Genomic DNA, 57,431 nt, shown 5'->3' with positions numbered 1-57,431 from the left:
TGAGAATCGTGTCCGGCCGGAACTCCTCGAGCGCCTGCGCCAGCGACCGTGCCGACCCCGGCCCGTGATGACGGATACCGAACACCCGCGTCACGGGTTCACCGGCCGCCGGCTCGTCCCGCGCCTGATCCGGCCGGGTACCGCCTGTTTGTTCGCTCATCGAAAACCCCATGTGTGCTGTGTGATCCGTCCTCCCCGTCGCGCGGGTGTCAGCCGGCGATGTCGCGGCAGGCGCGGTAGAAATCGGCCCAGTCGGGGCGTTCACGGACAACGGCCTCGAGGTATTCGGTCCAGATCACCGCATCGGCGACCGGGTCCTTGATGACCGAACCGAGTACGGCGCCAGCGATGTCGGAGGCGCGAAGCACACCGTCACCGAAGTGGGCGGACAGGGCGAGACCGTTGGTGATCACCGAGATCGCCTCGGCGGTGGACAGCGTGCCCGACGGCGACTTCAGCTTCGTTCGCCCGTCGGCGGTGATGCCCGATCGCAGCTCACGGAACACCCGAACCACGCGCCGCACCTCCTCGGCGGCGGCCGGGACCGTCGGCAACTCCAGTGCGGCACCGAGCTGCTCGACCCGGCGGCTGACGATCGCCACCTCGGAATCCTCGTCGGCGGGCAGCGGAAGCACGACCGTGTTGAAGCGGCGGCGCAGCGCCGAGGACAGATCGTTGACACCCCGGTCGCGGTCGTTGGCGGTGGCGATCACATTGAAACCCTTGGCCGCCTGCACCTCCGCACCGAGCTCGGGGACGGGCAGCGTCTTCTCGGACAGGATGGTGATGAGCGCGTCCTGCACATCCGAGGGGATGCGGGTCAGTTCCTCGATCCGGGCGATCGCGCCGGTGCGCATGGCCGTCATCACCGGCGACGCGACCAGCGCCGCATCGCTCGGCCCCTCGGCGAGCAGCCGCGCGTAGTTCCAGCCGTATCGGATGGCTTCTTCCGCCGTCCCCGAGGTGCCCTGCACCAGCAGGGTCGACTCACCACTGATGGCCGCCGAAAGATGCTCCGACACCCAGGTTTTCGCGGTACCGGGCACACCGAGCAACAGCAGCGCGCGATCGGTGGCCAGCGTCGCCACGGCCACCTCCATCAGCCTGCGGGGACCGACGTACTTGGGTGTGATGACCGTGCCGTCGGCCAGCGTGCCGCCGAGTACATAGGTGACCACCGCCCACGGCGACAACTTCCACGACGGCGGACGCGGCCGGTCGTCGACGCGCGCCAGCGCGGTGAGCTCGTCGGCGAAGGCCTGCTCGGCGTGCGGGCGCAGCAGGGTGGTTGCGGATTCGGTCGTCGTCATGACAGCTCCTCGAGCATGGTGGCGCGTTCGGTGAGATCGGTGGCGAGGGTGCGGAAGGCCTGATGCCAGGCGGGATCGTCGGTGGCCTCGGCCAGCGCGGTGACGCGGGCGGCGAGGCCGACGGGGAGGTGGAGGCCTGCCGCGGTGAGCAGGGCGCGGTCGGTGTAGACACCCGCACCGGCATGCGGGTGGCGTGCCGTGGTGCGGGCGCGTTCACCGAGCAGTCGCAGTACGTGGGTGGCGACCCGGTCCGGCCAGGGATGGTCGAGTCCGGGCAGGATCGCGTGCAGTTCGGTGAGCTGATGCGCGTCCAGATCGAGCACGTGCTCGACACGGTCGGCGGGATCGAGCAGGGTGAACAGTTCCCGGCGGCGCAGCACCGCCTGTTCGGTCGGGGTCGCCCCGGCGAAAAGCTCACGTGCCCAGTTGGTGTCGCGGGCGGCGAGGGTGGCGTCGACCCAGCCGTCGACGATCGCCTTGGCATAACGCACAGGCAGTGCGAGTGCGAGTGCCGTCGCGGCGGTGTTCTCGGGGGTGGTGCCAAGAATCCGCGTCCATGCCGACAGCGGTGCCGCGGCGATCACCTGGTGCAGGGTCTGCACCGATGCGTCGGAGGTGTCCCAGCGCAGCTTCGGCTGTTCGGTGCCGTCGGTGACGCCGTCGCGGCGGGCTTGCGCGCCCACATCGGCGGGGACCTCCACTTCGAGCCCGCCGTCGGAGCCGACCCGGACCCACGCCGTGAGCAGCGCGGTCATCCTGGCGCCGTACGCGGAATCGGGGAGCCGGGCGAGCAGACCGGCGGCCGTGCGACGTACGTCGCCGCGCCGGTCGTCGAGCGCCCGTTCCAGGAGGTCTTCGTCGGCGGCGTTCGCACCGATGCCGAGCAGGCCGAGGAGTTCGGCTTTGATCGCCCCCGATTCCTTGGGCCACGCGCTGGTCAGCACCTCGAGCCCGCGCGCCGGGTCGACCCGGCGCAGGTTGGCGAACCAGTCCTTGCGCTCACCCGGAGTGCCGAACAGCCACACATCGTGCGAGGCAGCGACCTCGACGGAATCGCCGTCGACCACAGGCGAATCCGCAGCGGTTGGATCCTCGGTCCCGGCCGACGATTCGTAGCGGGACGCAGTGGTCTCACCGAAAGATGCCCGGTCGACGGGAAACTCGTCGACCAGCTTCGACCAGGCCGGATTACGCGCCGCCAGCCACCGCCCCCGCCGCCCGGCCAACCGCAGCAGCGGAGCACGCAGCGCGGGATCCGACGCCGCCGACAAGGCCTGCACACACAGCACATCGGGCAATCGGAAGTCGAACGGTTCGGCGGCGGCGAACCATTCGGGAAGGAACGCCGACTTCTCCCGGAGCAGGCGGCTGAGCCGATCGGCCGACCGGCGCGGCAGCAGTGGACGCGGATCATCCAGCGCGGGTTCCGGTTTCGGCGCCGTACCGGGTAGGCGCCCACCTCGCAGGTACAGATCCTGCAAGGCGGCAGTCTCGAGGAGTTTGGTCGCGGTATCCCCACCACGTTGCGGCACCGCGCCCGCGACCGCCGGATCGAGATGCACACCGTCGAGTCCACGGCGAGCGGTGCCGAGCAAGGCGATCGAAACCAGTTCGGCCAGTTCGGGACTCGCGGCGGAACCGGTGGGGAACTCGGTTTCCAGGTCGTGCACCTCGCCGGCGGTGAACACCGACACCGGGTCGAAACCCTCGGCCGACCATTGACCGGTCACCGTCACCGGATGACCACCCGACACCGCGGCCAACCGCCACGGCCGGACCCCGGTGGGTAGGGGCAGCGCGGTGCCTTCGGCATCGACCAGATGCCAACCGTGCTCGTCGATCGCGGGAACCACATCGGTGAGCAGCGCCGGAACAGAACGCACCAGCGGGTCCTCGCTCAGCGCGGCGGCGTAGGCGTCGAGTACATCGCCGATCGTGGTACCGGTGGCCGGGACGGTGGTGAACGGTTCGGGCGCACCGTGGCGGGCACCCCATTGCACCCGCAGCGGTACGGGGCCGGGGTAGTAGTGCAGTTCCGCGTCGACCTCGTTGCCCGGTGCGGGCACCTCGCCGGTGAAATTCGGTGTGCCGAAGGAGTGTTCGATCAGCAGCGCCCAGCGGCCGCTGGCACGGCCACGCAACCAGGTGCGTCGCGCGTAGAGCCGTTCCTCCTCGCTCACCCGCATGCCGAGCACCTGCCAACGGTCACGCACCGCCGGTTCGGCGAGCACGGTCTCGGCCTGCACCGGGTAGCCGATGTGGGAGCGGATGCCGACCTGCAACGGTTCCGGCAACGCGTCGAGGGTGCGGTGGGCGAGGACGAGCAGATGCAGCCGGGCGTATTCGCGCAGCAGCAGCTCGGGCCAGTGTTCGGTGGTGGCCACCGCCGTGGGCAGCCTGCGCAGTGCCTCCGCGATCCGGGGTGCCTGGGCATCGACCATGCGCGCCGCCACGGCCTCGTAGGCGGCATAGGAGCGGTCGGTCTGGGCGAGGCCGGTGCGAACCTGGTCGGTGAGCCACACCTGCAGCTCCGCCAGCCCCGCCGACACCCGGCCGCGCCGCTGCTCGACCGCCGCTGCCGACGGCGCCGACTTGGCCTTCGGCGCTGCGGTGGCCTTGGCGGCCCGGCCCGCGAGCCACTCGGCCGCGAAGTCGGCGGGCGCGTCCCGCGTCGGCACCGCGCCGCTCGACCACGCCAGCAGCAACGACAGGGCGTGCTTGCAGGGAAACTTCCGGCTCGGGCACGAACACTTGTACGCGGGACCGGAGAGATCGACGATCGTCTGGTAGGGCTTGGCCCCGCTGCCCTGGCACAGCCCCCACACCGCGTTCCCCTCGGCGCCGGTGTCGCGCCAGCGACTCGCCAGCTTGCGCGCGGCAGCCACCGAGCTCGCATCGGGCGCGAGCGCACGGACCTGGTCCTCGGTCCACAGCGCGGATGTGTCGGTCATCGGTTCCCCCGTTCTCTGTCGCCGAAATATCTACCCGAGCCCACCGACAACTTCGCCCGTTCACGGTGAAGGACCTGGAAAACCCTGGTGCCGTGGAAAATTCGCGCCTCACCTCTTGCTGTGTGGGGCGAACTCTGGCATTCTGACCTGTTCGGCTCGACCGGACCGCCCGGGCCGCTCAACGCAGCGTAGCGCGGGTGAGAGCACCTCATCGAGCTGCCCGCCGGGGTGGGCGAGGGGTGGACATCGAGGGCCGGTCGCGGCGCCACGATGGCCATTCCACTCCCGCGGGCAGATTCGCTCGGGCGCAGCGCATCCCCTGGGCGAACGCCCGGCGATCGGGTAGCGTTTCGGGCACAGTTGCGCTCGGGGCGTGAAGGGGGGTGTCGCCAGTGTGCTCGGACCGCATCACCGAGGTGGTCGCGCGCGAGCTCGCCGCCGACCCGGCTGTGGAGGACCGGGTCGCCGATTGCGTGCTCGCGGCGCTCACCGAGGTCGACGATGCCGCCGACACCGCCGATGCCGGTGACACGGGCGTCTTCCTTCGCGCCGTTACCGTGCACGGCTTCCGCGGCATCGGCCCCACCGCCACCCTCCGGCTGAATCCCGGACCGGGTCTCACCCTGGTGGTCGGCCGCAACGGCAGCGGGAAATCCAGCTTCGCCGAGGCCGCCGAATTCGCGCTGACCGGCGGCAATCGCCGCTGGGACGGGCGCACCAGCGCCTGGCGCGAAGGCTGGCGCAACCTGCACGAACCCGATCTCGCCCGGATCGAGGTCGAGCTGCTCACCGGCGGCGGCGCGGTCACCGTCGCGACGCACTGGGCACCCGGCGCCGAGCTCACCGAGGCGCAGTGGACCGAACGGCGCGGTGACGCCCCGCCCGCCGTCGTCGACCCGGCGAGCAGGCGCCAACGCCTCGACCTGTACCGCCCGTTCCTGTCCTACAGCGAGCTCGGCGCCCTCGTCGACGGCAAACCGAGCGACCTGTTCGACGCGCTGCACCGTCTCCTCGGCCTCGACCAGCTCGCCGCGGCGGCCGAGAGCATTCGGCTGCGCAAGCTGGAACTCGAACGCGCCGTGAAGAATTCGCGGCAGAACCGCGCCGACCTGCTCGACGAACTCGTGCAGGTCGACGACGAACGTGCCGACCGCGTGGCCGAGCTGCTGCGTAACCCGGATCCTGACCTCGACGCCATCGCCGCCGAGGTGGCCGGATCGGTCCTCGGCGCAGAAGGACCCGACGGCCTGCGCGCCATCCTTCGCCTGTCCCTGCCCGACTCCGCAGCGGTCGCCGGCGTAGCCGACCGACTCGCTCGTGCGGCCTCCGACCTGGCCCGTCATGCGACAACCGACGCCGAGTCCGATCTCCGTGTGCTCGAACTACTCACCCGCGCACGCGAACACGCCATCGCCGCGGGTAGCTGCCCCTGCCCGGTCTGCGGCCGAGGCGATCTCGACGCCGACTGGCTGGCCGCGGCCGACTCGGAGATACTCAGGCGCAGTGCGGATCTCGATGCTCTGCGATCGGCCCGAACGGAACTCGAGTCCGCCCTGGCCGAGGCTCGCGCCCTTCTCCGCCCGGTTCCCGACGAGCTGATCTACACGGAATCCACGTTCGCGCAGGACTCGAACACGGCGTCCGACGACGCACCGATTCCCGCGTCGTCGCTGCCTTTACCCGACCGAGCGCAGCGGGCCGACTCGACCGGGGACGGACGTGCTCTCGACGCACCGAGCGCGAGGCCGGGGACTTACGGAGCGCAGGCTCGGGCCGGTTCGTTGAGCGAGCGCCGCCAGGCCGTCCTGCGACGGTGGGCCGCGTGGGCCGCACTCGCCACCGTCGACCACGACGAGCTGATCGACCGCCTCCGCACGACCTACCAGGACCTCGCCGCCGAACTCGCTGCCCTGCACCGCGATGCACGCATCGAACTCGAACGCCTGGATGCGGTGTGGTCGCCGCTGGTCCCGCGCATCCTGGCCTGGCTCGAACCGGCCAGGGCCGTCGCGGCCGACGCGGGCGAGTTGCGGATCGTGCGCAAAGCCGCGGACTGGCTCAAGTCGGCGACGACGACCATCCGTGGCGAACGGATGCGGCCGCTGGAGGCGACGGCGCGGTGGGTGTGGAGCACCCTGCGTCAGCAGAGCAATGTGGAGCTCGGGGCGATCCGGTTGCAGGGCAGCGCGGGTACGGCGCGGCGGGTGCTCCTCGATGTCACCGTCGACGAGGTGGACGGCGCCGCGCTCGGCGTGATGAGCCAGGGGGAGCTGCACGCGCTCGGGCTGTCGCTGTTCCTGCCGCGAGCCACGGTGGCGCACAGTCCTTTCCGGTTCGTGATGATCGACGACCCGGTGCAGGCGATGGACCCGGCCAAGGTCGACGGACTGGCCCGGGTACTCGCCGAGGTCGCCCTCACCAGGCAGGTCGTCGTCTTCACCCACGACGAGCGCCTCGCCGAAGCCGTGCGCCGCATGCAGCTCGACGCCACCGTGCTCGAAGTACAGCGCCGTGAACGCTCCGTCGTCGAGGTCCGGGTGACCGGCGACCCGGTGCGCCGCTACCTCGACGACGCCAGATCCCTGCTGCGCACACCGCAACTACCGCCCGCGATCGCCGACGAACTCGTCGCCACCTGCTGCCGTTCGGCCATCGAGGCCGCCGGGCTGGCGAAAGCGCGCCACGAGCTGCTCGCCGCCGGGCTCGCGCACGGCGAAGTGGAGCGCCGGGTTCGTAACGCGCACACCACGCGCGCCATGATCACCCTGGCGATCATGGGGCCCCGTGCCCGCGTGGACGACCTGAACAAGCACCTCAGCGCCGTCGGTGGGCGCTGGCTCGTCGGGGTGTTGCGCGACGCCACCGCGGGCGCCCACGTGCCGATCGACCGGCCGATGCGCGAATTGATCAGCGATACCGAACGATTCATCGCCTGGCTGCGCGCCCACGAACCGGCGATGGTGCGGTCGTGAACGGGGATCCGGTCCGGTCCGGCCGCGCATTCGACCACCTGGTCGGTGTAGCGGTGCACCCAAATCGTGCGCGCAGCCGGGGACGACCCCAGCTCGGGCGCGGCGTCGCCCCCGGGCACCGGGTGGCCGAGAGTCGTGCGGCAAGGCCGGCCGGGAGACGTTGTGCGGCAAGGCCGGTCGGGCCGTGGTGAACCGTCGTGGCAGACCGCGGCGGGCCGAGTTCACCCCGCGTCCTTCCGTCGCCGAACGGTTGGCGGCCGCCGACGACCTGCTGAACGGGTCGGTTTCGGACGCCGGGGGAGTGTGGTCGCGGGCCGTCGCCTGGATCCTGCGGTTGGCCTTGGAGCAAGCCGTGGACGAACTGTGGGCCCAGATCGCGCCGGAACTCATGCGCTGCCCGATGCGCGCCCAACTGCTCGCCCTTCGGGTCTATGCCGGTCCCGAAACCGCAGGTCAGGTGGGTGCGCTCTGGGCGGCGCTCTCGCGTGCCGCCCACCATCTCGACTACGAGATGGCGCCGAGTGTCACCGACCTGCGCCGCTGGCGCGACCAGACGACCGAACTGTGGCGGGCCCTGGAACTGGTCCCGTTGACGCACCAGACCTTCGGCTGAGCACGGTCGGCGATCGGCCGCCCGCACGCACCCGGCAGGATGACCCCATGGGTGAAGCGAAACCATGTCCGTGCCGGCGCGGCGAACCGTTCGATGCCTGCTGCGGCCCGATCCTGGCCGGTGCGCGCGCGGCGGCGACCGCCGAAACCCTCATGCGCTCGCGCTACACCGCCTACGTCGTCGGCGACACCGACTACCTGCTGCGCTCCTGGCACCCGGACACCCGCCCGAAGGACCTCGAACTCGATCCCGACCAGCGCTGGTTGTTCCTCGAGATCGTGCGCACCGAACGCGGCGGACCGTTCGACGACAACGGCACCGTCGAGTTCATCGCCCACTACCGGCTCGACGGCACGCGCGACAGCATGCACGAGGTGAGCACCTTCGTCCGTGTCGACGGCGCCTGGGTGTACCTCGACGGTGTGTTCGCCGCCTGAACCGGGGATACTGCACCGGTGGCCCGCATCGCGATCGAATACTGCACCCAATGTCGCTGGCTGCTGCGCGCGAGCTGGATGGCACAGGAACTGCTGAGCACCTTCGGCACCGACCTCGCCGAGGTGGCGCTCGTACCGGGGGAGGGCGGCGTCTTCCGGATCACTCTCGACGGCGATCAGCTGTGGGAACGCAAGGCCGACGGCGGCTTTCCCGAGATCGCCGTGCTCAAGCAGCGGGTTCGCGACCGGATCGCACCCGGGCGCGACCTCGGGCACGTCGACCGGCGCGACTGATCAGCAGCAGCCGCCCCCACCACAGCATCCGCCACCCGCGGGCTGTGCCGCGGGCATCGGCGCGGCGCCGCGACCCACGGTGGCGAAGGTCGTCAGCAGTTTGACGGTGTCGTCGTGGCCCGCCGGGCAGGACGCCGGATCCGAGGACTGCGCCATCGGCCGGTTCACCTCGAACGTGTCGCCGCAGGAGCGGCACCGGAAGCTGTAGTTCGGCATGCGGCAAGTGTAAGTCGCCACCGCCACACCGACACCTGGCCGATCAGCACACTCCCAGCTATCGAATCCCGGTGCGGTGCGGTTCGCCGCGCACCGCGCTGACGTCGATCGAAAACCCGCTGCCCGAACGCGGTCCCGGCAGCCCAGATCGCCCGGCGACGACACCGTGAGGAGGCCGAAGCTGTACCGCCGAGTAACCGTTACCTGCGGAAATGGTGCGTTGGCGCCGTGCCAGTGGCGTGCCGACGTACTCTCGTAAGGAGTCACCAGGTGCTGCGGCCCGCGGGAGCAAATGCACAGGCACTCGTGGATCGCGCCGGCTAGGAGGTGTGCGATGAGCATTCAGCCCGATCTCGACCAAGGCACGTGGACCCACGAAGCCGAACCACTGGCGCACACCGAGTACGGCACGGTCAGCGGAATCTGGGAGGGGCCCGTCGCCGTGTGGCGCAGCGTGCCCTACGCGAAAGCACCCGCCGGCCCGGCTCGATTCCGCCTCCCCGAGCCGCCGAAGCCCTGGGAGGGCGTGCGCGACTGCGCGGTCTTCGGTGAGATCGCACCGCAGGCGATGGGCGCGATGGTGCCCGTCGACTCGGATCTGCGGATGGGTGAGGACTGTCTGTGGGTGAACGTGTGGTCACCCCGGCCACAGCCCAGCGACGACGAACCGCGCCCCGTGATGGTGTGGCTGCACGGCGGCGCCTACTGCCTCGGCACCGCCGCGCAGACCATCTACAACGGGCGCAGACTCGCCGAAGCGGGCGACGTGGTGGTCGTGACCGTGAACTACCGGCTCGGGGTCCTCGGTTTCCTCGACCTGTCGTCCTTCGGCGACCAGTTCACCCCGAACCTCGGCCTGCACGATCAGCTGGCCGCCCTCGCCTGGGTCCGCGACAATATCGCCGCGTTCGGCGGCGACCCCGGCAATGTGACGGTCTTCGGCGAATCCTCCGGCGCGGGCTGCGTCACCGCGCTGCTCACCGCACCGGCCGCCGACGGGTTGTTCCACAAGGCGATCGCCCAGAGCCCGCCCGCCACCACGGTTTTCGGGCAGGAACGCGCCGCCGTCGTCGCCCAGCGGTACCTGGAACTGCTGGAACTCGGTGCGGGCGAGACGGATCGGCTGCTCGAGCTGCCGATCGAGCAGCTCGTGGAGGTCGGCGCGGTACTGCTCGACGAGGTGCCGACCAAGGAACCGGGCAGGCTGGCCGCCGCCCCGGTCGTCGACGGGGACCTGTTGCCCGCCTATCCGATCGACCGTTTCCAGCAGGGCCTTTCCCATCGGGTGCCGTTGCTGATCGGCAGCAACAAAGATGAGGCCTCCCTGTTCCGGGTGCTCAAATCCCCGATCATGCCGGTGACGCCCGACGCCGTGAACGCCATGCTGCAGGACGTCGCCGCCTCGCACCCGGAGATGTCGCCGGAACGGATCGCCGAGATCACCTCCGCCTACCCGGATCTCACCAAGATCCGTGGCGCGCTCGCCATGTCGACCGATGCCGCGTTCCGTATGCCCGCCGCTTGGGTCGCCGAAGGGCACGCCCAGCACTCACCGACCTGGAAGTACCGGTTCGACTACGCGACACCGATGTTGAAGGCGGCCCGGGTCGGTGCCGGCCATGCCACCGAATTGCCCTATGTGTTCGGCAATTTCGGCACGCTCAACCACGACCCGACCTTCTGGCTCGGCGGTCGCAAGGTCTCGCTCGCGGTCTCGGGCCGGATGCAGCGCCGCTGGCTGGCCTTCGCCGAACACGGCGTGCCCGCGGCACTGGACGGTTCCAAGCACTGGCCGCGCTATCTGCCCACCGACCGCACCACTTTGCTCATCGACACCATCGACCGGGTCGTCGACAATCCCGACGCCGAACTGCACACCGCCTGGGGCGACCACGCCGTCGGCTTCAGCTGAGCAGTGTCACACGTCGGTGGAGAAGCGGATGCCGCCGTCGGGGATCTCCACGCCCGGCCACACCCTCGCCCCGCGCAGCAGTTCGCAGCGGGCACCGACCTGGGCGCCGTCACCGATCACACCGTCACGCACCAGCGCACGCGGACCGATCCGGGCGCCGAAACCGACGATCGACCGCTCCACGGTCGCACCCGCCTCGACGACCGCGCCGTCGAAGATCACCGCACCGTCGAGTCGCGCACCCGCGCCGATCTCGGCGCCACGCCCGACCACGGTGCCGCCGATGAGCAGCGCGCCGGGAGCCACGCCCGCACTGGGGTGCACCAGCGACTCACCGCGCTGACCGGGCAGGGCGGGGGAGGGAGCGATGCCGCGGACCAGGTCGGCCGAACCGCGAACGAAGTCCTCCGGGGTGCCCATATCGCGCCAGTAGGAGGCATCGACGTGACCCTGCACGCGGGCACCCTCGGCCAGCAGCGCGGGGAACACCTCGCGCTCCACCGACACCGGGCGACCGGTCGGGATCTTCTCGATGTACTCGCGGCGGAACACGTAGCAACCGGCGTTGATCTGGTCGGTCGGCGGATCCTGGGTCTTCTCGAGGAACGCCGTAACCCGGCCTTCCTCGTCGGTCGGCACACAGCCGAACGCGCGTGGATCGCTCACCCGGACCAGGTGCAGGGTCACATCGGCGTTGGTCGACTCGTGGGTGTCGAGGATCGCGCCGAGGTCGGTGCCGCCGAGCACGTCGCCGTTGAAGACCATCACATTGTCGGCGCGCAGCTTGGGCAGCACGTTGCGGATGCCGCCGCCGGTGCCGAGCGGTTCGGTCTCGGTGACGTACTCCAGGTCGAGTCCCAGCTCCGAACCGTCACCGAAGTGCTCCTCGAACACCTCCGCCTTGAAGGAGGTGCCGAGCACGACGTGGGTGATCCCGGCCTCGGCGATGCGGGCCAGCAGGTGGGTCAGGAACGGCAGCCCGGCCGTCGGCAGCATCGGCTTGGGCGCCGAGAGGGTGAGCGGACGCAGCCGCGTGCCCTGTCCGCCGACGAGGATGACCGCGTCGGTGCCTGCATTGCCTGCCATCGAGTTTCCCCTGTTCACAGTGGACCGGCCCTACTCAGGCGCCGGTTCGCGCTTTCTCACGCAGCGCCGATCGAACCGCAATCCGGGAGCGAACCGCAAGTCCGGCCCGCAAGGCGAGCCGCAGCGGCGCCTGCCACCAGTGCGGATGCCGGTCGGCCTGGAAACGGTAGGCGCTGGCGTGGTGGGCGGGCAGCATCAGTTCCGGGTGCTTGCCCGCGGCGTGGCCCTTGGCGTGGGTCACCTCGGCGTCCGGGACGAACACATTGTGCCAGCCCGCCTTGCCCATGCGGTCACCGAAGTCGACGTCCTCCATGTACATGAAGTAGCGCGAGTCGAAGCCGTCGATGGTGTCGAACGCGGCGCGACGCACCAGCAGGCACGAGCCCGACAGCCAGCCGACCACCCGCTCCGACAGCTCCTCGTTCTCCTGCCGGTAGCGCACCGACCAGGGGTTCTTCGGCCAGATCGCGCCGAGGATCGCGTGCCCGGCGCCGTCGGCCAGACCGGGCACCCGCCGCGCCGAGGGATAGACGCTGCCGTCGGGTTCGCGCACCATCGGCCCGAAGGCGCCCGCGCGCGGCCAACGCTGCGCGGCCTCGAGCAGCTTGTCGATGGAATCGACTCCCCAGCGGATGTCCGGGTTGGCCAGGATCACGAATTCGATCGACGGATCGATCTCGGCGACGGCCCGGTTGATGGCGCCGCCGTAGCCGATATTGCCGCCGGTACGCAGCAGCCGCACGTGCGCGTTGGCCTCGGCCACCAGCTCGGGCACGCCGTCGGTCGACCCGTTGTCGGCCAGGATCACCTGCGGCTTCTCGCTGGTCGCGTCGGCGAGGGTGGTGATGAAGTGCTCGAGATGCTCGCCCGGTGAATAGGTCACCGTGACGACGGCCAGACCGGCGGGGGCGGGGGATTCGGCTGCGTTCACGAGTGCGCAGCCTAGTCGGACAACCGGCGAAGTGTGTCGGTGAGTGCGGAACGCCAGGGCCGCATCGGGGTCAGGCCCGCGTCGTTCCAAACCCGGGGTGAGAGCACCGAATAGGGCGGGCGCGGCGCGGGTCTGGGGAACGCGCTCGAATCGCACGGCAGCACCCGGGCCGGGTCGGCGCCGAGCTCGGTGAAAACGGCGACGGCCAGGTCGAACCAGGTGGCGGTGCCGGAGTTGGTCGCGTGCAGCACCCGGGGTGCGTCGGGGCGGTCGGCGAGCTCGAGCAGGGCGGCGGCCAGATCGATCGCGCTTGTCGGCGACCCGAGCTGGTCGTTCACCACGGTGACGGTGTCGCGTTCGCGCTCGAGCCGGCGCATGGTCGCGACGAAATCCCCCTCGACACCGGCGTATACCCAGGCCGTTCGCACGACCTGCGCGTCGGGGCAGCCGTCGAGCACGGCCCGCTCACCCGCCAGTTTCGACTGGCCGTAGACCGTCGCCGGTCCGGTGGGGTCGTCCGGTTCGTACGGTGTGCTCGCGGTGCCGGGGAACACATAGTCGGTCGACACGTGGATCAGCCGTGCGCCGGTGGCGGTACAGGCGGCGGCGAGTACGGCCGGACCGGTGGCATTGGCGGCGAACGCGGCGTCGCGGTCGGTTTCGGCGGCGTCGACGGCGGTGTAGGCCGCGCAGTTGAGCACCACCGCGCCGGGTGTGAGTATCGCCTCCACCGCCGCGCGGTCGGTGATGTCGACCTGCGACCGGCCGAGGCCGCGCGCGTGCGGGGCCAGACGCAGGATTTCCCGCCCCAGCAGCCCACCGGCGCCGGTTACGATCAGGGAAGCTCGAGTGGGGAAATCGGCATTCACGCGGCCAGTCTGGCACGCCGCAACACCTGCGGGTCGGCCCGACTGTGGTAACTGTTGGTTAGCCTGTGTTCACGACAGTGGGGTTTGCGGGGAGGCGTGCAGGGCGGGGCGCCGCGAGGTCGAGAGGAAGCACGAGTGCGAGAGTCGACAGGATCACCGTCGGCCACCACGCCTGCGGGACCGGCGAAGGTGATGGTGGCGATCGCGGCGGTCCTGGTGCTCGCGATCACCGGGTTCGCCTGGCGCAGCGTCGACAATCTGATCGCCAATATCGAACGCATCGGTGGGCTCGGTCTGGGCGGCGGCCGCGACGGCGCCGTCGACATCCTGCTCGTGGGTGTCGACAGCCGCACCGATGCCCACGGCAACCCGCTCACCAGCGCCGAACGCGCCATGCTGCACGCCGGCGACGAAGTGGGCACCAACACCGACACCATCGTGCTGGTCCGCGTCCCCAACGACGGCCGCTCCGCCACCGCCATCTCCATCCCCCGCGACTCCTACGTCGATATCCCCGGTCAGGGCAAGGCCAAGATCAACTCCGCCTACGGCGCGACGAAAGAGACCGAACGCGCCAAGATGCTCGCCGACGGCGATGCCGAGGCCGACGCCGAACGCGACTCGACCAAAGCGGGCAGGCAGGCGCTGATCAAGTCGGTGGCCAATCTCACCGGCGTCACCGTCGACCACTACGCCGAGGTGAGCCTGCTCGGGTTCGTGCTGCTCACCGATGCCGTCGGCGGGGTGGAGGTGTGCCTGAACAACGCGGTCGACGAATACATGTCCGGCGCGCAGTTCCCGGCGGGAAATCAGCGTCTCGACGGTGCGCAGGCCTTGAGTTTCGTGCGGCAGCGCCACGATCTGCCGCGTGGCGACATCGACCGGATCGTGCGTCAGCAGGTGTTCATGGCCCAGCTGGTGGGTCAGCTGCTCAACGCCAAGACGCTGGCCGATCCCGGCAAGCTCAGCGAGATCAGCGAAGCCGTCGGGCGCACGGTCGTCCTCGATGACGACTGGGACGTGCTCGCCTTCCTGCAGCAGCTCAAGGACCTCTCCGGTGGCCAGGTCGAGTTCGACACCATTCCTGTCGCCGACCTGAACAGCATGACGGCCAACGGCGAATCGGTGGTTCGGGTGGAACCGAAGGCCGTGCAGGACTACGTGGCCGGGCTGGTCGGCGAGGAGAAACCGGCCGAGGAGAAGAAGGTCGACCCGTCCACGGTGACGGTGAGCGTGTTCAACGCCGGTGGCGCGACGGGCCTGGCGGCCAAGGTCGCGGCCGCGTTGACGGGTAAGGGTTTCCGCGAGGGTCTGGTCGGGAACTATTCCGGGGGGAGTGTGAGCTCGAGCCGGGTGCTCGCCGCCGACAGCGCCGATCCCAAGGCCGTCGCGGTGGCCGAGGAACTCGGCGGCCTGACCGTGGTCGCGGATCCGTCGCTGTCGGCGGATTCGGTGAGCGTGGTGCTGGCGAGCGACTACTCTGGTCCCGGCTCGGCCGCGGCAGGCATGTTCGATTTCGACGGAACATCCTCGGCGACCGCCACGCCAGTACCGCCCGCCCCGCCGATCGACGCAGGCCAGAACGGACCGAAATGCGTGAATTGACCAATGCGTGAGCCCAATTCGACACTGACCGACGCCCTCCTCGACCCGATCCTCGAACGCGATCCCGCCGGACCGCGCGTCACCTGGTACGACGACGCCACCGGCGCCCGCATCGAACTGTCCGGGCTGACGCTGGCCAACTGGGCGGCCAAGACCGCCAACCTGATCCGCGACGAGTTCGCGCTCACTCCCGGCGCGCGGGTCGCGGTGCTGCTGCCCGCGCACTGGCAGACGGCCGCGGTGCTGCTCGGCTGCTGGTGGGCCGGAACCGAAGTGGTGCTCAGCCCCGATCCCGACGCCGACCTCGCCCTGGTGACGCCCGACCGGCTCGACGACGCCGACGGCGTCGACGAGGTCGCGGTGCTGTCGCTGGACGCCATGGGCACACCCGTGCGCGACCTGCCGGTCGGTGTCACCGATTTCGCCACCGCGGTGCGCGTGCACGGCGACCAGTTCCTGCCCGGTGGTTTCCGGGCCGCCCTCGACGGTATGTCGGTGGGCGAGGTACTCGACGCGGCGAAGAAATCGGCGGCGCTGCAGGGCATTTCCGCCGGGGACCGGGTGCTGTCGAGCGCACCGTGGGACACCGCGGCCGAGCTGATCGACGGGTATCTCGCCGTTCTCGGCGCCGGTGCGTCGCTGGTGCAGGTGGTCAATCCCGACGCGACCGCCACCGAGCACCGCGCCGAGACCGAACGGGTGACCGTGCGGCGCTGAGCCGCTCGTCTCCTACCTGGGTATAGGTCGGCCTCCGCCCGAGGAACGTGGTTTCTGTCACACCCCGTCCGTACTGTGGAAGACATCTTCGGCAGTACGGCGCAAAGGGGCGGCTATGAACGTCGGGTACTGGATCCGCTGGTCGGCACAGCACGGAATTCCCCGTGCCTTCCTGCGCTGGCGTGCGCGGCGCGGCGACACCTTCGCCACCCTGCTCGCCGGCGAGCGGGGACTGCACGATCCGTACCCGCTCATCGAGGAACTGCGCGGCCCCGGTCTGCGACGCACGCCGTTGGCGTACGCGTGCTTCGAGCACTCGAAGGTGCGAAGCATCCTGCGCGACAACAGATTCGGCGTCTTCCCGGCATTGGGCCCCGAGGTGCCACCGCCGTTGCGCAAGCTGGCCGAACGAGTGGTTCCGCCGCCGAGCCCGGTCGAGCCGCCGTCGATGCTCGTGCTCAATCCGCCCGAACACACCAGGATGCGCAAGCCGGTGGCGTCGGCCTTCACCCCGCGTGCCATCGGCAGGCTGCGCGACCGGGTCGAAACCGTCACCACCGAACTGCTCGACGCGATGCCCGCGCACGGCTCGATCGACCTCGTCACCGATTTCGCGGCCCAGGTGCCGATCGCGATCATCGCCGAGATGCTCGGGTTCCCCGCCGCCGACCGCGAGCTGTTCCTGCGCTGGGGCGACCGCGTCACCCCGCTGCTCGACATCGGCACCTCCTGGCGCTCCTACCGGGAGGCGATGGCCGCCACCGACACCCTGGCCGACTATCTGGCCGAGCACATCGAGAAGCTGCGCGACGAACCGGGCGACGACATCCTCTCCAGCCTGGTCACCTCCGGCGACCTCACGATGCGCGAACTGCAGGCGGGCGCGGGACTGCTGATGGGCGCGGGCTTCGAGACCACGGTCAACCTCATCGGGAACGCGGTGGCCGCGCTGTCGGCCAACCCCGACCAGCTCGCCATCGCCCAGAACGACCCCGACCGCTGGCCCGACGTGGTGGAGGAGACGCTGCGGTTCGACCCACCCGTGCAGACCACCGCGCGGGTGGCGCTCGAGGACGTCGAGGTCGACGGGATGACGGTGAAGGCGGGGGCCACCGTCATCCTGTCGCTGGCCGGTGCCAACCGCGACCCCTCGGTCTTCGCCGACCCGGACCGCTTCGACATCGACCGCCCGAATATCAAGGAGCACGTGGCCTTCAGCAGCGGCATCCACGCCTGCCTCGGCGCGAGCCTGGCCAGGATGGAAGCGGTCCACGCCCTGCGCGCGCTCTACGCCCGCTACCCGGATCTGCGCTTACGCGAAGAACCGGTGCGCCGCAACCTGTTCACCCTGCACGGGTTCGAGCACATGCCGGTCGACCTCGGTCCGGTGGCGCGCACCGGGGCGCCCGACTATCTGGCGGGCGCCACCACCCAGGGGTGAGCTAGGTCGAAACCCGCCAGCGGTAGCGGGTTTTCGGGCGCCCGGCCCGGCCGTAGTCGGCCCGGCGTTCGGCGAGGCCGTCGTCGGCGAGTTTCTCGAGATACCGCCACGCGGTGATCCGGGAAACGCCGACGGCAGCGGCGGCATCGGTGGCGGTGATGCCCGCCTCGGCCGCGCGCACCGCCCGCGACACTTCCTCGAGGGTGTGCTGCACAACGCCCTTCGGGGCGCCCGCGCGCTGGTCGGCGGTGCGCAGCGCGCCGAGGGCGCGGTCGATGTCGTACTGCGACAGCGCCGCTTCGCCCGCGGGCAGGGCGGTGTCGAAATCCCGGTAGCGTTCCAGCTTCTCGCGAAAGGCGGCGAAGGTGAACGGCTTGAGCAGATACAGCACCACCCCGTGGGCGACGGCGCTGCGCACCATGGTCAGCTCGCGCGCCGAGGTGATCGCGATGACATCGGGACGCGGGGAGAGTCCGTTGAGCGCGGCGGCCACCTCGAGGCCGTTGATGTCGGGCAGCCCGATATCCATCAGCACCAGGTGGAACGGATTGCCGTCGGCGATCGCCGACGCGGCGAGATTGAGCGCGTCATGACCGGTATGGGCGACGCCGCCGGTGACGAACCCGTCGAGCCGTTCGAGATAGGCCCGGTGTGCCTGGGCGATCAACGGTTCGTCCTCGACGATCAGGACGCGGATCATGGGTTCTCCCTCAACGGAATTCGGACGGTGACCGCGCTGTGTGGTGCGGCCGTTGTGGTGATGGCACCGCCGTGTCGATCGACGAGACGGTGCACGAGTGCCAGGCCGAGGCCGGCATGATCGGATTTGGTCGTGTAGCCGCGTTCGGCGGCGCGCTCGAACATCTGCGCCGACATGCCGGGGCCGCTGTCGGAGACGCGCACGCACAGGTGCCCGTCGCGGTGACTCACCGACACCTCGACCCGCTTGTCGATGGTGCCCGCGGCCGCGTCGATGGCGTTGTCGACCAGGTTGCCGACCAGCGTCACGGTTTCCTGCGCAGAGAGCGGGTCGGTGGAATCGAGCGCGGTGTCCTCGCTGATGGCGAGACTCACCCCGCGCTCGGCGGCCTGGTCCACCTTGCCGAGCAGCAACGCCGCCAGCGCCGCGTCACCGACGGCCGCCAGCAGCCGGTCGATGAGCACCTGCGAGAGCGCGAGCTCGTCGGTGGCGAACGCCACCGCCTCGTCGGGCCTGCCGAGCTCGACCATGGTGACCACGGTGTGCAGTTTGTTGGCCGCCTCGTGCGCCTGGGCGCGCAGCGACTCGGCGAAATTGCGCACCGTGTCGAGCTCGCCGAGCACCGCGCGCAGTTCGGTCTGGTCGCGGATGGTGAGGACGGTGCCGATCTGCTCGCCCTCCCAGGTCACCACGTCCTGGTTCACCAGCAGTACGCGGTCGGTGGTCACATGCGTTTCGTCGCGCACCACGCCCGGGCGCTCCTGGCGCAACGAGACGGGCAGGTCGTCGCGATACACCGGACCCTGCGGCAGATCGAGCAGGGTGCGCGCCTGATCGTTGACCACCTCCGCGGGCCCCTGGCCGGTGCCGAACACCACCAGACCCTCGTGGACCGAATGCAGCACCGCGTCGTGGTGCTCGTAGAGCGCGCGCAGCTCGTCGGGCGCCAGGCCGTGGGTCTGCCTGCGCAACCGCCTGCTGAGCAGGAACGAGGAGAAGGCGGCCAGCGCGAGCCCGGCCGCGCTCACTCCGAGGATCAGCGGCAGCTGCGAGGCCACCTGGGTGCCGATCCTGGCCCTGGTGACACCGGCCGACACCAGCGCGACCACCCGGCCGCGGTCGTAGACCGGCGTCACCGCCCGGATCGACGGACCGAGCGTGCCGGTGAAGGTCTCGGTGAACGTCTGCCCGGCCAGCGCCCGGTCGATGCTGCCGGAGAACGGCTTGCCGATCATCTCCGGATTCGTGTGGGTGTAGCGAGTGCGGTCCGGCGCCATCACGACGATGAAGTCCATTCCGGTATCGGCCCGGATCCGCTCGGTGGTGGGTTGCAGCAGCCCGCTCGGATACGGCGAACTCACCGCCGCCAGCGTCGACGGCGCCCTCGCCACCGACACGGCGACATCCCTGACCTGAAGTTCCGTGGCCACATCGTGGTCGCGTCTGGCGTCGAGCACGGCGAGCACCGTACCCGTGCCGATCATCAGCGCCAGCACCACCAGCTGCCACACGAAGGCCTGTCCGGCAAGCGACAGTCGTCCTCGTCGCATCCTGCCCTCCGACCTCGAACTGAACGTTATGTACCTAAAGCACGTTATGTACCAAACGTGACGGCGATCACACTAGCGGTGCATGCTCGCTGCCATGAGCACAACCACCGCGCGAAAACGAGACCATACCCACTGGCTGTACATCGCGGTGATTATCGCGGTGCTCGCGGGCATTCTCGTCGGCAGGCTGGCACCGGAGTTCGGTCAGTCACTGGCGCCGCTGGGCACGCTGTTCGTGAATCTGATCAAGATGATGATCGCGCCGGTCATCTTCTGCACCATCGTGCTCGGCATCGGTTCGGTGCGGGCGGCGGCTACTGTCGGCAAGGTCGGCGGCCTGTCCATCGCCTACTTCCTCGCCATGTCGACGGCCGCGCTCGGTATCGGTCTGGTGGTCGGCAACCTGATCGAACCCGGCTCCGGGCTCGGCGAGGCCAAGCCCGGTGCGGGCGCCAAGTACGCCGAGCAGGCGCACGGTGCGGGTGGTACCTGGGACTTCATCCAGAACATCGTGCCGACCACGCTGGTGTCCTCGCTGACGGCGGGCAGCGTGCTGCAGGCGCTGTTCGTGGCCTTGCTCGTCGGATTCGCGGTGCAGGCGATGGGCGCGGCGGGCGAGCCGATCCTGCGGGCGGTGTCGCTCGGACAGAAGCTCGTGTTCCGGATCCTGTCGATGATCCTGTGGCTGGCGCCGATCGGTGCCTTCGGTGCGATCGCCAATGTCGTCGGGCGCACGGGCTGGTCGGCGGTCGTGGAGCTGGCGACGCTGATGATCGCGTTCTACCTGACCTGCCTGGTGTTCGTCTTCGGTGTGCTCGGCGCGGTACTGCGGATCGTGTCGGGTGTGTCGATCCTGAAGCTGTGCCGGTACCTGGCCCGGGAGTACCTGCTGATCGTGGCGACCTCGTCGTCGGAGTCGGCGCTGCCACGGCTGATCGCCAAAATGGAACACGCCGGTGTCGAGAAGACCACGGTCGGTGTCGTCGTGCCGACCGGGTACTCGTTCAACCTCGACGGCACGGCCATCTACCTGACGATGGCCTCGATCTTCATCGCCGACGCCCTCGGCCAACCGCTGAGTATCGGCGAGCAGATCGGCCTGCTGCTGTTCATGATCATCGCGTCCAAGGGTGCGGCGGGCGTCACCGGTGCGGGCCTGGCAACGCTGGCGGGCGGTCTGCAGAGCCACCGCCCCGAACTCCTCGACGGTGTCGGTCTGATCGTCGGCATCGACCGGTTCATGTCCGAAGCCCGTGCGCTGACCAACTTCTCGGGCAATGCCGTCGCCACCCTGCTCATCGGCACCTGGACCAAAACCGTCGACGCCGACCGCACCCGCCGCGTCCTCGACCGCGAACTCCCCTTCGACGAGGAGACCATGGTCGACGACGAACACGGCGCCCCCGAACCCAAGCCCGCCACCGACCCTGCCCCTGTCGCGGTGCAGTAGAACAGCGGACCGGCCCCGTCTCGCTCGGGGCCGGTCCACTGTTCCGGTGTTCAGGCGCGGGCCCACTTCCCCGGGTTGAGATGGAACTGCACCAGCGCGGTCGCGTGCCCGTGCCCGAGGCCGTGCTCGGACTTCAGCCAGTTCACCAGCACGCTGTGGGAGCCGTCGGTGGCGGCGAGCATCGTCAGCCATTCGTCCACGGGCCGACCGTATTTGGTCTCGATGGTGGGAAAGTAGGACGCGGGGCCGTGCGGTGCGTTTGCCATGAATCTCTCCTCGTGCTCGTTACCGGTGAAGACGGCGCGCAACTTCCGAAATCATCGCCGTGTGCGCGGCATCACACCCGGGGCCCGGACACACCGACGGGCCCCGGTCCGGCCCAGGGACGTGACGCGCCACTCGCCCGCCGGCGCGGATTCGCCGCGTAGGTTGGAGAGAAAGTCGGTCGGCGAAGGGACGGCGATGGCCGAAGTCGTAGTGGTCGGTTCGGGGCCGAACGGGCTCGCCGCGGCGGTGATCGCCGCGCGCGCCGGTCTCTCGGTGCGGGTGCTCGAGGCACAGGAGCAGCCGGGTGGCGGTTCACGCACCGCCGAGCTGACCCTGCCGGGCTTCCACCACGATGTGTGCGCGGGCGCGCACCCCATGGCCTTGGCCTCACCGTTCTTCCGTGCGTTCGACCTCGCCGCGCACGGCGTGGAACTACTCGCCCCCACCGTCTCCTACGCGCATCCGCTCGACGGCGGCGTCGCCGGACTGGCCTGGCGCAATCTGGAATCCACGGTCGCCGACCTCGGCCGCGACGGTCCGGCGTGGCGTTCGCTGTTCGCCCCGCTGGTCGAACACTGGCCCGCGGTGGTGGAGCTGGCGATGTCGGACCTGCGGCACCCGCCGCTGAACGTCCCGACGGGTGTGCGATTCGGGCTGCGAGTGCTCGAACAGGCATCACCGCTGTGGAACAACCGTTTCCACGAGGACGTGGCCCCCGCCATGCTCACCGGGGTGGCCACCCACGCCATCACCCAGCCGCGCGCCATTCCCGCCGTCGGCGCCGGACTGCTGCTCGGTACCCTCGCCCACGCGGGCGGCTGGGTGATCCCGCGCGGCGGCAGCCAGGCCATCCCCGACGCGCTGATCGCGGAGCTGGAACGCCTCGGCGGCGAGGTGGTCACCGGTCATCGCGTCGACGATTTCGCCGAACTCGCCACCGCCCGCGCCGTCCTGTTCGACACCTCACCCGCCGAACTGCTGCGCATCGCCGGTGACCGCCTACCCGAGCGCTACCGCAACAGCCTCGGCCGTTTTCGCTACGGCGGGGCGGCGTGCAAGGTCGACTTCGCCCTGTCGGGCCCGGTGCCGTGGACCGCGCCCGGCGCCGACCTGGCAGGCACTCTGCACCTGATCGGTACCCGAGCCGAGGCGATGCGGGCCGAAAAGCAGATCGCCGCAGGGCGATTCGCCGACCGCCCGTATGTGCTCGCCATTCAGCCCGGCGTCGTCGACAGCACCCGGGCCCCCGAGGGCAAGCACACCTTCTACACCTACGCCCACGTCCCCAACGGATCCGATCGCGATATCAGCGAGGACGTGATCGCCCAGGTGGAACGCTTCGCTCCCGGCTTCCGCGACCTCATCCTCGCCAAGCACGTGCGCCCCGCCGCGTTCATGCCCGCCCACAACGCCAACTACATCGGCGGCGATATCTCCGCGGGCGCGATGACCCTGCGCCAGACCGTGTTCCGGCCCCTGGCCCGCTGGAACCCGTACGCCACCCCGATTCCCGGCACCTACCTGTGTTCGTCGTCGACGTCCCCCGGCCCCGGCGTGCACGGCATGTCCGGACTACACGCGACACACCACATGTTGCGCACCCGGTTCGGCATCGTCACCGACCCGCTCGACCTGTTGCGCGGCGAGAAACCCGCCTATCGGTGACTGCCGGTGGCACCGGCCTTCTCGGGCCGGAACACGTCGGGCTCGAGATAGACCGTGCGCACACTCGGTGCCGCCTCGCGGATGCGGGCGTCGGCGGCGTCGATCGCGGCACCCACCCGGCTGATGTCGAGTTCGGGCTGCATGGCGATCTTGGCGTTCACCAACAGGTCCTCCGGACCGAGGTACTGCGTCTGCAGGCGAAGCACCCGCACGATGCGCGGATCGGCGAGCAGCGCGTCGCGGATGGCCCGGTCCTCGGCGGCGGTGGCGCCCTCACCGATGATCAGGCTCTTGGTCTCCACGATCAGCACGATGGCGTTGAAGCCGAGCAGCAGGCCGATGAGCAGCGTGCCGATGCCGTCCCACACCCCGTTGCCGGTGAGCACCGTCAGGCCCACACCGGCCAGCGCGAACATCAACCCGACCAGTGCGCCCAGGTCTTCCAACAGCACTACCGGCAGCTCGGGATTGCGGCTGTTGCGGATGAAATGCCACCAGGAGTGCTTGCCTTTCAACGGCTCCGATTCCCGGCGCGCGGTGCGGAAACTGAAGCCCTCGAGCAGCATCGACACCAGCAGAATCACGATCGCGACCCCGGGTGACTCCAGTTCGTGTGGGAACCGGATCTTGTGCACCGCCTCGTTCAATGCGAACAGGCAGCCCATCGTGAACAGCACAAGCGCAACGACGAACGAATAGAAGTACCGGTTGCGCGTGTAACCGAAGGGGTGCAGTACGTCGGGCGCCTGCTCGGCCCGGTTGCGGCCGACCAGCAGCAGCGCCTCGTTGCCGGTGTCGGCGACCGAGTGCACGGCCTCGGCCAGCATGGACGACGAGCCCGTGATGAACGCGCCGATGAACTTCGCGACCATGATCCCGGCGTTCGCGCCGAGCGCGGCCAGGATCGCGATCTTGCTGTCTCCACCTTCAGCGGCCATACCGGGGCACGCTACCGTCCCCGCCCACCAACCCGCGCGACCCGCGATGCCATGTTGCCGGCGGGCCGAGAGCCGGGCCGGCTGCCGCTAGGACACCGACTGCCGGTACAGGTCGGGCTCGAGGTAGATCAGGCGGGCGAACGGGACCGCGGTGCGAACGCGTGTCTCGGCGGCATCGATGGCGTCGGCGATATCGGAAATCCCGAGGCCGGGCGCGATGGCGACCTTCGCGGCGACGAGCATTTCCTCCGGACCGATGTACTCGGACTTGAGGTGGATGACGGAGGTGATCTTCTCGCCGTCGATCAGGTTGTCGCGGATGGCGCGATCCTGTTCGGGGGTGGCGCCCTCGCCGATGAGCAGGCTCTTCATCTCGATGATGAGCACCACCGCGATGATGCCGAGGAGCACGCCGATGCACAGGGTGCCGATGCCGTCGTAGACGGGGTCGTCGGTGATCATGGTGAGTCCGACCGCACCGAAGGCCAGGATCAGACCGATCAGGGCGCCGGTGTCCTCGAGCAGCACCACGGGCAGCTCCGGGCTGCGGGAGGTGCGGATGAACCGCCACCAGCTGGCGTCACCCTTGAGCGGCCGCGACTCGCGCACCGCGGTCATGAAACTGTATGTCTCGAGGCCGATCGCGATACCGAGGATGACGATCGCGACGATCGGCTGACTCAGTTCCTCGGGGTGCTGGATCTTGTGGATGCCCTCGTAGATCGCGTATACCGAGCCGAGGGTGAACAGCACGAGCGCCACGACGAACGAATAGAAGTACCGGTTGCGCCCGTAGCCGAACTGGTGCAGTTCGTCGGCGTCCTTCGCCGCGGCACGCTGACCGAACAGCAGCAGACCCTGATTGGAGGTGTCGGCCACCGAGTGCACCGCCTCGGCCAGCATCGACGCCGATCCGGTGATCGCCGCGCCGATGAACTTGGCCACCGCGATTCCCGCATTGGCCGTCAATGCGGCGATGATCGCCTTCTTGCCGCCACCAGCCGACATCTTGTCCCCGTCCTCCCGCTTCGCCGAACACGCTTTGCTCGCAACAGCCTAAGGGGAGTGGCGCGAAAAGTTCGCCCCGACGCTAGTTCCCGTCGCCCACGCAGGCGCTGAACAGCTGCGCGGCACCGCCGAGTGCGCGCGCGCGGATGTCGGTGTCGGCCGCCGAGATCCAGGCGGCGCTGCCCGGCGCCAAGGTGAGTTCGCGCCCGTCGTGACGCAATTCGATCGTGCCGTGCGTGCACAGCACGATGCCGGGTCCGGCGTCGGCGAGGGCGACGGGTTCGGCGTCGGGCGCCAGATCGAACCGGCACAGCGCGAATTCGGGAGCCGGGGTCTGGTAGCGGACGCTGCCGTCGGGGCCGGGTTCGGGTTCGATCACCGGCAGGTCGATCGGTTCGAAGTCGAGCACGCGCAGCAACTCCGGCACGTCGACATGCTTGGGGGTGAGCCCGCCGCGCAGCACATTGTCAGAGTTGGCCATGATCTCCACGCCGACACCGCGCAGGTAGGCGTGCAGATTTCCGGCGGCGAGAAACAGGCCCTGGCCCGGTTCGAGGGTGAGCCGGTTGAGCAGCAGCGCGGCGAGCACCCCCGCATCACCGGGGTACACCTCGGCCAGTTCCAGCGCGGTGCGGACCTCGGCGGTGAACTCGCGTGGTCCGGTGCCCGACAGGTACCGCACGCATCCCTCGAGCACCGTGGGCAGCAGGGTGGCGAGGGCGGCGGGCGGCAGGGTGATCCAGGTGGTGAACAGCGTGCGTAGGCCCGCCGAATCGGGCTGGGCGGCAAGCAGTTCGGCGTACACGCTGAGACCGGGCACGTTCAGGGCGCGCAGCAGGTCGACGGTGCGCTGCGGGTCGCGGAAACCGGCGAGCGCCTCGAATCGCTCCAGCGCGACGACCAGTTCGGGTTTGTGGCTGTCGTCGCGGTAGTTGCGCAGCGGCGAGTCGAGCGGCACACCGACACGGTTCTCCCGCTGGAAACCGGCAAGCGCCTGCGCCGAACTCGGATGCGCCTGCAGCGACAGCGGTTCCTCCGCCGCGAGGATCTTCAGCAGGAACGGCAGTCGTGGACCGAAACCCTCGGCCACCGGGCCCAATTCGCGCACCGGATCGGCGGCCAATACCTCGAGCAGTGAACGCGAACTGCCGTTGGACTTCACGTGCGCGGGGTCGGCGGGGTGCGCGCCGAACCACAGTTCGGCTTCCGGATGCGCCGAGGGCACCGGTCTGCCACACAACCGAGCGAGCGCGGTGCGCGATCCCCATGCGTAAGAACGCAGCGCACCAACGAGTTCCTGCACTAGTAGCGTCCCCCGTCGTGATATCGGTCCTGGTCGCTCGCGGCCGCACCGTGCGAGCCGAGGCGAAGGTAGGCCGCGGCCATGTCGAGCCGCAGTGCGAGCACCGCCAGTTGCACGAGTTCACTGCCGTGTCCGCCCCCTGCGGCGGACGTGGCGGTCGCGCTCTCGGCGGACGGTTCCGAGCCGGGTTCGGCGAGCTGGGACTGGAGTACGTCGACATCGGCGTGCACGAGATCGGCGTCGACGAGCCCGCCGCCCGCGCCCTCGAACACGGCCAGCTTGCGGCGCGCGGCCGCCTGATCGGGGTGCACGCTGAGGGCGAGCACACGCACCCGGTCGACCGGGGCCGGACCGTCGAGTTCCTCGTCGTGGAACAGCGGATCGAAACCGGGCGCGGCGCCACCGGCCGCCTGGGCGAGCCTGCCGACGGCCGCGACCGTGTCGGCCAGATCGGCCGCCGAGGCCAGCTTGCCCGCCGACTGCAACAGCACCTCGGTGCCGTGCCCGGCCAGTTCGACCGCGGCGGGGGAGTCGCCGGCCAGGACGACACCGACGCCGTGCATGCGGGTCGCGAGGGTCTTGGCCGGGTTGTGGAACACCTCGTTGTGTGGCCCGTCGCGCAGGGCCTCGGCGTCGAGCACGTCGGCGAGCGCGGTCAGATCGGGGGTGGCGGGGACACTGCGCTGGGCGTCGATACCGCGCAGCACCGCGATGCCGACGGCGAGGAAACGCAGCAGCCGGTTGTGGTCGAGCACGGGCACGCGGGGTTCGAGCACGATCGCGCGACCGGCGGCGACCGCCCGCAGCGGGCCCTCGTTGGGGGCGGCGATCACCACTTCGGCGCTGCGCCGCACTGCCCGGTCGACGGCGTCGATCAGGCGCGGGTCGCCGGCGTCGTCACCGGCGACGAGCACCACGTCCAGCGGCCCGACCCACGGCGGCAGCGCGGTGACGGGCACGATCGGCAGTCCGGCACGGTCACCCAGGGTGGCGACCAGCAGTCCGGCTGCCCGGGCGGCCCGCCCCGATCCGGTGACGAGCACCAGGCTGCGCGGCCGCAATTGCGACAGACGTTCGATCAGTGAGGTCTCGGCGACCGCGGCGGCGGTGGCCCGTACCTGGGCCCCACCCGAGGCCGCCGACCGTAAGAAGCCGCCGGTGTCGGCCGCCTCGAGCGACGCGGCATCATCGAGGTCGAAAACCGGTGTTCCAGCGATCATCGCCGAGTCCACCTCCCCTCATCGCGCTGTGTGCTCCACGGCCGTCTGGTTCCCATGTTCCCAGTCAGGCGCGGACGATGCTCAGGATCGTTCTGCCGGTCCCCGATCATGTGGTTCCGCATCCTGGTTCCCATGTTCCCAGTCAGGCGCGGACGATGCTCAGGATCTCGGTCACGAGTGCGTTTACTTCGGCCTGCGATCCGGCCTCGACGTTGAGTCGGAGCAGGGGTTCGGTGTTGGAGGCGCGCAGGTTGAACCAGGCGTGGTCGCCCAGGTCGACGGTGACGCCGTCGAGGCGGTCCACCGACACGGTGCGGTCGGCGAAGGCCGCGAGCACGGCGGCGGTGCGGTCGGCGGCGTCGGCGACGGTCGAGTTGATCTCGCCCGAGGCCGCGTACACGTCGTAGGCGGCCATCAGTTCCGACACCGGCCGGTCGCCTTCACCGAGTGCGGCGAGCACGTGCAGCGCGGCGAGCATGCCCGAGTCGGCACCCCAGAAGTCGCGGAAGTAGTAGTGCGCGGAGTGCTCGCCACCGAATACCGCGCCGGTGGCGGCCATCTCCTGCTTGATGAACGAATGACCCACCCGCGTGCGCACCGGCTTGCCACCGAGTTCCTCGACCAGCTCGGGCACCGCGCGGGAGGTGATGAGGTTGTGGATGACGGTCGCCCCCGGCTCCTTGGCCAGCTCGCGCTGCGCGACCAAAGCCGTGATCGCCGACGGCGACACCGGCTCACCCCGTTCGTCGACGACGAAGCAACGGTCGGCGTCACCATCGAAGGCCAGGCCGATGTCGGCGCCGCTCGAGCGCACCAGCGCCTGCAGGTCGACAAGGTTCTTCGGGTCGAGGGGGTTGGCCTCGTGGTTGGGGAAGGAGCCGTCGAGCTCGAAGTACAGCGGCACGATGGTGACGGGCCCGAGCGTTCCGAGCACGGCGGGGACGGTGTGCCCACCCATGCCGTTGCCCGCGTCGACCGCGATGGTGAGCGGACGGACCTCGTCGAGATCCACCAGTTCGCGCAGGAAGCTCGCGTAGTCGGCGAGCAGATCGACGGTCGAGGCGGAACCGGTCGCACCGTCGTACGCGGGCACACCCGACACGACCTCGGCCGCGATGGTGGCGAGACCGCTGTCCTGACCCACCGGCAGCGCGTTGGCCCGGCACAGCTTGATGCCGTTGTACTTGGCGGGGTTGTGGCTGGCGGTGAACATGGCGCCCGGACAGCCGAGCCTGCCGGAAGCGAAGTACAGCTGATCGGTGGAGGCGAGCCCGATGTGCACCACATCCAGGCCCTGCCCCTGCACGCCCTGGGCGAACGCCTCGGCCAGCTCGGGGGAGGACTCCCGCATGTCATGGCCGATGACGACGCGCTCGGCGCCTTCGGCACGCATCAACCGGGCGAAAGAGGCACCCACATCGCGCACGAACCCGGCGTCGATCTGCTCGCCCACCACCCCGCGGACGTCATAAGCCTTGATCACGGCGTTCACGAGTTCGCCAGAGCGCGCGAGGGTCGTCATGCCGCAAAGCCTAGCTCACCCGCCTCGCTCCTCCGCCTCCCCGCGACTCTGGCCAGACTCGTGCACGGGGAGATTTGGGAACGCGGCAAGCTAGGAAATGTGGGCAGGTCAGCCCGTTCCCGGTGAGTTACCCATGTGCTTGCGAGATCAGGCGTAGCCGAACTGCCCCTACGGGGCTTTGGCCGGACTCGGGCACGGCGGGGGGCGTCGGCGGGTATACCGAGTGGTGCTTGGCCCGAATTCACAACGCCGGGATCTCGCAAGCACATGGGTAACTCCCCGGGCACGGGCTCCGGTGACCCAGCACGTGAGTCTGGCCGCCAACGCAGGTCTCTCCGCGCTCGAGTCCGGCCTGAAGTCGCGGGGAGGCGGGACAGCGGCGGGTGAGCTTATGGGTCGGGGAGGACTCGTAGGTGGCCGCGGCGGCCGGTGCGGGCTTGGCGGGGGGCCGGGGTGGCGGTGTCGCGGTAGCCGGGCTGGTCAGGTTCGGCGGGGCGGCGGCGTAGGCCTGCTTCGCGAACGGCTTCGGCCAGGGCGGTCAGATCGTCGTCGTCGGGGGTGCTGGAGGAGAAGCCGCCCTCGTGGCGCACCAGTTCCCAGCCCTTCGGGGCGGTGATGCGGCAGGCGTGGGTTTCGCACAGATCCCAGGAATGCGGTTCGGCGACGGTGGCCAGGGGTCCGACGACGGCGGTCGAGTCGGAGTACACATACGTCAGCGTCGCTACAGCCGGGTTCTTGCAGCCGGGTCGGCAGCAACGACGCATAGGGATCACGACGTCGAGATTAACCCTCCCGCCCACAAAAGTGGATACGGACACGCGGTGACGAGGGCGTCGTTCTCGCGCGCCGCTACTCCGGTTCGGGGTCGATCAGGTCGGGATCGACACCCAAGTAGGTCGCGATCTGCTGCACCAGCACCTCGCGCAACAGCTCGACGAGATCGTCGGGATCGGCGGCGCGCAGCTCGAGCGGCTTGCGGAAGAGCACCACCCGCGCGCGGGTGGCGGCACCGTGACGGTCGACGCCTGCGGGGATGAGCCGGGAAAGCGGGACCGGCCCGTCGGCGACGACCTCGTCCGGCCAGGTGACCGAATCAGGATGCAGCGGACGGATTTTCGGCACATCGTCGACGGCGATGTCGAGTTTGGTGAGCCGGTCGTGCCAGCGGGTGTCCAGCGGTGCGAAGGCCTCGAGCACCAGCCGGTCGAATTTCTGCCCGCGCGTGCGCCAGGCGGGCACCGTAGGGGGGAGCATGGGGCCACGGACACCGCGACCGCGGCGGGTCACCGAACGAGCGGTCGGCGCCGGAAGATGTCGCCGGGAACGTGCCATGGGTACTTCGCCTCTCTCGCCTGACCGGTAAACGGGCGTTCGCCCGGAGACACCGACGTACTGCGCCTGCGTGGCTCCGGGCCAGGCCTGGAGAGTCTACTTTCGAACAGTCACTTATCCGATTCCGCGCTTCAGCCTGCGACGCTCTCGTTCCGAGAGACCGCCCCAGATGCCGAAACGTTCGTCATGCGCCAGCGCGTATTCCAGGCACTGGTCACGCACTTCACAGCCCAAGCAGATGCGCTTGGCCTCACGGGTCGAGCCGCCCTTCTCCGGGAAGAACGCCTCGGGGTCGGTCTGAGCGCAGAGGGCACGTTCCTGCCACTGCTCTTCGATCGACTCGAACATTTCGTCGAAGCCCGTGACGACCAGACTCAGCCGGGGGGCCGCGACTTCGCTTGCCGCGTCCGGTTCCGGCCAGCTCGTTTCAGCGCAGACAGCGTGAGCTGCGCCTGCTGTGGAATCGGTCGGCGAGACCAGGTTTTCGGTCATCGTTCCGCCTCCTCACTATGTGTTAGCGCAGAATGATTTCCGTCGGATCAACTAGAACCCCGACGGCCCAACACCGCGACGTAGTCTCGCGGGCTTCCCCGAGCCTGCCTTCCGGCGCGCCGGCACCCTCTCGCAAACGCCCCCGCGCTATGTCTTCTCGCGGTGACCGGAATGACATGTCTGTGATTAGACACGCCGCACTTGCCGGTGGTCAACCCGCCGTCACCCTTCCGTTACACTCCGGACCCGCCTTTCGTGTTGATCTTGTTATGTGCCGTGGCAAATGACCAGCAACTTTGTTCTTCAGCACGGGGAAACAACCCGGCAACCGGCACCACTTAGGCTGTGTCCCTGTGACTGCACAACACGCGGTGCGCGAGCCCAAGATCGCCGTTCTCGTCGGTGGTGTCGGGGGTGCACGGTTCCTCCTCGGCATCAGGCAGCTGCTGCCCGACGCTGATATCTCGGCCATCGTCAACGTCGGTGACGACGTCTGGATGCACGGCCTCCGCATCTGTCCCGACCTCGACACCTGCATGTACACCCTCGGTGGTGGCATCGATCCCGAACGTGGCTGGGGCCACGCGAACGAGACCTGGCACGCCAAGGAGGAACTGGCGAAATACAACGCCAAGCCCGATTGGTTCGGGCTCGGCGATCGCGATATCGCCACTCACCTCATTCGCACCGAGATGTTGCGCGCCGGATTTCCGCTGTCCGCGGTCACCGAAGCGCTGTGCAATCGGTGGCAGCCGGGTGTGAAACTCATTCCGGCTACCGACGACCGCTGCGAAACACACGTGGTGGTCAGCGATCCCGACAATGCTGGCGAACGTCGCGCGATCCACTTCCAGGAATGGTGGGTGCGGTACCGCGCGGCGCTTCCGACACACGGATTTGCCTCGATCGGCGCCGAACAAGCCTCTCCCGCACCAAATGTGACCGATATCATAGCCTCGGCTGACGCCGTGTTGCTCGCCCCCTCGAACCCCGTCGTGAGCATCGGATCGATCCTCGCCGTGCCCGGTATCCGCGGCGCGTTGCGCACCACCGAAGCCAAGGTCGTCGGCCTGTCTCCGGTGATCGACGGAAAGCCGTTGCGCGGCATGGCCGATGAGTGCCTGAAGGTGATCGGGGTGGATTCGACGGCCGAAGGAGTCGGCAGGCATTACGGCGCCCGCTCGGCCACCGGCATCCTCGACGGCTGGCTCGTCCACTCCACCGACACCGCCGAGGTGCCCGGTGTGGAGGTGCGCAGCGTGCCGCTGCTGATGTCCGATCCCGAGGCGACGGCCGAAATGGCCCGTGCCGCACTCGAACTGGCGGGGGTGAAGGCGTGAGCACGCCGACCGACCACGCGGCGGGCGAACTGCGGATCCTGCCGGTCACCGGTCTGCCGGAGTTCCGGCCCGGCGACGACATCGCCGAACACCTTGTGGCACAGGCGCCCTGGCTCGCCGACGGCGACATCCTCGTGGTGACGAGCAAGATCGTCTCCAAGGCCGAGGGCCGCATCGTCGCCGCCCCGACCGACCCCGAGGAACGCGACGCTGCCCGCCGCGAACTCGTCGACGCCGAGGCGGTGCGGGTGCTCGCGCGCAAAGGCCGCACCCTCATCACCGAGAACCGGCTCGGCATCGTGCAGGCCGCCTCCGGTGTCGACGGCTCCAATGTGGCCGAGGGCGAATTGGTGCTGCTCCCGGTGGATCCCGACGCCAGCGCCAAAGCGCTGCGCGCGGCTGTCGCCCAGCGGCTCGGCGTCGACGTGGCCGTGGTCGTCACCGACACGATGGGCCGCGCCTGGCGCAACGGCCAGATCGACGCGGCCATCGGCGCGGCCGGCCTGCGCGTGCTGCACGACTACGCGGGCGCGGTCGACGGACAGGGCAACGAACTGCAGGTCACCCAGGTGGCCGTCGCCGACGAACTGGCCGCCGCCGCCGACCTGGTGAAGGGCAAGCTCGGCGCGGTGCCGATCGCGGTGGTTCGTGGTCTGCCGACCGTGGACGACGGCTCCACCGCGGCGTCGCTGCTGCGCGGCGGGGTGGACGACCTGTTCTGGCTCGGCACCGCCGAAGCGATCGAGCTCGGCCGTAAACAGGCTGTGCCCCTTCGCCGTTCGGTGCGCGCGTTCAGCGACGAGCCGGTCGACCCGGAACGGCTCAGGGCCGCCGTCGCCGCCGGTCTCACCGCCCCGGCTCCGCACCACACCCGGCCGGTGCGCTTCGTCTGGCTGCGCGATCGCGACGTGCGTGCCCGGCTGCTCGCCGCCATGGCCGACAAGTGGCGTGCCGATCTCGCGGCCGACGGCCTCGACCCGGAGCGGATCGAACGTCGCGTCGCGCGGGGGCAGATCCTGGCCGACGCGCCGGAGGTGGTGATCCCGTTCTGCGTGCCCGACGGTGCGCACGACTACCCGGACGCGCGTCGTCAGGCGGCCGAGCAGACGATGTTCACCGTCGCCGTCGGTGCCGCCGTGCAGGGTCTGCTCGTGGCGCTGGCCGCCGACGGACTCGGCAGCTGCTGGATCGGCTCGACGATCTTCGCACCGGAGGTGACCCGCGAGGTCCTCGGTCTCGCGGACGACTGGAATCCGTTGGGCGCCATCGCTATCGGGAATCCGCTGGAGACGCCCGAGCCGCGCACGGTCGGCGATCCCGGCCCCGGTCTGGTCGAACTGTGAACCGCACAGCGACGGCGTGCGGCCACGGTCGGCGACGCCGACCCGTATCGGGTCGAACTGTGAGCCGTTCGGGGGCGGCACGCAGCTACGGTCGGCGCGCTGTCGCCCGCCCGGCCGTGAGCAGGCCGGTGACGGCGCGGCGCCCGGTGCGTCTCGGTGCGGAGACGCCGTCATGAGCGCCGAATCGCTGCACGCCTCCGCGACCGAACTGCTCAACTCCTGGAAACCACCCACCGACGCGGATTCCTCACTGCGCGAAGCGATGCTGGCGTTTCTCGGGTCGGCACCGCGCGGCTGTCTGCGCGAGCACGCGCCCGGCCACATCACCGCTTCGGCGATCGTGCTGTCGCATGACCGTCGCGAGGTGCTCCTCACCCTGCACCCGCGCGTGGGCCGCTGGATCCAGCTCGGCGGCCATTGCGAGCCCGGCGACGACACCGTCGCCGACGCCGCCTTGCGCGAGGCCGTCGAGGAATCCGGTATCCCCGACCTGTCGCTGATGCCCGGTCTCTACGGTGCGCAGGCGCATCCGATCACCTGTTCGCTCGGTGTGCCGACGCGTCATCTGGACCTGTTGTTCGAGGTCATCGCCCCGCCCGGTGCGGTCCCGGTGCGCAGCGCCGAATCCACCGATCTGCGGTGGTGGCCGGTCGACGGGCTACCACCTGGCGCCGACGTGGCGCTGAAAGCCTGACCCCTCGCTGACCGGCGATCGTGGCGGCCGCATCCGAACGGATGTGGCCGCCTTTTCCGTTATCTCCCCGTTATCCACTTTACAAATTCACAAATTTGTCTAGACACCGACCGGAGGAGCGGCCTATCGTCTGTGACAGAGAGTTACGCACATCACACGTGTGAGATGTGCCTCAGGATGGAGACAACGATGTCCACCGACGCCAACCCGTCCGAACGGACGGCAGCGCCACCGCAATGGCGCGATTCCAAGCGATATCTCTGGCTATGGGGCCTGTTCGCCCCCACCGGACTGTTCACGATCGCGATCCCTATGATCTGGGGAATCAACCAGCTCGGCTGGCACCGCCTGGCCGAAGTGCCGTTCTGGCTCGGCCCGATCCTGATCTACATCGTGATCCCGCTGGCCGACCTGTTGTTCGGTCCCGACGGCGACAACCCGCCCGACGAGGTCATGGAACAGCTGGAGAACGACAAGTACTACCGCTACCTGACCTACCTGTACCTGCCGTTCCAGTACGCCTCGCTGATCTTCGCCTGCTACATCATCACCGCCGACAACCTGCACTGGCTCGGCTTCCCCGGCGGCGCCAACGTGGTCGACAAGATCGGCATCGCGATCAGCGTCGGCATGATCGGCGGCATCGGGATCAACACCGCGCACGAACTGGGCCACAAGAAGGTCGAATTGGAGCGCTGGCTCTCGCGTATCGCGCTGGCCCAGTCGTTCTACGGGCACTTCTACATCGAGCACAACCGTGGTCACCACGTGCGGGTCGCCACCCCCGAGGACCCGGCGAGTTCGCGTCTCGGCGAGACCTTCTGGGCCTTCTGGCCGCGCACCGTCTGGGGCAGCCTGCGCTCGGCCTGGCACCTCGAGAAGGAACGGCTCGCCCGCCTGGACAAGGGTCCGTGGACATTGCGCAACGACGTGCTCAACGCCTGGGCGATGTCGGTGGTGCTGTGGCTCGGGCTGATCCTGGCGTTCGGTATCGAGGTGCTGCCGTACCTGATCCTGCAGGCGGTGATCGGATTCAGCCTGCTCGAGTCGGTGAACTACCTCGAGCACTACGGCCTGGTCCGGCAGAAGACGCCGAGCGGGCGCTACGAGCGGCCCGCCCCCGAACACAGCTGGAACAGCGACCACCTGGTCACCAACATCTTCCTCTACCACCTGCAGCGCCACAGCGACCATCACGCCTACCCGACCCGTCGCTACCAGACGCTGCGCAGCTGGGACGGCGCGCCGAACCTGCCGAGCGGTTACGCCAGCATGATCCTGCTGAGCTACTTCCCGCCGATCTGGCGCAAGGTGATGGACAAGCGGTTGCTCGCGCACTACGGCGGTGATGTCACCTTGGCCAATATCGAGCCCAAGCGCCGCGAGCAGGTGCTGGCGAAGTATGGAACGGAGGCGCCGTGAGTGCGTACAAATGCCCCGTCTGTGATTATGTCTACGACGAAGCCGAAGGCGCTCCGCGCGAAGGTTTTCCGGCGGGTACCCCGTGGTCGGCGGTGCCGGACGACTGGTGCTGTCCGGACTGCGGAGTGCGGGAGAAGATCGATTTCGAGGCGGTAGGAGTAGCGCGATGACCGAATACAAGCTCTACCAGTGCGCTCAGTGCGGATTCGAATACGACGAAGCGCAGGGCTGGCCCGACGACGGCATCGCCCCCGGCACCCGCTGGGACGACATCCCCGACGACTGGACCTGCCCGGACTGCGGTGCCCGCAAATCCGATTTCTTCATGGTCGAGATCGAACGTTCGTGAGCGCGACGCGCCAGGGTGCGCGTCCGCCGTACCAGGAGGCCGCGCGCGAACTACTGCGCACCTCGGTCCTGGACTCCATGCGCGAGCTGCTCACCGAACGGGACTGGTCCAAGATCACCCTCGGTGACGTGGCCGCCAGGGCCGGGGTGAGCAGGCAGACGCTCTACAACGAGTTCGGGTCGCGCGCGGGCCTTTCCCAGTCCTACGCGCTTCGCCTGGCCGACTCCCTCGTCGACCAGGTGCGCGACGCGATCCACCGGCACGTCGGCGACGCGCACGAGGCCATCCGCGACGGCATGACCGGCTTCTTCTTCGCCGCCGCGGCCGACCCGCTGGTCCGATCGCTGCTCGCCGGGGAGATGAAGCCCGATCTGCTGCGGCTCATCACCCTCGACGCGGGCCCCCTGCTCGAACACGCCACCGCGCGGCTGGCCGACGTCTTCCAGCACAGCTGGGTGAACGCCACCGACACCGAGGCCGATGTCCTCGCGCACGCGCTGGTGCGCATCGCGCTGAGTTACATCCCCAATCCGCCGGTCCCCGAACGCGATGCACCCGCTGAGATGGCGGCGTTGCTGAGTCCCTATGTGGAGGCGATTGTTCAGGCACGCGGTATTCGCCCCTAGACGGAGTGGGACGGATCACTATAAGGGGTGATCAGCTCTTATTCGCGGTGATGTAACCATCACCACGTTTGAGGAGCGGCCGCTGTGTAACGTGCCCATGGTCTGTCAGTATTCACATCCGTCGGCAGTTGGTCTTTTTGTAGCGGAGCGGGTGTGCAAACGGTTGGCAAACCGGGGGGTTTTCGTGATCCCAAACGGTATCTCTGGGCTCTCGGGCTGATCGCGCCGGCGTGCGCGCTGCTGCCCTCCCAGCTCGTGTACCGCACCGGCGCCGAAGCGTTCTGGTGGATCGGTCCCGTCATCGTGCTGATCGCGATTCCCGTCCTGGACTGGATCGTCGGCGAGGACGGCAACAACCCCCGCGACGAGGATTACGAGGCGCTCTCGCGCGACCGCTACTACCGCTGGTGCACCTATCTGTTCCTGCCCATCCAGCTCATCGGCCTGCTGCTGGCCTGCGCGATGTGGGCGGGCAACGACCTCGATGTCGTCGACAAGCTCGGTCTGGCCACCACGGTCGGTTTCGTCAGCGGCATCGGCATCAACGCCGCCCACGAATTGGGTCACCGGGTGGAGCGTGCTGAAAGATTGCTGTCGAAGATCGCGCTCGCCCAGTCGGGGTACGGCCACTTCTTCGTCGAACACAACCGCGGCCATCACGCGCGGGTCGCGACACCCGAGGATCCGGCGAGTGCCCGCATGGGTGAGTCGCTGTGGGAGTTCTTGCCGCGCAGCGTGATCGGTGGCTTCCGCTCCGCCGTCCAGCTGGAGCGCGCACGCCTGGCCAGGAAGGGTCTCGGCTGGTGGAACCCCGGCAACCAGATCCTGCAGGCGTGGTCGATGTCGGTGCTGCTGTTCGGTTCGCTGGTGTTGATCTTCGGGCTCGCGATCGTGCCCTGGCTGGCCCTGCAGGCGGTGATCGGGGTGATGCTGCTCGAGACCGTCAACTACGTCGAGCACTACGGACTGCTGCGCGCGCGCAAGCCCAACGGGCGCTACGAACGCTGCTCCCCGCGTGACAGCTGGAACTCCGATCGCCTGGTCACCAACATCTTCCTGTTCCATCTGCAGCGCCACAGCGACCACCACGCCAACCCCGGCCGCCGCTACCAGACCCTGCGCAGCACCAGTGAGTCACCGCAGCTGCCCGCCGGATACGCGACCATGATCCTGCTCGCGGCCGTGCCACCCCTGTGGCGTGCGGTGATGGACCCCCGGGTGGCCGCCCATTACGGCGGTGATCTCAGCCTGGCGAACGTGGCGCCGGTCAAACAACGACGGTTGCTGGCCAGATACCGCGCCCCCGCCTGACTCCGACCTGGGCGGAGGCGGGAACAGGGGCGGCCGCAGACGGTAGCCTTGCCTGCGTGACGACCTCAGAACTCTCCCCGCGCACCGAGCTCACCGCTGACGTCCGCAACGGCATCGATTACAAGGTGGCAGATCTGTCGCAGGCCGAATTCGGCCGCAAAGAGATCCGCCTGGCCGAGCACGAGATGCCGGGCCTGATGGCGCTGCGCCGTGAATACCACGACGTGCAGCCGCTGAAGGGCGCCCGTATCTCCGGTTCCTTGCACATGACGGTGCAGACCGCTGTCCTGATCGAAACGCTTGTCGACCTCGGCGCGCAGGTTCGCTGGGCGTCGTGCAACATCTTCTCCACCCAGGACCACGCCGCCGCCGCGGTCGTCGTCGGCCCGCACGGCACCGTCGACGAGCCCAAGGGTGTGCCGGTCTTCGCGTGGAAGGGCGAGACCCTCGAGGAGTACTGGTGGGCCGCCGAGCAGATGCTCACCTGGCCGGGCGAGCCCGCCAACATGATCCTCGACGACGGCGGTGACGCCACCATGCTCGTGCTGCGCGGCGCGCAGTTCGAGAAGGCCGGGGTCGTCCCGCCCGCCGACGAGGAGCATTCCGCCGAGTACACGGTGTTCCTGAACCTGCTGCGCGAGAGCCTCGAGCGCGACAAGACCAAGTGGGGCACCATCGCCGACTCGGTCAAGGGTGTCACCGAGGAGACCACCACCGGTGTGCTTCGCCTGTACCAGTTCGCGGCCGCGGGTGAGCTGGTGTTCCCGGCGATCAACGTCAACGACTCGGTCACCAAGTCCAAGTTCGACAACAAGTACGGCACCCGCCACTCCCTCATCGACGGCATCAACCGCGGCACCGATGTGCTCATCGGCGGCAAGAAGGTGCTGATCTGCGGTTACGGCGACGTCGGCAAGGGCTGTGCGGAGTCGCTGGCCGGTCAGGGCGCGCGCGTGCAGGTCACCGAGATCGACCCGATCAACGCCCTGCAGGCGCTGATGGACGGTTACGACGTGGTCACCGTGGAGCAGGCGATCGGCGACGCCGACATCGTCATCACCTCCACCGGCAACAAGGACATCATCACCCTCGACCACATGAAGGCGATGAAGGATCACGCGATCCTCGGCAACATCGGCCACTTCGACAACGAGATCGATATGGCCGCCCTCGAGCGTTCGGGCGCGACCCGGATCAACATCAAGCCGCAGGTCGACGAGTGGACCTTCGAATCGGGTAAGTCGATCATCGTGCTGTCGGAAGGCCGCCTGCTCAACCTGGGCAACGCCACCGGCCACCCGTCGTTCGTCATGTCGAACAGCTTCTCCAACCAGGTCATCGCCCAGATCGAGCTGTGGACCAAGCCGGAGGAGTACGACAACGAGGTCTACCGCCTGCCCAAGCACCTCGACGAGAAGGTCGCCAAGATCCACGTCGAGGCCCTCGGTGGCACCCTGACCAAGCTCACCAAGGACCAGGCCGAGTACATCGGCGTGGACGTGGAAGGCCCGTACAAGCCGGACCACTACCGCTACTGAGTCCGTCACGCGAGGGCCCGTCGATCACCTGATCGACGGGCCCTCGCGCCGTTTCGGCCAGGTCGACGGCCGCTCGTTCAGCCGATGATGTAGCCCTCGCACAGGATGTTGTGCGCGCTCGATCCCGCCAACAGCGACAGGCTGCACAGGAGACCGGGCGTCGCCGGATCGTTCGCCGTACCACTGGTGATGGCGTTGCTCCCGGTGATGACCCCTTGCCCGGAGCCGCTCATGACCAGTTCGTTCAACAGCGGCGCCACGGCATCGGAGCCGGTGGTCGTATCGGCGGCGGTAGCCGGCCCACAGGTAACGGCGGTGGCGACGGCGAAGGCTCCCGCCGCGAGGGCGAGCGTGCGTGTGTTCATGATTGGCCGTTCGATCGAGGGTCGGTTGATTCGTCGACTGTCGTAGTCGGGTGAGCGTCGCGACAGACCGCAGTTTCTGGGGGTGCGGCCCGCGTGAGTCACAGGCCGCACCCGAAAGGTCAGCTCAACAGCAAGCAGAGCGGGAGGGGTACGACGACTTCCAGCAGGAGGCAGCCTGCCAGTTCGGCCGAGCCGCGGGCGGCCGACCCCGCGGCGGCGGAGCCCGCGGATGCGGAGCCGGAGAGCAGACCTGGGTTGTTGTGGTGACCGTGGCGAATCGGGTCGACGGGGGCGGCCGAGGCGGTGCCCGCGCCGGCGAGGGCGAGTCCGAGAGCCGTGGCGGCGACGGCGGTGTGCAGGGCGATGTGTGAGCGCATGGTGACTCCTGGGTAGAACAGACTCTGAAATGAAAACACCTCACAATCTCGGAATGGGCCGGAATCGCCGGAGCGGCTCGTGTCGAAGGGCGTGGCACGCGGCGCGGTAATCTCACGGCATGGGTGTGTTGATCGCGGTGGAAGGGCTCGACGGAGCGGGTAAACGCACGCTCATCGACGGGCTCGTCGACGAACTGTCCGCGAAAGGACTTCGCGCGGGCAGTCTCGCCTTTCCGCGATACGGCCGATCGATACACGCCGACCTCGCGGCCGAGGCATTGCGCGGGTCGCACGGCGATCTCGCCGGCTCGATCAACGCCATGGCGATCATGTTCGCCCTGGATCGCGCCGACGCTAGCGCGGAGCTGTCGAACCTGTTGGACGCCAACGACATCGTGATCCTCGATCGCTGGGTCGCCTCCAACGCCGCCTATTCCGCGGCCCGCGCCGTGCAGGACGCCGACGGCGAAATCGTCGCCTGGGTGGGCGATCTGGAATACGGTAGGCTCGGGCTCCCGGTGCCCGACCTCACCGTGCTCATCGATGTCGGCACCGACGTGGCCGCCGAACGTGCCCGTCGCCGTGGCGAACTCGACACCGCACGCGCCCTCGACGCCTACGAGAAGGACAGCGGTCTACAGCAGCGCACCGGCGAGGTCTATCGTGAACTGGCCGACCGCGATTGGTTCGGCCGGTGGTGGACATACCGATCCGAACACGACCGGCCCGCCCTGCTCACTGTGTGCACGGAAATTCTTGCCGGATAAGGTTGGATAAGCGACGGGTTCACACCATTAATGGCGTGGCGGCCCGATCCTGGCCTGGAAGATGACAACATAGGATTATGAAGCCCAAGATTCTGGTCGTCGACGACGATATGGCACTCGCTGAGATGCTGACCATCGTCTTGCGCGGGGAAGGGTTCGACCCGCACGTGGTCGGCGACGGCACGCAGGCCCTGTCGGCGGTGCGGGAGATCCGCCCCGACCTGGTTTTGCTGGACCTGATGCTGCCCGGCATGAACGGCATCGACGTATGCCGCGTGCTGCGGGCCGATTCCGGCGTTCCGATCGTGATGCTCACCGCCAAGACCGACACCGTCGATGTGGTCCTCGGTCTCGAGTCCGGTGCCGACGATTACATCGTCAAGCCGTTCAAGCCCAAGGAACTCGTCGCCCGCGTGCGTGCGCGACTGCGCCGCACCGAGGACGAACCGGCGGAGCTGCTCTCGATCGCCGACATCGTCATCGACGTGCCCGCGCACAAGGTGACCCGCGGTGGCACACAGATCTCGCTCACCCCACTGGAGTTCGACCTGCTGGTGGCGCTCGCGCGCAAACCGCGTCAGGTGTTCACCCGCGAGGTGCTGCTCGAACAGGTGTGGGGTTACCGGCACGCCGCCGACACCCGCCTGGTGAACGTGCACGTGCAGCGGCTGCGCGCCAAGGTCGAGAAGGATCCGGAGAACCCGGAGATCGTGCTCACTGTGCGTGGCGTCGGATACAAGGCCGGACCGCCGTGATCGGTCGCTGTGAGGCGCCGCGGTGACCGACGGGCTCATCGCGCGGCTGCGGCGGTGGGCGACCCCGGTGCTCGACTGGTTCCAGACCATCGGCACCGCGCTGGGTCACCTGTGGCGTCGCTCGCTGCAATTGCGGGTCATCGTTTCCACGCTGACTCTCTCCCTCATCGTGATCACGATCCTCGGGGTCGTGCTGACCGGTCAGATCACCGACCGGCTCCTCGAAGCCAAGATCAACGCGGCGGTCGAGGAGATGGATCGTGCCCGCAGCACGATCGAGAACGAGCTGAGCGGTGTCGAGGGCGCCAACAGCCGCCAGCAGCAACTGGCCGACGCGCGCAGCGCGCTGTCCAGCCGGGGCGGCACGGGGCAATCCACGGGCGCCGCCGGTAGTTTCGACTCCGCGCTGGCCATGGTCGGTGGCACCCCGCCGCAGGAGATCACCACCGATCTCATCTCCGAGGTGCCACAGGAACTGCGCCGATTCGTGCAGCGCAGCCAGGTGTCCTACCAGTTCACCACCGTCGCCGACCCGGACGGCTACCGTGGCCGCGCGCTGATCATCGGCAGCCCGAGCGCCGAGATCGCGACCCTCGAGATCTACCTGATCTTCCCGCTGGCCAGCGAGGAGTCGAGCCTGTCGCTGATGCGCGGCACGATGCTCATCGGTGGCGTGGTCCTGCTGGTGTTGCTCGCCGCGATCACCGCGCTGGTCACCCGGCAGGTGGTGCTGCCGATCCGTTCGGCCGCGCGCATCGCCGGTCGCTTCGCCGACGGCAGGCTGAAGGAACGCATGCTGGTGCGCGGCGAGGACGACATGGCGCGGTTGGCGCAGGCGTTCAACGAGATGGCCGAGAGCCTGTCGAACCAGATCACCCAGCTCGAGGAATTCGGCAATCTGCAGCGCCGGTTCACCTCCGACGTCAGCCACGAGCTGCGCACCCCACTCACCACCGTGCGCATGGCCGCCGACCTCATCCACGGTTCCAGCGACGATCTCGATCCCGCGCTCGCGCGCAGCTCCGAACTGCTCGTCAACGAACTCGACCGGTTCGAAGGTCTGCTCAACGACCTCCTGGAGATCTCCCGGCACGACGCCGGTGTGGCCGAACTCCAGGTGGAGTCCCTCGACGTGCGGATGTGCGCGCGGGCCGCGATCACGACCGTGCGGCATCTGGCCAAGGACGCCGGGGTAGAGCTGGTCGTCGACCTGCCGGAGGAACCGGTGGTCGCCGAGGTCGATCCGCGCCGCGTGGAGCGGGTGCTGCGCAATCTGCTCGCCAACGCGATCGACCACTCCGAGGGCAAACCGGTCCTGATCCGGATGCGCGGCGACGCCGAGGCCAATGCCGTGGCGACGGTCGTGCGCGATCAGGGTGTCGGTCTGCGACCGGGGGAGGAGAAGCTGGTGTTCAACCGGTTCTGGCGCTCGGACCCCTCGCGGGTGCGCCGCTCCGGCGGCACCGGTCTCGGCCTGTCGATCAGTGTCGAGGACGCCAACCTGCACGAGGGCCGACTGGAGGCCTGGGGCGATCCGGGCGTCGGCGCCAGCTTCCGGTTGCTGCTGCCGATGGTCCGCGGCCGCAAACTCGGCCCGAGCCCGCTGGCGCTGGAACCGATGCTGCGCAAGGTGCCCGCGTTACCCGAGGCCGAGCCGGAACCCGAGGTCCTCGACATCCAGCGCGACAACGCCGCCGACGACAACGAGGAAGCCGCAGCGACCGAGACCGGAGACCGAGAGTCATGAGCAACGCGGGTGGTGTTCGCAAGGGTGTGGGGCTGTTCGCCCTCGTCTGCCTGCTCGTCCTCACCGGGTGTGCGAGCCTGCCCGAATCGTCGGCGCCGCAGGCCCTCGGCACCATCGAGCGCGAACCCACGTCGGCGGGCCCGCCGCCGCCGGAGCCCGGCCGCGATCCCGACCTGCTGGTCGGCGATTTCCTCGGTGCCAGCGCCGACCCGGCCAACCGGCACGCCGCCGCCCGCCAGTACATGCGCGACGACACGGCGGGCGAGTGGAACGACGAGGCGAGCATCACCATCGTCGATCGGCCCGACACGCTGCGCGAATCGCGCACCGGCGACCGGGCGACGTATGTGGTGCGCGCCCGCAAGGTCGGTGAGCTGAGCCGCGACGGCGTCTACCGCGCCACCGACGGCATGCTCGAGAACAAGATCGAGATGAGCAAGGTCGACGGGGAATGGCGCATCACCGACCTGCCCGACGGTGTCGTGATGGCTTCGGCGTCGTTCGCGAGCACCTACCAGCGCTACATCCTGTATTACTTCGACAGCACCGCCCAGCTGCTCGTGCCGGATCCGCGCTGGCTCTCGGTGCCACGAGGTCAACTCACCGAGCGGCTCGTCGGCCTGCTCAGCGGCGGCCCACAGTCGGCCATCGCCGGGGTTGTCCGCAATCTGCTCGCCCCGCCGACCGCGGTGCGCAGCCCGATCACCAAGGCGGAGAACGACCCCGGCGAGGTGGGTGTCGGAATCGGTGGGGTGCGTATCGATTTCGGTGGGATCGGGACGCTCGATCAACGTGGTCGCGAACTGCTGGCCGCCCAGGTGGTGACGACGCTGTCGCGCGCCGACATCCTCGGCCCGTATGTGTTGCTCGCCGACGGCAAACCCCTCGACGAACGCTTCGCGAGCGGCTGGTCGGTCGCCGATGTCGACCAGTTCAGTGCGGCGGCGCCCGGCGGGAACAAGATCGGGCTGCACGCACTGCGCAACGGCACCCTCGTGCAGGTGACACCGGACGGGATCGTCGCGCCCAGTGGGGCCTTCGGGGAGGCGACCAACCTGCAGTCGGTCGGCATCTCGTCGGACGGCCAGTTCGTCGCCGCCGTCGCCGACACCGGAAGGCCCGCACCGGAACCGGGCCGCACCCTGCTGATCGGCAACTACGGTGCGGGCGCGTTCGGTGTGGTCGAGGCGGCGAGTATCGCCCGGCCGTCCTGGACCATGGACGGTGGCGCCGCGTGGACCGTCCTCGACGAGCAACGGGTGGTGCGTGCGGTCACCGATCGCGCCACCGGCAATGTGTCGCTGCAGGACGTGGACACCGCGGGGCTGTTCGAAGGCGCGGGTGCGCCGCGACTGCCGATCACCGAGGTTGTCGTCTCGCGGACCGGTGTGCGGGCCGCGCTGATCGCCGACGGCAAGGTGTACGTGGCGGTGATCGAACGCAGGCCGGACGGCAAGTACGCGCTCACCTCCGCACTGCCGGTGGCGATCGGTCTGAGCACGCCAGCGGTGTCGCTGAGCTGGATCACCGGCGACACCCTCATGGTCGCCAGGGAAGGCAATGTCGACCCGGTGTTCACCGTGTCCATCGACGGTTCCCAGTTCACGCCGGTGACCTCGCAGAACCTGACTCCGCCGGTCCGGGTGGTCACGGCGACGCAGTCGACCCAGTACGTCGCCGATTCCCGCGCGGTGCTGCAACTGCAGACCGCCGACCCCACCCGAACCGACCGCTTCTGGCGCGAGGTGCCCGGGCTCACCGGCGAAGGCGTGGTCCCGGTCCTGCCGACCTGAATCTGTCGGTACCCGCTGTCATGCTCACCGGCTATGAAGGCTCTGCTCGATCTCGTGCTGCCGGTCCGCTGCGGCGGCTGTGCGCTGGCGGGCACGCCCTGGTGCGGCGCGTGCGCGGCCGAGTTGACGACGGGTCCGGTGCGGGTACGCCCACGAACCGACCCCGGTGTTCCGTGCTGGGCACTTCGCCCCTATCGCGGTCCGGCCAAGCGCGCGGTGCTGGCGGCCAAGGAGCACGGCCGACGAGACCTGGCCGACCCGCTCGGCGCCGCACTCGCCGCGGCATTGGCCCGGTTACGGTCCGCTGACCGCCCGCTGGTGCTGATTCCGGCGCCCACCCGAACCTCGGCCGCCCGCAGCCGCGGCGGCGATCCCGTAGCCCGTTCTACGGCTTGTGCGGCAAGGTGGCTGATCGATTGCCGGACGGTCGGTCTGCTTCGTATGAGGCCCGGTGTCCGCGACTCCGTCGGGCTGGGCACGCGCGAGCGTGTACACAATCTCGCGCACAAGATCATCGCCGTGACCCCGGCCACCGCGCGGGCACCAATTCCGGCGAATGCCGAGGTAGTGCTGGTCGACGACGTGTTGACCACCGGCGCCACCGCCACCGAATCGATACGTGTTCTTAGCCGGATCGGCATACGTCCGTGCGCTGTTTTGGTGACCTGTGCGGCTTGACTCAGCGAAATTTGCGTGAACAGTGGCGGACTCGTCCGTGGCGGACTAGCGTCGCGAACACACACCGAACCACAGCTTCTGGGAGGTGGCGCCGCGAACTCTGGTGTCGAGCGATTCCCGATCGGCACAGCTCAATCCCGCCGCACTCGCTCTGGTGTGCGGCCATATCCGGGAGGTACTCGCGTGACGACTTCTGCACGGGCATCAGTGCACGATGCTGACCCTTCGGCACTGGAGGACAGTGCCACCGACTCGACTCGGACACCCCACTCGGAAGTGGTGGTCTCCGGTCGCAATGTCGAAGTACCCGACCACTATCGAATCTATGTCTCGGAGAAGCTCTCCCGGCTGGAGCGCTTCGATCCGTCGATCTTCCTCTTCGATGTGGAGCTGTTCCACGAGCGCAACCGTCGTCAACGCAAGGCCTGCCAGCGCGTCGAGATCACCGCACGCGGGCGTGGCCCGATCGTGCGTGCCGAAGCGTGCGCCGACAGCTTCTATGCCGCGTTCGAGTCGGCATCACAGAAGATCGAGAGCAGGCTGCGCAGGTCCAAGGACAAGCGCCGCGTGGTGCACTACGGAGACAAGACGCCCGTCTCGGTAGCCCAGGCCACCGCGTCCCTGGTCGACGACTCGCTGTTCGCCCAGGCCAACGGGCACGTGGCGCACGAACACGACGAGGAACCCCAGGACGAGGGTCCCGGCCACATCGTGCGCACGAAGGACCATCCGGCTACGCCGATGACGGTCGACGACGCCCTGTACCAGATGGAACTGGTCGGGCACGACTTCTTCCTCTTCCACGACAAGGAAACGGACCGGCCGTCGGTGGTCTATCGCAGACACGCCTTCGACTACGGCCTGATCCGGCTGGTCTGACCCCATCCGGAACTCCGGGCACCCGCGGGCGCGGGTGCCCGGATCGCGTTCAGCCACCGAACTTTTCGTAGTGCACGGCGTCGGTGAGCGCCCGCCGGGCCCGCCAGCCGAAGCGTTCGAGATCCGGCACCTCCTGGAATTCGTGTACCGGTCCGACGCATAGCCAGGCGATGGGCGTGATGCCCTCGGGCAGATCGACGAGATCGCGCAGGAACCCGGGTTCGTAGAACGACACCCAGCCGACACCGACCTGTTCGGCGGTCGCCGCCAGCCACAGGTTCTGGATGGCGAGCACGGTCGAATACACACCGGTCTCGGGGACACTGGCCCGGCCGAGTACCTGCGGTCCGCCGCGCCGGTCGTCGTGGGTGACCACGATCCCGGTACCGCTCTCGACGATCCCCTCGATCTTGATCGGGTCGAAGGTCGCGGCCCGGTCGGCGGGCAGCGCGTCACGGAACTCGACGCGCTTGCCGGCCACGTGGTCGGCGAAGCGGCGCAAGGTCGCCGCTTCGCGGACCACGACGAAGTCCCAGGGCTGGGAATTGCCGACGCTCGGCGCCCGGTGGGCGGCGGACAGAATCCGCCACAACGTGTCGTCGTCGACGAGTTCGCCGGTGAATTCGGCGCGCACATCGCGACGCAGACGGATCGCGTCGTAGACGCTCAGTTGCTCAGCACACACCGGTGCAGTGTGGCATTGCGAGGTCAGGCCGACCTACGCGCCATCCGTCGTCCGGCGGCCAGCGCGGTGCGCAATCCACGCCTGCGACCCGTCACCGGATCGATCGTCGGCACGGCCTTGCCCTCGAAAAGACGCTCCGACTTGGTTTCCGGCGCGTCGTCGGTGGTGTGGCGCAGGTACTTGTTGGGCAGCGACAGCTTGAGGATCGTGCGCCACGACTTGAAGTACTGCACCGGCAGCGACCCGGTGGTGTAGGGCAGGTCGTACTTGTCGGCCAGCTCACGCACCCGCACCGCGATGGCGGCGTAGCGGTTGCTCGGCAGGTCGGGGAACAGGTGGTGTTCGATCTGGTGGCTGAGGTTGCCGGTCATGAAGTGCATGACCGGGCCGCCGCTGATGTTGGCGCTGCCGAGCATCTGGCGCAGGTACCACTCGCCCTTGGTCTCGTTCTCGATGTCGGCCTTGGTGAACTTCTCGGCGCCGTCGGGGAAGTGCCCGCAGAAGATCACCGCGTTGGTCCACACATTGCGCACCACATTGGCGGCGAAATTGGCGGTGAGGGTGGAGAAGAACGACGGCCCGGTGAGCAGCGGGAAGATCACATAGTCCTTGGCGGCCTGCTTACCGATCTTCTTGAGCACCAGCTTGCGGTCGGCGTCGAACTGCTTCCACTCCGGGGAATCCTTGTCCCACTTCTTCTTCGCCACCTTGCCCAGCTCGAGGTGCTGGATCGCGACGCCGTACTCGAACAGTGCCTGCAGCAGGAAGTTGTAGATCGGGTTGCCCAGGTAGAACGGCATCCAGCGCTGGTCGCGGGTGACGCGCAGCAGGCCGTAGCCGATGTCGTCGTCCATGCCCAGGACGTTGGTGTACTTGTGGTGCAGGAAGTTGTGGGTGATCTTCCAGTGCGCCGACGGGCCCGCGTTGTCCCACTCCCAGGACGTGGAGTGGATCTCCGGATCGTTCATCCAGTCCCACTGCCCGTGCATGACGTTGTGCCCGATCTCCATGTTCTCGATGATCTTGGCAGTGCCGAGCAGGGCGACCCCGGCCAGCCAGGCCGGGGGCAGGAAGCTGGCGAACAGAACAGTGCGGCCGCTGATCTCCAGGGCTCGCTGTAACCGGATGACGTTGCGGATATACCGGGCGTCGGCTTCGCCTCGCGAAGATTCGATTTCGCGGCGGATCGCGTCGAACTCCGCACCGAGAGCTTCGACATCCGCGGCGGTGAGGTGCGCGTATTCCTTGACATCCGAGATCGCCATGGCGGTTACAGTACCGTAGGTTACGAGAGCGTAGGTTGGTGATTTCCGCGATGGATTGTGGGATGTGTCCTATTGCGAAATCGAGACTCAGATGTTATCTGAGACCGCGCGCCCTCTTCCGCAGCGCGGCCTTCTCCTGCCGGGCCCGCTTCTTGAGCGCCACCTTGGCCTCGCGCAGCACTTCCTGCTCGTGCCGCGCCTTCGCCTCGAGGCTCACCTTCGCGTCGTGCAGTGCCGAACGCAGGCCGAGGCGCTTGCCGGTCTCCGGGTCGACGCGCAGCGCCTCCGGCAACGAGATGCCGTGGAACTTGCGCTCCGACGACGTCTCGGGCGCGTCGTCGGCGGTGCGCTTGAGGAACCGGTCGGGCAGCGCGAGCTTGTGGATGGTGCGGAAGGCCAGTAGGTACTGCTTGCCGAGCGAACCGGTGGTGTAGGGCAGGTCGTACTTGTCGCAGAGCTGACGCACCTGCGCGGCGACCTCCGGGTACCGGTTGCTCGGCAGGTCGGGGAACAGGTGATGCTCGATCTGGTAGCAGAGGTTGCCGCTCATGAACGCCATGACCGGGCCCGCCTTGAAGTTGGCGCTACCGAGCATCTGCCGCAGGTACCACTCGCCCTGGGTCTCACCGTCGAGCTGTTCGATGGTGAATTTCTCGGCGCCGTCGGGGAAGTGCCCGCAGAAGATCACGGCGTAGGCCCACAGATTGCGCACCAGGTTGGCGGTGGTGTTGGCCTTGAGCGTCGACTTCCAGGCCGGACCGGTGAGCGCGGGGAACAGGACGAAGTCCTTCACCACCTGGCGGCCCGCCTTGCGCGCGAAGTCCTTGTTCGGCTCCGACAGCAGCTGCTTGGTCGGTACGCCCGCGAGTTCCTTCTCGATCCCCAGGTCGTGCAGGGCGATGCCCCACTCGAAGGTGGCGGCCAGCAGCAGGTTCGCGGCGGGCTGCACGAGGTGCTTGGGTTCCCACGCCTCGTCGCGGGTCATCCGCAGGATGCCGAAACCCAGGTCCTCGTCCTTGCCGAGCACGTTGGTGTAGGTGTGGTGGGAGTAGTTGTGCGCGCGGCGCCACTGCGCCGACGGACCCGTCTGATCCCACTCCCAGGTGGTGGAGTGGATTTCGGGATCGTTCATCCAATCCCACTGCCCGTGGCTGACGTTGTGCCCGAGCTCCATGTTCTCGATGATCTTGGCGACCGACAGCAACGCGGTGCCACCGAGCCACGCCCAGCGGTTGCGGCTGCCGAACAGCACCGCGCGGCCCGCGACCTCGAGGGCGCGCTGGGCGGCGATGGTGCGGCGGATGTATTTGGCGTCGCGCTCACCGCGCGAGGTTTCGACAGATCGTCGGATCGAGTCGAGTTCTTTGCCCAGGGTCTCGATGTCGGCCGCCGTCAGATGGGCGAAGGCCTGGATATCGGTGATGGCCACCGGGGTCCTCTCTTGTTCGGTTGACGGCCTGCACGCTCGGTCCACACACGAGGGGCCCGGCGGTGACGCTACGGCGTCACTGCCGAGACCAGCCGCTGCCGGTCAGTCATATGACCGGCGCATGATTCGAGGATACCCGTAACCGAAGCGTGACGGTGGGATCAGATGTCGAGTGTGCAGTCACCCGCCGCGGCGGAGATACAGGTCTGAACCTTGTCGCCCGGCTGGCGTTCGTCACCGTTGCGCAGGTCGCGGGCGTGCCCGGCCGACAGTGTGACCACGCAGGTCTGGCAGATTCCCATCCGGCAGCCGAACGGCAGCTGCACGCCAACCGACTCGCCCGCCTCGAGCAGGCTCGTCGCGCCGTCGACGGTCAGGGTGCGGCCGGTGGTGCCGAAGGTCACCGTGCCGCCCTCGCCGACCGCGGACCGTTCCACCTCGAAACGCTCGACGTGCAGCTTCTCCGGGATGCCCGCGGCCTTCCAGTGCGCTTCGATGGCGTCGAGCATGGGCGCGGGACCGCACGCCCACGTCTCGCGCTCGCGCCAGTCGGGGTAGAGCTCGTCGAGGCTCGACAGCGCGAACAGGCCCTGTTCGTCGGTGAGCTGCAGGTGCGAGACGAAGCTCGGGTGCTTGTCGTGCAGGGCGCGCAGTTCGGCGCCGAACATCACGTCGGCGTCGGTCGGCGCCGAGTGCACGTGCACCACGTCGTGCACACCGTCGCGGCGGTCCATGGTGCGCAGCATCGACATCACCGGGGTGATGCCGCTGCCCGCGGTGAGGAAGAGCACCTTCTCGGGGACCGGCTGGGGCAGCACGAACCCGCCCTGCGGTGCGGCGAGCCGGACGATGGTGCCCGCGGCGACCCCGTTGACGAGGTGGCTGGACAGTTTGCCCTCGGGCATGGCCTTCACGGCGATGGAGATGAGCCGCTTGCCGCCCTCGCCGGTCCAGTCCGGCGGGCAGGTCAGCGAGTAGGAACGCCAGTTCCAGCGGCCGTCGATGAGGATGCCGATGCCGATGTACTGACCCGGCTGATACTTGAAGTCGAAACCCCAGCCCGGCTTGATGACCAGCGTCGCCGAGTCGGCGGTCTCCTTGCGCACGTCGACGATGCGCCCACGCAGTTCCCGCGCCGACCACAGCGGATTGGCCAGGTGCAGGTAGTCGTCGGGCAGCAGGGGTGTGGTCACCCGGGCGACCGCGCCGCGTAGCACGTTCAGCTTGCCGCCGCGATCGGCGACCTGCGCCGCCGGTGCCTCGAGCCATTCCCGGAACTTGTTCAGGACCATTGCTTCGCCGTTACTCCCTGTCGCGCATCCCAGCCACCCGCGGTGGCTCACTCGCAGCAAGGTTACGGCATCGTAGGTTCTAGAGCAGATCCAGGAGGAACGGCAGTTCCTGGGTGGCGTACCAGGCCAGCTGGTGGTCTTCGGCGTCGCCGAGGACGAACTCGGCGTCGGGGTCGCCCATGTCGGCGACATCGATCACGTCGACGGCCTTGGCCACCTGGGGTTCGGCTTCGGCCAGGTCGACGTGCACCGAGGCCACCTGGTCGTAGGCGATCGGCCCGGCCAGTTTCACCACCGCGTCGTCGAGGTCGGGGCGCAGTTTCGCGCCGGTGACGTCGGCGGCGATCACGCAGCGCCGGTAGGTCGGGCTGCCCGGGGTGGCGACCTCGTCCGGGGCGGTGGTGTCGTCGTCGGCGTCGTCGAGACCGTCGCGTTCGGCGGCGATCAGCCGCAGCGAGGCGCGCGCGGCCTCCGACATCGCCACCTCGGCGAGTTCGTCGTCGTCGCCCGCGGCGTAGGCCTCGCGCAGCGCGGGCGTCACCGCGAACGCGGTCGCGCCGAGCGGGAACAGTTCGCGCTCGTCGACCAGTTGCCGCAGCATCGGGATCGTCGCCGGGATGTAGACGCGCATCTTGGCGTTCTCAGAGACAGGCACCGAGCAACTCCTCCATCGATTCGTGCACCGACGCCGCGAGGACGTCGAGATCGGCCATGGCGTCGCGGTCGGCGTTGAGTCCGTAGAAAACCTGACCGTCGTACGAGGTGAGCCCGAAGCTCAGGGTCTGATTGCGCAGCAGCGGCGACACCGGATACATCTCCAGCATGCGCGCACCGCCGATGTACATCGCGGTCTGGGGCCCCGGTGCGTTGGTGATCACCAGGTTGAAGGTGTTGTCGGCGAAGGTACTGGCCGCTCGCACACTCATCGCGTGCAGGCTGGCCGGTGCGAAACCGGCCAGGTGCACGAGGGTACGAGCCCGCACACCGCGACGCTGCCTGCCCGCGGCCTCGGTGGCGTGCGAGATGTGCGAGAGCCGCATCGTCGGATTCGGTTCGCCCACCGGCAGATCGATGAGGAACGAGGACACCTCGCTGGCCGGTGTCAGCTGGTTGTCGCCGTCGACGTACACCGACATCGGCACCACCGCACGCAGATTCGTCGATTCGACGAGTGCCTCGTTGCGCGAGAGCAGCCAATTGCGCAGGGCGCCGGTGACGACCGCGAGCACGGTGTCGTTGATCGAGCAGTCGAAATGTCTGCGGATCTTGCGGTAGTCCTCGAGGTCTGTGCGCACCACATCGAAGCGGCGGCTGCGCGAGGTGCGCGCGTTGAGCGGGCTGTCGGGTGCGCCCGAGGTGGCCGCGCGGACGGCATTGGCCGCGGCGTGCACCGCCATCCGGGCGCCGCGTACCACCCCGAACGCGCTCGAGCCCGCGTCGCGCACCGCCGAGTAGGCCTCGCGTGGTTGCGCGGCCAGTTGCGACAGCGCGCCTGCGAGTAGTTCCACATCGGTCGGTTCGCGTGGTGCGCGCCAGGCGTCGTCGGCCAGTTCGCGTGGCAGGGGGCTGTTGTCGAGGATCACGTGCCCGATCTCGAGCGCGGTGTCACCGTCGACGAGCGCCGAATGCGATTTGGTGAACACCGCGCTTCGCCCGTCGGACAGCCCTTCGATGAGGTACATCTCCCACAGCGGCCTGCCCTGGTCCAGCGGCCGGGAGGCGAGCCGGGCGACCAGGTCGTAGAGCTGTTCGTCGGTGCCGGGGGCGGGCAGCGCGGAGCGGCGGATGTGATAGCTGATGTCGAAGCGGCTGTCCTCCACCCACACCGGACGGCCGAGCGCGAGCGGGATCTCGCGGACTTTGCGGCGATAGCGGGGAACCAGCGGCAGCCGGGATTCGACCAGCTCGATGAGCTGTTCGTAGTCGAGGACCTGGCCGGAGCCGTCGCCGGAGGAGTTCTGGAGGATCGCGAGAGAGCCGATATGAATCGGATTACTGCTCGACTCGAGCCGGTAGAACGCCGCGTCCTGCGGCGTCAATCTCGTGATCACGCGCTCCGATGCTCCTTCCGTTGCACGCTTCGCGCGCCTTCCCGGCGCAGATCGGGCACCGGCTACATCCTACGGCACAGTAGGTGAATCGTGATGCCGGGCAAGGCGCCTCACCGAATGCCGTGACCTGGGCGGATGTGAGCACCCGGTACACCGGGCATCGGTACGTGCGGCCGGGTACGGTGGTCTGCGGACTACCATTGCCACAACACTGTGGCTCACTAGCCCGAACCCGACTCCGACCAGAGGACTGACGAGACCCGTGCCTGCGCTGACACTGACGAGGTTGCTACGGATTGGTGAAGGCCGCATGGTCAAGCGGCTGTCGAACCTCGCCGATGAGGTCATCGCGTACGGCGACGAGATCGAGGCGTTGACCGACGAGGAACTGCGCGCCAAGACCGACGAGTTCCGTGAGCGCTACGCCGCGGGGGAAACCCTCGACGACCTGCTGCTCGAGGCGTTCGCGGTGGCCCGCGAGGCCTCGTGGCGCGTGCTGAACCAGAAGCACTACAAGGTGCAGATCATGGGTGGCGCGTCACTGCACCTGGGCAACATCTCGGAGATGAAGACCGGTGAGGGCAAGACCCTGACCTGTGTGCTGCCCGCCTACCTGAACGCCATCTCCGGCGACGGCGTGCACGTGGTCACCGTCAACGACTACCTCGCCAAGCGCGACGCCGAGTGGATGGGCCGTGTGCACCGCTTCCTCGGCCTCGAGGTCGGCGTGATCCTCGGTGGCATGACCCCGGCCGAGCGCCGGGTGGCCTACGCCGCCGACATCACCTACGGCACGAACAACGAGTTCGGCTTCGACTACCTGCGTGACAACATGACCCACTCGCTGGACGATCTGGTCCAGCGCGGGCACAACTTCGCCGTGGTCGACGAGGTCGACTCCATCCTCATCGACGAGGCCCGTACCCCGCTCATCATCTCGGGTCCGGCCGACGCCTCCTCCAAGTGGTACGCCGAGTTCGCGCGCATCGCGCCGCTGCTGAAGAAGGACGTCCACTACGAGGTGGACATCAAGAAGCGCACCATCGGTGTGCACGAGGCGGGCGTGGAGTTCGTCGAGGACCAGCTCGGTATCGACAACCTCTACGAGGCCGCGAACTCGCCGCTGGTGAGCTACCTGAACAACGCCATCAAGGCCAAGGAGCTCTACCAGCGCGACAAGGACTACATCGTGCGCGACGGTGAGGTCATCATCGTCGACGAGTTCACCGGCCGCATCCTGGTCGGGCGCCGCTACAACGAGGGCATGCACCAGGCGATCGAGGCCAAGGAGAAGGTCGAGATCCAGCCGGAGAACCAGACCCTGGCCACGATCACCCTGCAGAACTACTTCCGCCTCTACAACAAGCTGTCCGGTATGACCGGTACCGCCGAGACCGAGGCCGCCGAGCTGCACTCGATCTACGGCCTCGGCGTGGTGCCCATCCCGACGAACAAGCCGATGGTCCGCAAAGACCAGGCCGACCTGATCTACAAGTCGGAAGAGGCCAAGTTCAACGCCGTCGTCGACGACGTGGTGGAGCGTCACGAGAAGGGCCAGCCGGTCCTGATCGGTACCACCAGCGTGGAGCGCTCGGAGTACTTGTCCAAGCAGTTCACCAAACGCGGTGTGGCACACAGCGTTCTGAACGCGAAGTTCCACGAGCAGGAAGCCCAGATCATCGCCGAGGCCGGTCGTCCCGGCGCGGTCACCGTGGCGACCAACATGGCCGGTCGTGGTACCGACATCGTGCTCGGCGGCAACGCCGACATCATCGCCGACATCCTGCTGCGCAAGCAGGGCCTCGACCCCGTCACCACGCCCGACGAGTACGAGGCCGCCTGGCATTCCGCGCTCGAGCAGGTGAAGAAGCAGACCGAGGAAGACGCGGAGACGGTGCGCGAGGCCGGCGGCCTGTACGTGCTCGGCACCGAGCGTCACGAGTCGCGCCGTATCGACAACCAGCTGCGTGGTCGTTCCGGTCGTCAGGGCGACCCGGGCGAGTCGCGGTTCTACCTGTCGCTGGGTGACGAGCTGATGCGCCGCTTCAACGGCGCCGCGCTCGAGGCGATCATGAACCGCCTGAACCTGCCCGACGACGTGCCGATCGAGGCGAAGATGGTCTCCAAGGCCATCAAGAGCGCCCAGACCCAGGTCGAGCAGCAGAACTTCGAGATCCGCAAGAACGTTCTGAAGTACGACGAGGTGATGAACCAGCAGCGCACCGTCATCTACGGCGAGCGCAACCGGATCCTGCGTGGCGAGGACATGGAGGGGCAGGTCCAGAACATGATCACCGACGTGATCACGGCCTACGTCGACGGTGCGACCGCCGAGGGTTACGTCGAGGACTGGGACCTGGAGAAGCTGTGGACCGCGTTGAAGACGCTGTACCCGGTGAGCCTGGACTACAAGGAGCTGGCAGGCGAGACCGCCACCGGCGAGGCGGGCGAACTCACCCGCGACGAACTGCGTGAAGCCCTGCTCGAAGACGCGCACAACGCCTACGAGAAGCGCGAACAGGAAATCGACGGCCTCGCGGGCGAGGGCGCCATGCGCAACCTGGAACGCCAGGTCCTGCTCTCGGTCCTGGACCGCAAGTGGCGTGAGCACCTCTACGAGATGGACTACCTCAAGGAGGGCATCGGCCTGCGCGCGATGGCCCAGCGCGACCCGCTGGTCGAGTACCAGCGCGAGGGCTTCGACATGTTCGCCGCCATGCTGGAAGGCCTGAAGGAGGAGTCGGTCGGCTTCCTGTTCAACCTGCAGGTCGAGGTCCAGCAGCCCCAGCCCGAAGGCGTCTCCATCGACAAGGGCCTGCGTTCCCCGGTGGGCGCCCCCCGCCCCCAGGACGCCGCCCCGCAGAACCAGGCCCCGCCCGCCCTGCGCGCCAAGGGAATCGACGAGTCCACCCCGCGCGGCCTGAACTACTCGGGCCCCGCCGAGGACGGCCGCGCCGAATCCCATTCCGACGCCCAGGAATACGGCGGCCGCCAGTCCACCGGCACCCGCCGCGAACGCCGCGAGGCCGCCCGCACCGAAACCAAGGGCAAGCGTCGCCGCTGACCTCTTGAACAACGAAGGCCCCCACGGTTTCCGCGGGGGCCTTCGTTGTATTCCTACGGACGATCCAACGCGTCGAAGGTGATTGCCAACGTCACCGGATTGTCGAGAACCAACGCGGTGCGGTGAACCCGATGCGGCATGTACCGCATCCCCGACCAATCGAGTCTGTACTCCTCGATCCGGTCGATGGCCTCCCAGCTCTTGTCGAAATGCACGATCAAGTAGACCGGAATCCCCGCCCGGGCATACATCTGTCGCTTGATGCCGGTGTCGCTGTCTACCGTCGCGCGCGAGGCGACTTCGACAACCAAGGCGATATGACTACGCACTGAATTGACGTCGTATGGTTCGCAATCGCGTACGAAGATATCTGGGTACCGCACATTGAGGCGACGATCCGCTGCTCCGTCCTCGGCATCAGCGAACCGCACGGCGACATCGGAGGCAACCCGAAGACAGGGACCAGCCGGGTCACGCGCACCTTCGAGAGCAGCGGCCAGCCTACGCACCACCCTGCTATGCGCCTCACTCTGCGCCATCGCCCGAACAACGAGCCCGTCGACGATCTCGAAATCACCGAATGTGCTACTCAGCGCATCCGGCTCGGCCCCGAGAAACTCTTCGGCCGTAATCCGCTGCGGTTCGTCTGGATACACTGCGGTCACTGGTCAACTCCTCCTCGTCGCAGGCGCATACGAGACTACCGCCGGTTCAAGCAGTCGCGTGGCAAGCAACTCGAGCCCAGGCGATGGGGTCATCAGCGGCCTATTCGCGCTTCGTCAATGGCTGAGTGTCGGTATAGAGATCTTTTCCCCTAGTCATCAGGGTTTCGAGATAGGCGATGCTCTTGCGCGTGTTCT

The 57,431-nt window shown here is 68.5% G+C and carries 54 protein-coding genes (2 of these 54 only partly in view); 26 read left to right on the top strand and 28 right to left on the bottom strand.

Annotated elements, in window-relative coordinates; translation table 11 throughout:
- The 3 genes in view from NCO8_RS07405 to NCO8_RS07395 are tightly spaced (at most 49 nt apart) and all read right to left on the bottom strand, a layout consistent with a single transcriptional unit that may run on beyond the window.
- On the bottom strand, window positions 1-160 hold the start of the coding sequence (locus NCO8_RS07405) for a DUF5682 family protein (protein WP_067637579.1). Its footprint begins 2,387 nt before the window's first position; the window shows 160 of its 2,547 coding nt (coding positions 1-160); its start codon is at window positions 158-160; its stop codon lies off the left edge, out of view.
- A gap of 49 nt (window positions 161-209) precedes the next feature.
- Entirely contained in the window at window positions 210-1,310 is a 1,101-nt protein-coding gene (locus NCO8_RS07400; RefSeq protein ID WP_067637501.1) for an ATP-binding protein, read from the bottom strand.
- Window positions 1,307-4,261 carry an SWIM zinc finger family protein gene (locus tag NCO8_RS07395; protein WP_067637499.1) on the bottom strand — a complete coding sequence of 985 codons (2,955 nt, stop codon included), beginning with the start codon at window positions 4,259-4,261 and terminating at the stop codon, window positions 1,307-1,309. The genes NCO8_RS07400 and NCO8_RS07395 overlap by 4 nt, the downstream gene beginning before the upstream one ends.
- Before the next feature lie 392 nt (window positions 4,262-4,653).
- Here NCO8_RS07395 and NCO8_RS07390 point away from each other — a divergent pair, with 392 nt between their 5' ends.
- The 4 genes from NCO8_RS07390 (at window position 4,654) to NCO8_RS07375 (ending at window position 8,577) form a co-directional block, all read left to right on the top strand.
- Complete coding sequence (locus tag NCO8_RS07390; RefSeq protein ID WP_067637497.1) at window positions 4,654-7,233, top strand: AAA family ATPase; 2,580 nt, start codon at window positions 4,654-4,656, stop codon at window positions 7,231-7,233.
- Window positions 7,234-7,417: 184 nt separating this feature from the next.
- The gene (locus NCO8_RS07385; RefSeq protein ID WP_245655268.1) at window positions 7,418-7,846 is read left to right on the top strand and encodes a hypothetical protein; all 429 of its coding nucleotides are present in this window, start codon (window positions 7,418-7,420) and stop codon (window positions 7,844-7,846) included.
- Between the two features lie 47 nt (window positions 7,847-7,893).
- Window positions 7,894-8,283, top strand: coding sequence for a YchJ family protein (locus tag NCO8_RS07380; RefSeq protein WP_067637495.1), 390 nt, complete (start codon window positions 7,894-7,896; stop codon window positions 8,281-8,283).
- 18 nt (window positions 8,284-8,301) lie between these two features.
- Window positions 8,302-8,577, top strand: a complete 276-nt coding sequence (locus NCO8_RS07375) for an Rdx family protein (protein ID WP_067637493.1) — start codon at window positions 8,302-8,304, stop codon at window positions 8,575-8,577.
- On the opposite strand, the gene NCO8_RS31775 is transcribed toward NCO8_RS07375, so the two are convergent.
- Window positions 8,578-8,793, bottom strand: a complete 216-nt coding sequence (locus NCO8_RS31775) for an FmdB family zinc ribbon protein (protein WP_067491348.1) — start codon at window positions 8,791-8,793, stop codon at window positions 8,578-8,580.
- Window positions 8,794-9,127: 334 nt separating this feature from the next.
- Here NCO8_RS31775 and NCO8_RS07365 point away from each other — a divergent pair, with 334 nt between their 5' ends.
- Window positions 9,128-10,705, top strand: coding sequence for a carboxylesterase/lipase family protein (locus NCO8_RS07365; protein ID WP_067637491.1), 1,578 nt, complete (start codon window positions 9,128-9,130; stop codon window positions 10,703-10,705).
- Between the two features lie 6 nt (window positions 10,706-10,711).
- On the opposite strand, the gene manB is transcribed toward NCO8_RS07365, so the two are convergent.
- From manB to rfbD, 3 genes are read right to left on the bottom strand one after another with little or no spacing between them, the layout of a single operon-like run.
- Entirely contained in the window at window positions 10,712-11,791 is a 1,080-nt protein-coding gene (gene manB / locus NCO8_RS07360; protein WP_067491352.1) for a mannose-1-phosphate guanylyltransferase, read from the bottom strand.
- 34 nt (window positions 11,792-11,825) lie between these two features.
- On the bottom strand, window positions 11,826-12,722 hold the full coding sequence (locus tag NCO8_RS07355) for a glycosyltransferase family 2 protein (protein WP_067491354.1): 897 nt from the start codon (window positions 12,720-12,722) through the stop codon (window positions 11,826-11,828).
- Between the two features lie 11 nt (window positions 12,723-12,733).
- Window positions 12,734-13,591 carry a dTDP-4-dehydrorhamnose reductase gene (gene rfbD / locus NCO8_RS07350; protein WP_067637489.1) on the bottom strand — a complete coding sequence of 286 codons (858 nt, stop codon included), beginning with the start codon at window positions 13,589-13,591 and terminating at the stop codon, window positions 12,734-12,736.
- Between the two features lie 192 nt (window positions 13,592-13,783).
- Between rfbD and NCO8_RS07345 the strand changes: the two genes are divergently transcribed.
- The 3 genes from NCO8_RS07345 to NCO8_RS07335 all read left to right on the top strand — a co-directional run bounded on the left by NCO8_RS07345 (window position 13,784) and on the right by NCO8_RS07335 (window position 17,354).
- The gene (locus NCO8_RS07345) at window positions 13,784-15,196 is read left to right on the top strand and encodes an LCP family protein (protein ID WP_167353252.1); all 1,413 of its coding nucleotides are present in this window, start codon (window positions 13,784-13,786) and stop codon (window positions 15,194-15,196) included.
- 3 nt (window positions 15,197-15,199) lie between these two features.
- Window positions 15,200-15,913 (top strand): TIGR03089 family protein, encoded by a 714-nt coding sequence (locus NCO8_RS07340; RefSeq protein WP_067637487.1) that lies wholly within the window; start codon window positions 15,200-15,202, stop codon window positions 15,911-15,913.
- A gap of 115 nt (window positions 15,914-16,028) precedes the next feature.
- Entirely contained in the window at window positions 16,029-17,354 is a 1,326-nt protein-coding gene (locus NCO8_RS07335) for a cytochrome P450 (protein WP_067637485.1), read from the top strand.
- A gap of 1 nt (window position 17,355) precedes the next feature.
- Here the strand turns inward: NCO8_RS07335 and NCO8_RS07330 are convergent, their stop codons facing one another.
- Window positions 17,356-18,054, bottom strand: coding sequence for a response regulator (locus NCO8_RS07330; protein ID WP_067491360.1), 699 nt, complete (start codon window positions 18,052-18,054; stop codon window positions 17,356-17,358).
- Window positions 18,051-19,604 carry an ATP-binding protein gene (locus NCO8_RS07325; protein WP_067637483.1) on the bottom strand — a complete coding sequence of 518 codons (1,554 nt, stop codon included), beginning with the start codon at window positions 19,602-19,604 and terminating at the stop codon, window positions 18,051-18,053. Before NCO8_RS07325 ends, NCO8_RS07330 begins: the two co-directional genes overlap by 4 nt.
- Before the next feature lie 94 nt (window positions 19,605-19,698).
- Here NCO8_RS07325 and NCO8_RS07320 point away from each other — a divergent pair, with 94 nt between their 5' ends.
- A complete protein-coding gene (locus NCO8_RS07320; protein ID WP_067637574.1) occupies window positions 19,699-21,054 on the top strand; it encodes a cation:dicarboxylate symporter family transporter in 1,356 nt (451 codons plus the stop codon).
- A gap of 50 nt (window positions 21,055-21,104) precedes the next feature.
- On the opposite strand, the gene NCO8_RS07315 is transcribed toward NCO8_RS07320, so the two are convergent.
- Entirely contained in the window at window positions 21,105-21,320 is a 216-nt protein-coding gene (locus tag NCO8_RS07315) for a DUF4287 domain-containing protein (RefSeq protein ID WP_067637572.1), read from the bottom strand.
- A gap of 196 nt (window positions 21,321-21,516) precedes the next feature.
- On the opposite strand from NCO8_RS07315, the gene NCO8_RS07310 reads away from it, so the two are divergent.
- Window positions 21,517-22,986 carry a phytoene desaturase family protein gene (locus NCO8_RS07310; protein WP_067637481.1) on the top strand — a complete coding sequence of 490 codons (1,470 nt, stop codon included), beginning with the start codon at window positions 21,517-21,519 and terminating at the stop codon, window positions 22,984-22,986.
- Here the strand turns inward: NCO8_RS07310 and NCO8_RS07305 are convergent.
- From NCO8_RS07305 to NCO8_RS31150, 8 genes are all read right to left on the bottom strand, one after another.
- Window positions 22,977-23,924 carry a cation diffusion facilitator family transporter gene (locus tag NCO8_RS07305; RefSeq protein WP_067637479.1) on the bottom strand — a complete coding sequence of 316 codons (948 nt, stop codon included), beginning with the start codon at window positions 23,922-23,924 and terminating at the stop codon, window positions 22,977-22,979. The two genes, NCO8_RS07310 and NCO8_RS07305, sit on opposite strands and share 10 nt — an antisense overlap.
- 87 nt (window positions 23,925-24,011) lie before the next feature.
- The gene (locus NCO8_RS07300) at window positions 24,012-24,932 is read right to left on the bottom strand and encodes a cation diffusion facilitator family transporter (RefSeq protein WP_067637478.1); all 921 of its coding nucleotides are present in this window, start codon (window positions 24,930-24,932) and stop codon (window positions 24,012-24,014) included.
- 82 nt (window positions 24,933-25,014) lie between these two features.
- Window positions 25,015-26,235 carry a mannose-6-phosphate isomerase, class I gene (gene manA / locus NCO8_RS07295; protein ID WP_067637476.1) on the bottom strand — a complete coding sequence of 407 codons (1,221 nt, stop codon included), beginning with the start codon at window positions 26,233-26,235 and terminating at the stop codon, window positions 25,015-25,017.
- Complete coding sequence (locus NCO8_RS07290) at window positions 26,235-27,455, bottom strand: amino acid adenylation domain-containing protein (RefSeq protein ID WP_067637570.1); 1,221 nt, start codon at window positions 27,453-27,455, stop codon at window positions 26,235-26,237. The genes manA and NCO8_RS07290 overlap by 1 nt, the downstream gene beginning before the upstream one ends.
- Before the next feature lie 142 nt (window positions 27,456-27,597).
- Window positions 27,598-28,977: a phosphomannomutase/phosphoglucomutase gene (locus NCO8_RS07285; RefSeq protein ID WP_067637474.1), complete on the bottom strand. Its 1,380-nt coding sequence runs from the start codon at window positions 28,975-28,977 to the stop codon at window positions 27,598-27,600.
- A 389-nt stretch (window positions 28,978-29,366) separates the two neighbouring features.
- Entirely contained in the window at window positions 29,367-29,741 is a 375-nt protein-coding gene (locus NCO8_RS07280; protein ID WP_067637472.1) for a DUF3499 domain-containing protein, read from the bottom strand.
- Between the two features lie 85 nt (window positions 29,742-29,826).
- Window positions 29,827-30,309, bottom strand: coding sequence for a metallopeptidase family protein (locus NCO8_RS07275; RefSeq protein WP_201449895.1), 483 nt, complete (start codon window positions 30,307-30,309; stop codon window positions 29,827-29,829).
- A gap of 114 nt (window positions 30,310-30,423) precedes the next feature.
- Entirely contained in the window at window positions 30,424-30,657 is a 234-nt protein-coding gene (locus NCO8_RS31150) for a WhiB family transcriptional regulator (protein WP_133733920.1), read from the bottom strand.
- 515 nt (window positions 30,658-31,172) lie between these two features.
- Here NCO8_RS31150 and cofD point away from each other — a divergent pair.
- The 9 genes from cofD (at window position 31,173) to ahcY (ending at window position 39,424) form a co-directional block, all read left to right on the top strand.
- Window positions 31,173-32,141: a 2-phospho-L-lactate transferase gene (gene cofD, locus NCO8_RS07265; RefSeq protein WP_084456725.1), complete on the top strand. Its 969-nt coding sequence runs from the start codon at window positions 31,173-31,175 to the stop codon at window positions 32,139-32,141.
- Window positions 32,138-33,484: a coenzyme F420-0:L-glutamate ligase gene (locus NCO8_RS07260; protein WP_067637470.1), complete on the top strand. Its 1,347-nt coding sequence runs from the start codon at window positions 32,138-32,140 to the stop codon at window positions 33,482-33,484. The genes cofD and NCO8_RS07260 overlap by 4 nt, the downstream gene beginning before the upstream one ends.
- Before the next feature lie 172 nt (window positions 33,485-33,656).
- Window positions 33,657-34,178, top strand: coding sequence for an NUDIX hydrolase (locus NCO8_RS07255; protein ID WP_067637468.1), 522 nt, complete (start codon window positions 33,657-33,659; stop codon window positions 34,176-34,178).
- A gap of 189 nt (window positions 34,179-34,367) precedes the next feature.
- The gene (locus NCO8_RS07250; protein ID WP_067637566.1) at window positions 34,368-35,600 is read left to right on the top strand and encodes an alkane 1-monooxygenase; all 1,233 of its coding nucleotides are present in this window, start codon (window positions 34,368-34,370) and stop codon (window positions 35,598-35,600) included.
- Window positions 35,597-35,770, top strand: coding sequence for a rubredoxin (locus tag NCO8_RS30485; RefSeq protein WP_084456705.1), 174 nt, complete (start codon window positions 35,597-35,599; stop codon window positions 35,768-35,770). The genes NCO8_RS07250 and NCO8_RS30485 overlap by 4 nt, the downstream gene beginning before the upstream one ends.
- Window positions 35,767-35,949 (top strand): rubredoxin, encoded by a 183-nt coding sequence (locus tag NCO8_RS07245; RefSeq protein WP_067491380.1) that lies wholly within the window; start codon window positions 35,767-35,769, stop codon window positions 35,947-35,949. Before NCO8_RS30485 ends, NCO8_RS07245 begins: the two co-directional genes overlap by 4 nt.
- 77 nt (window positions 35,950-36,026) lie before the next feature.
- Window positions 36,027-36,575, top strand: coding sequence for a TetR/AcrR family transcriptional regulator (locus tag NCO8_RS07240; RefSeq protein WP_157104819.1), 549 nt, complete (start codon window positions 36,027-36,029; stop codon window positions 36,573-36,575).
- A gap of 153 nt (window positions 36,576-36,728) precedes the next feature.
- Window positions 36,729-37,886, top strand: a complete 1,158-nt coding sequence (locus tag NCO8_RS07235) for an alkane 1-monooxygenase (protein WP_067637464.1) — start codon at window positions 36,729-36,731, stop codon at window positions 37,884-37,886.
- Between the two features lie 56 nt (window positions 37,887-37,942).
- A complete protein-coding gene (ahcY, locus tag NCO8_RS07230; RefSeq protein WP_067637462.1) occupies window positions 37,943-39,424 on the top strand; it encodes an adenosylhomocysteinase in 1,482 nt (493 codons plus the stop codon).
- A gap of 77 nt (window positions 39,425-39,501) precedes the next feature.
- On the opposite strand, the gene NCO8_RS07225 is transcribed toward ahcY, so the two are convergent.
- Window positions 39,502-39,789 (bottom strand): hypothetical protein, encoded by a 288-nt coding sequence (locus NCO8_RS07225; RefSeq protein ID WP_067637460.1) that lies wholly within the window; start codon window positions 39,787-39,789, stop codon window positions 39,502-39,504.
- Window positions 39,790-39,908: 119 nt separating this feature from the next.
- Window positions 39,909-40,166 carry a hypothetical protein gene (locus NCO8_RS07220; RefSeq protein ID WP_067637458.1) on the bottom strand — a complete coding sequence of 86 codons (258 nt, stop codon included), beginning with the start codon at window positions 40,164-40,166 and terminating at the stop codon, window positions 39,909-39,911.
- A 119-nt stretch (window positions 40,167-40,285) separates the two neighbouring features.
- Between NCO8_RS07220 and NCO8_RS07215 the strand changes: the two genes are divergently transcribed.
- The 6 genes from NCO8_RS07215 to hpf all read left to right on the top strand — a co-directional run bounded on the left by NCO8_RS07215 (window position 40,286) and on the right by hpf (window position 46,785).
- On the top strand, window positions 40,286-40,933 hold the full coding sequence (locus NCO8_RS07215; RefSeq protein ID WP_067637456.1) for a dTMP kinase: 648 nt from the start codon (window positions 40,286-40,288) through the stop codon (window positions 40,931-40,933).
- 77 nt (window positions 40,934-41,010) lie between these two features.
- Window positions 41,011-41,688 carry an MtrAB system response regulator MtrA gene (mtrA, locus tag NCO8_RS07210; RefSeq protein ID WP_067491393.1) on the top strand — a complete coding sequence of 226 codons (678 nt, stop codon included), beginning with the start codon at window positions 41,011-41,013 and terminating at the stop codon, window positions 41,686-41,688.
- Between the two features lie 22 nt (window positions 41,689-41,710).
- Entirely contained in the window at window positions 41,711-43,435 is a 1,725-nt protein-coding gene (mtrB, locus tag NCO8_RS07205) for an MtrAB system histidine kinase MtrB (RefSeq protein ID WP_218022654.1), read from the top strand.
- Window positions 43,432-45,228 carry an MtrAB system accessory lipoprotein LpqB gene (gene lpqB / locus NCO8_RS07200; RefSeq protein ID WP_067637455.1) on the top strand — a complete coding sequence of 599 codons (1,797 nt, stop codon included), beginning with the start codon at window positions 43,432-43,434 and terminating at the stop codon, window positions 45,226-45,228. The genes mtrB and lpqB overlap by 4 nt, the downstream gene beginning before the upstream one ends.
- 33 nt (window positions 45,229-45,261) lie before the next feature.
- Window positions 45,262-45,906 (top strand): ComF family protein, encoded by a 645-nt coding sequence (locus tag NCO8_RS07195; protein ID WP_067637453.1) that lies wholly within the window; start codon window positions 45,262-45,264, stop codon window positions 45,904-45,906.
- A 183-nt stretch (window positions 45,907-46,089) separates the two neighbouring features.
- Window positions 46,090-46,785 carry a ribosome hibernation-promoting factor, HPF/YfiA family gene (hpf, locus tag NCO8_RS07190; RefSeq protein ID WP_067637451.1) on the top strand — a complete coding sequence of 232 codons (696 nt, stop codon included), beginning with the start codon at window positions 46,090-46,092 and terminating at the stop codon, window positions 46,783-46,785.
- Between the two features lie 49 nt (window positions 46,786-46,834).
- On the opposite strand, the gene bluB is transcribed toward hpf, so the two are convergent.
- The 6 genes from bluB to NCO8_RS07160 form a co-directional block, all read right to left on the bottom strand.
- Complete coding sequence (gene bluB / locus NCO8_RS07185) at window positions 46,835-47,470, bottom strand: 5,6-dimethylbenzimidazole synthase (protein ID WP_067637449.1); 636 nt, start codon at window positions 47,468-47,470, stop codon at window positions 46,835-46,837.
- Between the two features lie 23 nt (window positions 47,471-47,493).
- Window positions 47,494-48,735: a fatty acid desaturase family protein gene (locus NCO8_RS07180; protein WP_067637447.1), complete on the bottom strand. Its 1,242-nt coding sequence runs from the start codon at window positions 48,733-48,735 to the stop codon at window positions 47,494-47,496.
- Window positions 48,736-48,829: 94 nt separating this feature from the next.
- On the bottom strand, window positions 48,830-50,164 hold the full coding sequence (locus NCO8_RS07175) for a fatty acid desaturase family protein (RefSeq protein WP_067637445.1): 1,335 nt from the start codon (window positions 50,162-50,164) through the stop codon (window positions 48,830-48,832).
- A gap of 161 nt (window positions 50,165-50,325) precedes the next feature.
- On the bottom strand, window positions 50,326-51,456 hold the full coding sequence (locus tag NCO8_RS07170; protein ID WP_067637443.1) for a ferredoxin reductase: 1,131 nt from the start codon (window positions 51,454-51,456) through the stop codon (window positions 50,326-50,328).
- Window positions 51,457-51,535: 79 nt separating this feature from the next.
- Window positions 51,536-52,087: a DUF6912 family protein gene (locus NCO8_RS07165; protein WP_067637564.1), complete on the bottom strand. Its 552-nt coding sequence runs from the start codon at window positions 52,085-52,087 to the stop codon at window positions 51,536-51,538.
- A gap of 10 nt (window positions 52,088-52,097) precedes the next feature.
- Window positions 52,098-53,507, bottom strand: coding sequence for a WS/DGAT/MGAT family O-acyltransferase (locus NCO8_RS07160; protein WP_067637440.1), 1,410 nt, complete (start codon window positions 53,505-53,507; stop codon window positions 52,098-52,100).
- A gap of 262 nt (window positions 53,508-53,769) precedes the next feature.
- Here NCO8_RS07160 and secA point away from each other — a divergent pair, with 262 nt between their 5' ends.
- Window positions 53,770-56,571 (top strand): preprotein translocase subunit SecA, encoded by a 2,802-nt coding sequence (gene secA, locus NCO8_RS07155; RefSeq protein WP_084456701.1) that lies wholly within the window; start codon window positions 53,770-53,772, stop codon window positions 56,569-56,571.
- Window positions 56,572-56,624: 53 nt separating this feature from the next.
- Here secA and NCO8_RS07150 read toward each other — a convergent pair whose 3' ends face one another.
- Window positions 56,625-57,236, bottom strand: coding sequence for a Uma2 family endonuclease (locus NCO8_RS07150; protein ID WP_067637436.1), 612 nt, complete (start codon window positions 57,234-57,236; stop codon window positions 56,625-56,627).
- 100 nt (window positions 57,237-57,336) lie between these two features.
- Window positions 57,337-57,431 carry the 3' portion of a tetratricopeptide repeat protein gene (locus tag NCO8_RS07145; protein WP_067637434.1) on the bottom strand. Its footprint extends 2,854 nt past the window's final position, so the window shows 95 of its 2,949 coding nt (coding positions 2,855-2,949); its start codon lies beyond the right edge, outside the window; it ends in the stop codon at window positions 57,337-57,339.

The sequence above is a fragment of the Nocardia coubleae NBRC 108252 genome (assembly GCF_001612805.1).
Classification (GTDB): domain Bacteria; phylum Actinomycetota; class Actinomycetes; order Mycobacteriales; family Mycobacteriaceae; genus Nocardia; species Nocardia coubleae.
This window is presented reverse-complemented; position numbering and strand designations above follow the sequence as displayed.

Excerpts from the sequence above, each read along its gene's own strand:
- NCO8_RS07195 (WP_067637453.1), top strand. The coding sequence starts at position 45,262 with ATGAAGGCTCTGCTCGATCTCGTGCTGCCGGTCCGCTGCGGCGGCTGT.
- NCO8_RS07180 (WP_067637447.1), bottom strand. The coding sequence starts at position 48,735 with ATGGCGATCTCGGATGTCAAGGAATACGCGCACCTCACCGCCGCGGAT.
- NCO8_RS07170 (WP_067637443.1), bottom strand. The coding sequence starts at position 51,456 with ATGGTCCTGAACAAGTTCCGGGAATGGCTCGAGGCACCGGCGGCGCAG.
- manB (WP_067491352.1), bottom strand. The coding sequence starts at position 11,791 with ATGGCAGGCAATGCAGGCACCGACGCGGTCATCCTCGTCGGCGGACAG.
- NCO8_RS07325 (WP_067637483.1), bottom strand. The coding sequence starts at position 19,604 with ATGCGACGAGGACGACTGTCGCTTGCCGGACAGGCCTTCGTGTGGCAG.
- NCO8_RS07245 (WP_067491380.1), top strand. The coding sequence starts at position 35,767 with ATGACCGAATACAAGCTCTACCAGTGCGCTCAGTGCGGATTCGAATAC.
- NCO8_RS07275 (WP_201449895.1), bottom strand. The coding sequence starts at position 30,309 with ATGGCACGTTCCCGGCGACATCTTCCGGCGCCGACCGCTCGTTCGGTG.
- NCO8_RS07225 (WP_067637460.1), bottom strand. The coding sequence starts at position 39,789 with ATGAACACACGCACGCTCGCCCTCGCGGCGGGAGCCTTCGCCGTCGCC.
- NCO8_RS31150 (WP_133733920.1), bottom strand. The coding sequence starts at position 30,657 with ATGTTCGAGTCGATCGAAGAGCAGTGGCAGGAACGTGCCCTCTGCGCT.
- NCO8_RS07255 (WP_067637468.1), top strand. The coding sequence starts at position 33,657 with ATGAGCGCCGAATCGCTGCACGCCTCCGCGACCGAACTGCTCAACTCC.
- NCO8_RS07380 (WP_067637495.1), top strand. The coding sequence starts at position 7,894 with ATGGGTGAAGCGAAACCATGTCCGTGCCGGCGCGGCGAACCGTTCGAT.
- lpqB (WP_067637455.1), top strand. The coding sequence starts at position 43,432 with ATGAGCAACGCGGGTGGTGTTCGCAAGGGTGTGGGGCTGTTCGCCCTC.
- NCO8_RS31775 (WP_067491348.1), bottom strand. The coding sequence starts at position 8,793 with ATGCCGAACTACAGCTTCCGGTGCCGCTCCTGCGGCGACACGTTCGAG.
- NCO8_RS07335 (WP_067637485.1), top strand. The coding sequence starts at position 16,029 with ATGAACGTCGGGTACTGGATCCGCTGGTCGGCACAGCACGGAATTCCC.
- NCO8_RS07250 (WP_067637566.1), top strand. The coding sequence starts at position 34,368 with ATGTCCACCGACGCCAACCCGTCCGAACGGACGGCAGCGCCACCGCAA.
- NCO8_RS07395 (WP_067637499.1), bottom strand. The coding sequence starts at position 4,261 with ATGACCGACACATCCGCGCTGTGGACCGAGGACCAGGTCCGTGCGCTC.
- NCO8_RS07285 (WP_067637474.1), bottom strand. The coding sequence starts at position 28,977 with ATGACGACCCTCGCGCGCTCTGGCGAACTCGTGAACGCCGTGATCAAG.
- NCO8_RS07280 (WP_067637472.1), bottom strand. The coding sequence starts at position 29,741 with ATGCGTCGTTGCTGCCGACCCGGCTGCAAGAACCCGGCTGTAGCGACG.
- mtrA (WP_067491393.1), top strand. The coding sequence starts at position 41,011 with ATGAAGCCCAAGATTCTGGTCGTCGACGACGATATGGCACTCGCTGAG.
- NCO8_RS07165 (WP_067637564.1), bottom strand. The coding sequence starts at position 52,087 with ATGCGCGTCTACATCCCGGCGACGATCCCGATGCTGCGGCAACTGGTC.
- NCO8_RS07300 (WP_067637478.1), bottom strand. The coding sequence starts at position 24,932 with ATGTCGGCTGGTGGCGGCAAGAAGGCGATCATCGCCGCATTGACGGCC.
- NCO8_RS07400 (WP_067637501.1), bottom strand. The coding sequence starts at position 1,310 with ATGACGACGACCGAATCCGCAACCACCCTGCTGCGCCCGCACGCCGAG.
- NCO8_RS07330 (WP_067491360.1), bottom strand. The coding sequence starts at position 18,054 with ATGATCCGCGTCCTGATCGTCGAGGACGAACCGTTGATCGCCCAGGCA.
- NCO8_RS07310 (WP_067637481.1), top strand. The coding sequence starts at position 21,517 with ATGGCCGAAGTCGTAGTGGTCGGTTCGGGGCCGAACGGGCTCGCCGCG.
- NCO8_RS07305 (WP_067637479.1), bottom strand. The coding sequence starts at position 23,924 with ATGGCCGCTGAAGGTGGAGACAGCAAGATCGCGATCCTGGCCGCGCTC.
- NCO8_RS07365 (WP_067637491.1), top strand. The coding sequence starts at position 9,128 with ATGAGCATTCAGCCCGATCTCGACCAAGGCACGTGGACCCACGAAGCC.
- NCO8_RS07215 (WP_067637456.1), top strand. The coding sequence starts at position 40,286 with ATGGGTGTGTTGATCGCGGTGGAAGGGCTCGACGGAGCGGGTAAACGC.
- NCO8_RS07320 (WP_067637574.1), top strand. The coding sequence starts at position 19,699 with ATGAGCACAACCACCGCGCGAAAACGAGACCATACCCACTGGCTGTAC.
- NCO8_RS07315 (WP_067637572.1), bottom strand. The coding sequence starts at position 21,320 with ATGGCAAACGCACCGCACGGCCCCGCGTCCTACTTTCCCACCATCGAG.
- NCO8_RS07240 (WP_157104819.1), top strand. The coding sequence starts at position 36,027 with ATGCGCGAGCTGCTCACCGAACGGGACTGGTCCAAGATCACCCTCGGT.
- NCO8_RS07345 (WP_167353252.1), top strand. The coding sequence starts at position 13,784 with ATGGTGGCGATCGCGGCGGTCCTGGTGCTCGCGATCACCGGGTTCGCC.
- NCO8_RS07220 (WP_067637458.1), bottom strand. The coding sequence starts at position 40,166 with ATGCGCTCACACATCGCCCTGCACACCGCCGTCGCCGCCACGGCTCTC.
- NCO8_RS07340 (WP_067637487.1), top strand. The coding sequence starts at position 15,200 with ATGCGTGAGCCCAATTCGACACTGACCGACGCCCTCCTCGACCCGATC.
- NCO8_RS07290 (WP_067637570.1), bottom strand. The coding sequence starts at position 27,455 with ATGATCGCTGGAACACCGGTTTTCGACCTCGATGATGCCGCGTCGCTC.